This is a genomic window from Pseudomonas sp. SDI (genome assembly GCF_003105155.1).
Taxonomy (GTDB): Bacteria; Pseudomonadota; Gammaproteobacteria; order Pseudomonadales; family Pseudomonadaceae; genus Aquipseudomonas.
Map to the genome: position 1 here is coordinate 1 of NZ_QETK01000005.1, position 55,980 is coordinate 55,980.

General features: G+C 62.9%; 49 protein-coding genes, 4 tRNA genes and 3 pseudogenes. 37 read left to right on the top strand and 19 right to left on the bottom strand.

Features of this window, described 5'->3' with window-relative positions; genetic code table 11:
* Positions 1 to 201: 201 nt before the first annotated feature.
* Genes DCO48_RS04240 through DCO48_RS04250 form a run of 3 tightly spaced genes read left to right on the top strand, consistent with a single transcriptional unit; the run spans position 202 to position 3,764 of the window.
* A complete protein-coding gene (locus tag DCO48_RS04240; RefSeq protein ID WP_116549370.1) occupies positions 202 to 861 on the top strand; it encodes a paraquat-inducible protein A in 660 nt (219 codons plus the stop codon).
* Positions 848 to 1,471, top strand: a complete 624-nt coding sequence (locus DCO48_RS04245; RefSeq protein ID WP_116549371.1) for a paraquat-inducible protein A — start codon at positions 848 to 850, stop codon at positions 1,469 to 1,471. Before DCO48_RS04240 ends, DCO48_RS04245 begins: the two co-directional genes overlap by 14 nt.
* Positions 1,464 to 3,764, top strand: a complete 2,301-nt coding sequence (locus DCO48_RS04250) for a PqiB family protein (protein WP_116549372.1) — start codon at positions 1,464 to 1,466, stop codon at positions 3,762 to 3,764. Before DCO48_RS04245 ends, DCO48_RS04250 begins: the two co-directional genes overlap by 8 nt.
* A 155-nt stretch (positions 3,765 to 3,919) precedes the next feature.
* Here the strand turns inward: DCO48_RS04250 and rpsT are convergent, their stop codons facing one another.
* A complete protein-coding gene (gene rpsT / locus DCO48_RS04255) occupies positions 3,920 to 4,192 on the bottom strand; it encodes a 30S ribosomal protein S20 (protein WP_116549373.1) in 273 nt (90 codons plus the stop codon).
* Positions 4,193 to 4,442: 250 nt separating this feature from the next.
* Between rpsT and murJ the strand changes: the two genes are divergently transcribed.
* The 6 genes from murJ to ispH all read left to right on the top strand — a co-directional run bounded on the left by murJ (position 4,443) and on the right by ispH (position 11,778).
* Complete coding sequence (murJ, locus tag DCO48_RS04265) at positions 4,443 to 5,981, top strand: murein biosynthesis integral membrane protein MurJ (protein ID WP_116549374.1); 1,539 nt, start codon at positions 4,443 to 4,445, stop codon at positions 5,979 to 5,981.
* Positions 5,982 to 6,099: 118 nt separating this feature from the next.
* The gene (ribF, locus tag DCO48_RS04270) at positions 6,100 to 7,050 is read left to right on the top strand and encodes a bifunctional riboflavin kinase/FAD synthetase (RefSeq protein ID WP_116549375.1); all 951 of its coding nucleotides are present in this window, start codon (positions 6,100 to 6,102) and stop codon (positions 7,048 to 7,050) included.
* On the top strand, positions 7,047 to 9,878 hold the full coding sequence (gene ileS / locus DCO48_RS04275) for an isoleucine--tRNA ligase (protein WP_116549376.1): 2,832 nt from the start codon (positions 7,047 to 7,049) through the stop codon (positions 9,876 to 9,878). The genes ribF and ileS overlap by 4 nt, the downstream gene beginning before the upstream one ends.
* The gene (lspA, locus tag DCO48_RS04280) at positions 9,871 to 10,386 is read left to right on the top strand and encodes a signal peptidase II (RefSeq protein WP_116549377.1); all 516 of its coding nucleotides are present in this window, start codon (positions 9,871 to 9,873) and stop codon (positions 10,384 to 10,386) included. Before ileS ends, lspA begins: the two co-directional genes overlap by 8 nt.
* The gene (gene fkpB / locus DCO48_RS04285; protein WP_116549378.1) at positions 10,379 to 10,816 is read left to right on the top strand and encodes an FKBP-type peptidyl-prolyl cis-trans isomerase; all 438 of its coding nucleotides are present in this window, start codon (positions 10,379 to 10,381) and stop codon (positions 10,814 to 10,816) included. The genes lspA and fkpB overlap by 8 nt, the downstream gene beginning before the upstream one ends.
* Before the next feature lie 14 nt (positions 10,817 to 10,830).
* Positions 10,831 to 11,778 (top strand): 4-hydroxy-3-methylbut-2-enyl diphosphate reductase, encoded by a 948-nt coding sequence (gene ispH / locus DCO48_RS04290; protein ID WP_116549379.1) that lies wholly within the window; start codon positions 10,831 to 10,833, stop codon positions 11,776 to 11,778.
* Here the strand turns inward: ispH and DCO48_RS04295 are convergent.
* A complete protein-coding gene (locus DCO48_RS04295) occupies positions 11,767 to 12,267 on the bottom strand; it encodes a GspH/FimT family protein (protein ID WP_116549380.1) in 501 nt (166 codons plus the stop codon). The genes ispH and DCO48_RS04295 overlap by 12 nt on opposite strands.
* 107 nt (positions 12,268 to 12,374) lie before the next feature.
* Here DCO48_RS04295 and DCO48_RS04300 point away from each other — a divergent pair, with 107 nt between their 5' ends.
* The 5 genes from DCO48_RS04300 to thiO are packed head-to-tail and all read left to right on the top strand — an operon-like array spanning position 12,375 to position 15,145.
* The gene (locus DCO48_RS04300) at positions 12,375 to 12,563 is read left to right on the top strand and encodes a prepilin-type N-terminal cleavage/methylation domain-containing protein (RefSeq protein WP_116549381.1); all 189 of its coding nucleotides are present in this window, start codon (positions 12,375 to 12,377) and stop codon (positions 12,561 to 12,563) included.
* Positions 12,560 to 13,207 (top strand): PilW family protein, encoded by a 648-nt coding sequence (locus tag DCO48_RS04305; RefSeq protein ID WP_116549382.1) that lies wholly within the window; start codon positions 12,560 to 12,562, stop codon positions 13,205 to 13,207. Before DCO48_RS04300 ends, DCO48_RS04305 begins: the two co-directional genes overlap by 4 nt.
* Complete coding sequence (locus DCO48_RS04310) at positions 13,204 to 13,596, top strand: PilX N-terminal domain-containing pilus assembly protein (RefSeq protein WP_116549383.1); 393 nt, start codon at positions 13,204 to 13,206, stop codon at positions 13,594 to 13,596. Before DCO48_RS04305 ends, DCO48_RS04310 begins: the two co-directional genes overlap by 4 nt.
* Positions 13,597 to 13,628: 32 nt before the next feature.
* The gene (locus DCO48_RS04315) at positions 13,629 to 14,018 is read left to right on the top strand and encodes a type IV pilin protein (protein ID WP_256583968.1); all 390 of its coding nucleotides are present in this window, start codon (positions 13,629 to 13,631) and stop codon (positions 14,016 to 14,018) included.
* Positions 14,019 to 14,047: 29 nt separating this feature from the next.
* A complete protein-coding gene (thiO, locus tag DCO48_RS04320) occupies positions 14,048 to 15,145 on the top strand; it encodes a glycine oxidase ThiO (protein ID WP_116549385.1) in 1,098 nt (365 codons plus the stop codon).
* Positions 15,146 to 15,176: 31 nt separating this feature from the next.
* Here the strand turns inward: thiO and DCO48_RS04325 are convergent, their stop codons facing one another.
* Positions 15,177 to 15,407, bottom strand: coding sequence for a PP0621 family protein (locus DCO48_RS04325; protein ID WP_116549386.1), 231 nt, complete (start codon positions 15,405 to 15,407; stop codon positions 15,177 to 15,179).
* Between the two features lie 108 nt (positions 15,408 to 15,515).
* Complete coding sequence (locus tag DCO48_RS04330; protein WP_116549387.1) at positions 15,516 to 16,538, bottom strand: outer membrane protein assembly factor BamD; 1,023 nt, start codon at positions 16,536 to 16,538, stop codon at positions 15,516 to 15,518.
* 149 nt (positions 16,539 to 16,687) lie between these two features.
* Here DCO48_RS04330 and rluD point away from each other — a divergent pair, with 149 nt between their 5' ends.
* From rluD to DCO48_RS04370, 8 genes are all read left to right on the top strand, one after another.
* Complete coding sequence (gene rluD / locus DCO48_RS04335; RefSeq protein ID WP_116549388.1) at positions 16,688 to 17,650, top strand: 23S rRNA pseudouridine(1911/1915/1917) synthase RluD; 963 nt, start codon at positions 16,688 to 16,690, stop codon at positions 17,648 to 17,650.
* A complete protein-coding gene (gene pgeF / locus DCO48_RS04340) occupies positions 17,647 to 18,387 on the top strand; it encodes a peptidoglycan editing factor PgeF (protein WP_116549389.1) in 741 nt (246 codons plus the stop codon). The genes rluD and pgeF overlap by 4 nt, the downstream gene beginning before the upstream one ends.
* A 124-nt stretch (positions 18,388 to 18,511) precedes the next feature.
* Positions 18,512 to 21,076, top strand: coding sequence for an ATP-dependent chaperone ClpB (gene clpB / locus DCO48_RS04345; RefSeq protein ID WP_116549390.1), 2,565 nt, complete (start codon positions 18,512 to 18,514; stop codon positions 21,074 to 21,076).
* A gap of 296 nt (positions 21,077 to 21,372) precedes the next feature.
* A tRNA-Asn gene (locus DCO48_RS04350) sits at positions 21,373 to 21,448 on the top strand.
* A 10-nt stretch (positions 21,449 to 21,458) separates the two neighbouring features.
* Positions 21,459 to 21,535, top strand: a tRNA-Pro gene (locus DCO48_RS04355).
* 5 nt (positions 21,536 to 21,540) lie between these two features.
* Positions 21,541 to 21,616: transfer RNA gene (locus tag DCO48_RS04360), tRNA-Lys, on the top strand.
* A 97-nt stretch (positions 21,617 to 21,713) separates the two neighbouring features.
* A tRNA-Pro gene (locus DCO48_RS04365) sits at positions 21,714 to 21,790 on the top strand.
* Positions 21,791 to 22,032: 242 nt separating this feature from the next.
* On the top strand, positions 22,033 to 24,096 hold the full coding sequence (locus DCO48_RS04370; protein WP_116549391.1) for a multicopper oxidase family protein: 2,064 nt from the start codon (positions 22,033 to 22,035) through the stop codon (positions 24,094 to 24,096).
* Positions 24,097 to 24,156: 60 nt separating this feature from the next.
* Here DCO48_RS04370 and DCO48_RS04375 read toward each other — a convergent pair whose 3' ends face one another.
* The 3 genes from DCO48_RS04375 to DCO48_RS04385 form a co-directional block, all read right to left on the bottom strand.
* Positions 24,157 to 25,452 carry an NAD(P)/FAD-dependent oxidoreductase gene (locus DCO48_RS04375; protein WP_116549392.1) on the bottom strand — a complete coding sequence of 432 codons (1,296 nt, stop codon included), beginning with the start codon at positions 25,450 to 25,452 and terminating at the stop codon, positions 24,157 to 24,159.
* 84 nt (positions 25,453 to 25,536) lie between these two features.
* Complete coding sequence (locus DCO48_RS04380; RefSeq protein ID WP_116549393.1) at positions 25,537 to 25,710, bottom strand: DUF3094 family protein; 174 nt, start codon at positions 25,708 to 25,710, stop codon at positions 25,537 to 25,539.
* A gap of 156 nt (positions 25,711 to 25,866) precedes the next feature.
* A complete protein-coding gene (locus DCO48_RS04385) occupies positions 25,867 to 26,496 on the bottom strand; it encodes a DUF1780 domain-containing protein (RefSeq protein ID WP_116549394.1) in 630 nt (209 codons plus the stop codon).
* Positions 26,497 to 26,722: 226 nt separating this feature from the next.
* Here DCO48_RS04385 and DCO48_RS04390 point away from each other — a divergent pair, with 226 nt between their 5' ends.
* The gene (locus tag DCO48_RS04390; RefSeq protein WP_116549395.1) at positions 26,723 to 29,440 is read left to right on the top strand and encodes a LuxR C-terminal-related transcriptional regulator; all 2,718 of its coding nucleotides are present in this window, start codon (positions 26,723 to 26,725) and stop codon (positions 29,438 to 29,440) included.
* Between the two features lie 254 nt (positions 29,441 to 29,694).
* Here DCO48_RS04390 and DCO48_RS23150 read toward each other — a convergent pair whose 3' ends face one another.
* The 3 genes and pseudogenes from DCO48_RS23150 to DCO48_RS04400 all read right to left on the bottom strand — a co-directional run bounded on the left by DCO48_RS23150 (position 29,695) and on the right by DCO48_RS04400 (position 32,946).
* A complete protein-coding gene (locus DCO48_RS23150; RefSeq protein WP_371919481.1) occupies positions 29,695 to 30,558 on the bottom strand; it encodes a methyl-accepting chemotaxis protein in 864 nt (287 codons plus the stop codon).
* Positions 30,553 to 31,320: pseudogene (locus tag DCO48_RS23155) on the bottom strand (MCP four helix bundle domain-containing protein); the annotation flags it as partial. The pseudogene DCO48_RS23155 and the gene DCO48_RS23150, both read right to left, overlap by 6 nt.
* A gap of 228 nt (positions 31,321 to 31,548) precedes the next feature.
* Positions 31,549 to 32,946, bottom strand: a complete 1,398-nt coding sequence (locus DCO48_RS04400; RefSeq protein ID WP_116549397.1) for a PLP-dependent aminotransferase family protein — start codon at positions 32,944 to 32,946, stop codon at positions 31,549 to 31,551.
* Between the two features lie 160 nt (positions 32,947 to 33,106).
* Here DCO48_RS04400 and DCO48_RS04405 point away from each other — a divergent pair, with 160 nt between their 5' ends.
* The 4 genes from DCO48_RS04405 to DCO48_RS04420 all read left to right on the top strand — a co-directional run bounded on the left by DCO48_RS04405 (position 33,107) and on the right by DCO48_RS04420 (position 37,733).
* On the top strand, positions 33,107 to 34,303 hold the full coding sequence (locus DCO48_RS04405) for a benzoate/H(+) symporter BenE family transporter (RefSeq protein ID WP_116549398.1): 1,197 nt from the start codon (positions 33,107 to 33,109) through the stop codon (positions 34,301 to 34,303).
* 75 nt (positions 34,304 to 34,378) lie between these two features.
* Positions 34,379 to 35,413 (top strand): sensor domain-containing diguanylate cyclase, encoded by a 1,035-nt coding sequence (locus tag DCO48_RS04410; RefSeq protein ID WP_116549399.1) that lies wholly within the window; start codon positions 34,379 to 34,381, stop codon positions 35,411 to 35,413.
* Between the two features lie 23 nt (positions 35,414 to 35,436).
* Entirely contained in the window at positions 35,437 to 37,044 is a 1,608-nt protein-coding gene (locus tag DCO48_RS04415; protein ID WP_116549400.1) for a tetratricopeptide repeat-containing response regulator, read from the top strand.
* Positions 37,041 to 37,733 (top strand): sensor histidine kinase KdpD, encoded by a 693-nt coding sequence (locus DCO48_RS04420; RefSeq protein WP_116549401.1) that lies wholly within the window; start codon positions 37,041 to 37,043, stop codon positions 37,731 to 37,733. The genes DCO48_RS04415 and DCO48_RS04420 overlap by 4 nt, the downstream gene beginning before the upstream one ends.
* An 82-nt stretch (positions 37,734 to 37,815) precedes the next feature.
* Here DCO48_RS04420 and DCO48_RS04425 read toward each other — a convergent pair whose 3' ends face one another.
* Together DCO48_RS04425 and DCO48_RS22690 are read right to left on the bottom strand one after the other, a co-directional pair.
* On the bottom strand, positions 37,816 to 39,585 hold the full coding sequence (locus DCO48_RS04425; RefSeq protein WP_133247588.1) for a hypothetical protein: 1,770 nt from the start codon (positions 39,583 to 39,585) through the stop codon (positions 37,816 to 37,818).
* Positions 39,551 to 39,844: a hypothetical protein gene (locus tag DCO48_RS22690; RefSeq protein WP_165840730.1), complete on the bottom strand. Its 294-nt coding sequence runs from the start codon at positions 39,842 to 39,844 to the stop codon at positions 39,551 to 39,553. The genes DCO48_RS04425 and DCO48_RS22690 overlap by 35 nt, the downstream gene beginning before the upstream one ends.
* A gap of 59 nt (positions 39,845 to 39,903) precedes the next feature.
* Here DCO48_RS22690 and DCO48_RS04430 point away from each other — a divergent pair, with 59 nt between their 5' ends.
* The gene (locus tag DCO48_RS04430; protein WP_116549403.1) at positions 39,904 to 40,596 is read left to right on the top strand and encodes an OmpA family protein; all 693 of its coding nucleotides are present in this window, start codon (positions 39,904 to 39,906) and stop codon (positions 40,594 to 40,596) included.
* Between the two features lie 81 nt (positions 40,597 to 40,677).
* On the opposite strand, the gene DCO48_RS04435 is transcribed toward DCO48_RS04430, so the two are convergent.
* From DCO48_RS04435 to DCO48_RS22900, 3 genes and pseudogenes are all read right to left on the bottom strand, one after another.
* Positions 40,678 to 41,571, bottom strand: a complete 894-nt coding sequence (locus DCO48_RS04435; protein ID WP_116549404.1) for an acyltransferase — start codon at positions 41,569 to 41,571, stop codon at positions 40,678 to 40,680.
* Between the two features lie 4 nt (positions 41,572 to 41,575).
* Positions 41,576 to 43,672 (bottom strand): phosphate acetyltransferase, encoded by a 2,097-nt coding sequence (pta, locus tag DCO48_RS04440; RefSeq protein ID WP_116549405.1) that lies wholly within the window; start codon positions 43,670 to 43,672, stop codon positions 41,576 to 41,578.
* 108 nt (positions 43,673 to 43,780) lie between these two features.
* Positions 43,781 to 43,897 (bottom strand): annotated as a pseudogene (locus DCO48_RS22900) (DUF3565 domain-containing protein); the annotation flags it as partial.
* Here DCO48_RS22900 and DCO48_RS04450 point away from each other — a divergent pair.
* From DCO48_RS04450 to DCO48_RS04460, 3 genes are all read left to right on the top strand, one after another.
* Positions 43,866 to 44,351, top strand: a complete 486-nt coding sequence (locus DCO48_RS04450) for a peptidylprolyl isomerase (protein ID WP_116549406.1) — start codon at positions 43,866 to 43,868, stop codon at positions 44,349 to 44,351. The pseudogene DCO48_RS22900 and the gene DCO48_RS04450 overlap by 32 nt on opposite strands.
* Positions 44,352 to 44,507: 156 nt before the next feature.
* Complete coding sequence (locus tag DCO48_RS04455; protein WP_116549407.1) at positions 44,508 to 44,990, top strand: glutathione peroxidase; 483 nt, start codon at positions 44,508 to 44,510, stop codon at positions 44,988 to 44,990.
* Positions 44,991 to 45,165: 175 nt separating this feature from the next.
* Complete coding sequence (locus DCO48_RS04460; RefSeq protein ID WP_116549408.1) at positions 45,166 to 46,269, top strand: NADH:flavin oxidoreductase; 1,104 nt, start codon at positions 45,166 to 45,168, stop codon at positions 46,267 to 46,269.
* Here DCO48_RS04460 and DCO48_RS04465 read toward each other — a convergent pair.
* Entirely contained in the window at positions 46,238 to 47,455 is a 1,218-nt protein-coding gene (locus DCO48_RS04465; protein ID WP_116549409.1) for a glycosyltransferase family 1 protein, read from the bottom strand. The genes DCO48_RS04460 and DCO48_RS04465 overlap by 32 nt on opposite strands.
* A 268-nt stretch (positions 47,456 to 47,723) precedes the next feature.
* On the opposite strand from DCO48_RS04465, the pseudogene DCO48_RS23160 reads away from it, so the two are divergent.
* A pseudogene (locus tag DCO48_RS23160) lies at positions 47,724 to 48,407 on the top strand (PAS domain-containing protein); the annotation flags it as partial.
* A gap of 132 nt (positions 48,408 to 48,539) precedes the next feature.
* A complete protein-coding gene (locus DCO48_RS23165; RefSeq protein ID WP_371919482.1) occupies positions 48,540 to 48,950 on the top strand; it encodes a methyl-accepting chemotaxis protein in 411 nt (136 codons plus the stop codon).
* A 42-nt stretch (positions 48,951 to 48,992) separates the two neighbouring features.
* Here the strand turns inward: DCO48_RS23165 and cysZ are convergent, their stop codons facing one another.
* Entirely contained in the window at positions 48,993 to 49,721 is a 729-nt protein-coding gene (gene cysZ, locus DCO48_RS04475; protein ID WP_116549411.1) for a sulfate transporter CysZ, read from the bottom strand.
* A gap of 324 nt (positions 49,722 to 50,045) precedes the next feature.
* Between cysZ and trxB the strand changes: the two genes are divergently transcribed.
* Positions 50,046 to 51,008: a thioredoxin-disulfide reductase gene (gene trxB / locus DCO48_RS04480; protein ID WP_116549412.1), complete on the top strand. Its 963-nt coding sequence runs from the start codon at positions 50,046 to 50,048 to the stop codon at positions 51,006 to 51,008.
* A gap of 112 nt (positions 51,009 to 51,120) precedes the next feature.
* Here trxB and DCO48_RS04485 read toward each other — a convergent pair whose 3' ends face one another.
* Positions 51,121 to 51,555 (bottom strand): YhcB family protein, encoded by a 435-nt coding sequence (locus tag DCO48_RS04485; protein WP_116549413.1) that lies wholly within the window; start codon positions 51,553 to 51,555, stop codon positions 51,121 to 51,123.
* A gap of 140 nt (positions 51,556 to 51,695) precedes the next feature.
* Between DCO48_RS04485 and DCO48_RS04490 the strand changes: the two genes are divergently transcribed.
* The 3 genes from DCO48_RS04490 (at position 51,696) to zapE (ending at position 54,881) form a co-directional block, all read left to right on the top strand.
* Positions 51,696 to 52,331, top strand: coding sequence for an alpha/beta hydrolase (locus DCO48_RS04490; RefSeq protein WP_116549414.1), 636 nt, complete (start codon positions 51,696 to 51,698; stop codon positions 52,329 to 52,331).
* Positions 52,332 to 52,355: 24 nt separating this feature from the next.
* Positions 52,356 to 53,705 (top strand): tryptophan--tRNA ligase, encoded by a 1,350-nt coding sequence (locus tag DCO48_RS04495; protein WP_116549415.1) that lies wholly within the window; start codon positions 52,356 to 52,358, stop codon positions 53,703 to 53,705.
* Between the two features lie 81 nt (positions 53,706 to 53,786).
* The gene (gene zapE, locus DCO48_RS04500) at positions 53,787 to 54,881 is read left to right on the top strand and encodes a cell division protein ZapE (protein WP_116549416.1); all 1,095 of its coding nucleotides are present in this window, start codon (positions 53,787 to 53,789) and stop codon (positions 54,879 to 54,881) included.
* Between the two features lie 94 nt (positions 54,882 to 54,975).
* On the opposite strand, the gene DCO48_RS04505 is transcribed toward zapE, so the two are convergent.
* On the bottom strand, positions 54,976 to 55,872 hold the full coding sequence (locus tag DCO48_RS04505; protein WP_165840732.1) for a GlxA family transcriptional regulator: 897 nt from the start codon (positions 55,870 to 55,872) through the stop codon (positions 54,976 to 54,978).
* Positions 55,873 to 55,980 lie beyond the last annotated feature (108 nt).

Below are 55,980 nucleotides of genomic sequence, written 5' to 3' on the forward strand. Positions count from 1 at the left end.
GCATCGCCGATGGTAGTGTGGGGTTTCCCCATGTGAGAGTAGGTCATCGTCAAGATTAAATTCCGAAACCCCTATCTGCTAAGCAGGTAGGGGTTTTGTTTTTATGCCAGAAAATCTTCAGTGGCCCTGTCTTTGGTTGTGCTCCCACAATTCGAGCAGGAGCACTAGAATAGAGCCCGACGTTTAACTCAGAACCCCTCTATGCCCGACCCTGTCGAATCTTCCCCGCTGGTGGATCTGCCGTTAGACCAGTTGGTAGCGTGCCACGAGTGCGACCTGCTGATGCGCAAGCCTGAGCTCAAGCGTGATGAAAAGGCTCAGTGCCCGCGCTGTGGCTACGAGCTCTATGCCCATCGACACAATGTGATCGACCGCAGCCTGGCACTGGTGCTGGCGGCGTTGTTGCTCTACGTGCCGGCGAACTTCTTACCGATCATGCAGCTCCACCTGTTGGGCCAGAATGCCAACGATACCGTCTGGAGTGGCGTGCTTGGGCTGTATAACAGTGGCATGGCTGGTATCGCCGTTGTGGTGTTCCTCTGCAGCATGGCCATTCCGCTGCTCAAGTTGCTGTGTCAGTTGGCGGTATTGCTGAGTATTCGCCTGGATATCGGTCGCAGCTATGGCTTGCTGCTGTATCGCATTTACCATCACTTGCGTGACTGGGGCATGCTTGAGGTCTACCTGATGGGGGTACTGGTCGCCATTGTCAAATTGGTCGACCTGGCCGACCTTAGCCTGGGTCTTGGTTTGCTCTGCTTCATCAGTTTATTGCTGGTCCAGGTCTGGCTTGAGGTGGTGATGTCGCCGCATCAGATTTGGCTGGCGTTGTCGGGAGAAGACGTCCATGCGGGCGATTGATGCGGGGATAATGATCTGCGGCGAGTGCCATGAGCTCAATCGCCAGGAGCCGGACGCCAGCGAGCAGACCTGCACGCGCTGTGGCGCCGCCGTGCATCCGCGGCGGCCGAACAGCCTGATGCGCACCTGGGCCTTGTTGCTCACGTCGGCCATCCTGTATATCCCCGCCAATGTGCTGCCGATCATGACGGTCAGTACGCTGGGGCAGGGCAGCCCGGACACGATCATGTCCGGCGTCATCACCCTGATGAAGCACGGGATGCTGCCGATCGCGGCAGTGGTGTTTATCGCCAGTATCCTGGTGCCGACGTTCAAGCTGGTCGGTATTGCCCTGCTGCTGTATTCGGTACAGCGTCATCAGCCGCTGTCCGCGCGTCAGCGAATCCTGATGTACCGTTTCATCGAATTCATTGGACGCTGGTCCATGCTCGATATCTTCGTTATTGCCATCCTGGTGGCCGTGGTGAATTTCGGGCGGATTGCCAGTGTCGAAGCCAATCTGGGCGCCGTCGCTTTCGCCAGTGTGGTGATTCTGACGATGCTCGCTGCAGTAACTTTTGATCCCCGACTGATTTGGGATAACACGGAGTCGGATGACGACCATGAGTGATTTGCCTACGGCTAAAACCCGCCCAGCCTCCAATTGGTCGGCGATCTGGATATTGCCCCTGATTGCCCTGATCATCGGTGGTTGGCTGGGATGGCAGGCTTACCGGGATTCTGGTGTAAACATCGAGGTGCGCTTCAGCAGCGGTGAAGGTATCGTCGCCAACAAGACCGAGGTCTTCTACAAAGGTATGTCGGTCGGCAAGGTCAAAAGCCTCGTGCTCGACGACAAGGGCAGCAATACCGGGGTCATTGCCACCATCGAGATGACCCAGGCTGCCGACTCGCACCTGCGCACCGGCACGCGCTTCTGGCTGGTCAAGCCGAGCGTGTCGCTGGCCGGTATCACCGGGCTTGAGACGCTGGTTTCCGGTAACTACATTGCCGTGAGCCCAGGGGAGGGTGAGCCGACCAAGCGCTTCAAGGCGCTCTCCGAGGCGCCGCCGTTGTCGGATAGCGAGCCTGGTCTGCACCTTACCCTCAAAGCCGACCGTCTAGGTTCGCTGGACCGTGACAGTCCGGTGTTCTACAAGCAGATCCAGGTAGGTCGGGTGAAAAGCTACCGCCTGGCCGAAGACCAGGGCACTGTCGAGATCAAGGTGTTCATCGCGCCGGCTTATGCCTCGCTGGTGCGCAAACACACGCGCTTTTGGAACGCCAGCGGTATCAGCATTGACGCCAACCTATCGGGCGTGAAGGTGCGCAGCGAGTCGCTGGCCAGTATCGTTGCCGGCGGTATCGCCTTCGCCACACCCGAGCACCGCAAGGACAGTCCGCCCACCGACCCGAGCCTGCCGTTCCGGCTGTTCGAGGACTTCGATGCGGCTCAGGCCGGGATCAAGGTCAAGGTCAAGCTCACTGACTTCGAAGGTCTGCAGGCGGGGCGCACGCCGGTGATGTACAAAGGCATTCAGGTCGGCTCGTTGAAGACCCTCAAGGTCGATTCGGACCTGACCAGTGCCATGGCTGAGCTGACCCTCGACCCGCTCGCTGAAGACTATCTGGTTGATGGTACGCAGTTCTGGGTGGTCAAGCCGTCGATTTCCCTGGCCGGTATCACGGGCCTGGAAGCGCTGGTCAAAGGTAACTACATCGCCATTCGCCCCGGCGACAAGGGCGCTTCGCCACAGCGTGAGTTCGAGGCGCGGGCCAAGGCGCCGCCACTGGACCTGAAAGCCCCGGGTCTGCACCTGGTGTTGTTCAGCGACAACCTTGGCTCGCTGGAGGTCGGCAGCCCGATTCTCTATCGCCAGGTGAAAGTCGGCACGGTGCAGAGCTACCAGTTCTCCAGAAAGCAGAACCGTCTGCTGATCGGTGTGCACATCGAGAAGGAGTACGAGAATCTGGTCAACGGTTCGACGCGCTTCTGGAACGCCAGCGGCATCACCCTTACCGGTGGCTTGTCGGGTATCCAGATCAAGAGCGAATCGCTGCAAAGCCTGATGGCCGGTGGCATCGCCTTCGATACGCCGCGGCCTAACGTACCGCTCAAGCGGCATATCCCGCGCTTCCGTCTGCATGAGAACCAGGAGGCGGCCAATCAGATCGGTACGCCGATCACTATCAAGGTGGAGCGTGCCGATGGTCTCAAGGCCGGTACGCCGATTCGCTTCAAGGGCCTGGATATCGGTAAGGTGGAAGCAGTCGATCTGAGCGCCGACCTGCAATCGGTACTGCTCAAGGCGCGGATCACCGAAGTGCCGGAGCGTATTGCGCGCGAAGGGACTCAGTTCTGGGTGGTGAAGCCGGAGCTGGGTATCGTCAAGACGGCCAACCTGGAGACCCTGGTTACCGGGCAATACCTGGAGGTGCTGCCGGCCAGCAAGAACATCGGCCCGCAACGCAGCTTCGTCGCGCTGCCGAAAGCGCCGGATTCTGCCGAGCGTGAAGAAGGCCTGGCATTGACCCTGAGTGCGGCGCGACGTGGCTCGATCAAGCCGGGTGTGCCGGTGACCTACCGTGAAATAGCAGTGGGCAAGGTGACCGGATACGAGCTGGGGCAGACGGCAGATCGGGTACTTATCCACATCCTCATCGAGCCACGCTATGCGGCGCTGGTGCGTGGTGGCAGCCGGTTCTGGAACAGCAGCGGCTTCGGTTTCGACTTCGGTCTGTTCAAGGGGGCTACGGTGCGTACCGAATCGCTTGAGACGCTGATCGAGGGCGGCATTGCCTTTGCCACGCCGGACGGCGAGAAGATGGGCAACCAGGCCCGGCCGCAGCAGACCTTCGCCCTGTTCGACAAGGCCGAGGATGAATGGCTGCAGTGGGCACCGAAGATCCAGATCGGCAAGTAACAGGTTAAACCGTACAGGTCGCCTCTTGTGGAGGCGGCCTGTACGGCGATAGCAGCAGTGAGGGGGATCGCCGGCAGGGCGGGCACCTACAACCTCGATAAATCGCAGGCAATAAAAAACCGACCCTAGGGTCGGTCTTTTAACAAGCGTGTCGCTTAGGCAGCTTCTTTCAGCGCCTTGATGTGGCCATTCAGACGGCCTTTATGGCGAGCAGCCTTGTTCTTGTGGATGATGCCTTTATCGGCCATACGGTCGATAACTGGCACAGCCAGGATGTAAGCAGCTTGCGCTTTTTCGGCGTCTTTTGCGTCGATGGCTTTAACTACATTCTTGATGTAGGTGCGAACCATGGAACGCAGGCTGGCGTTGTGGCTGCGACGCTTCTCAGCCTGTTTTGCACGTTTTTTGGCGGAAGGTGAGTTGGCCACCGTCGAGCTCCTCGAAAGACTTGGTAAATAGCAAACAAAATAGGCCGCGAATCATGCCGATGAGTTCATCGGTTGTCAAGAGTGCTTGAGCGGTTCCGCTGAGTGGTCATTGCTTCGGTCAGGGTGATTCCCTTCTGACGCACGACCTGTAAACTCGGGAGTTTTTGCTCTGCCTGTTTTGCGCGGCGGAGTATCGCATACTTGGACGGGTTTCGGCTCTCCTTCATCCATATGGCATAAAAAACTTTCGATGAACCTCCTAAAATCCCTGGCCGCAGTCAGTTCCATCACCATGGTGTCGCGGGTGCTGGGCTTCGTCCGCGACACCATCCTCGCGCGTATTTTCGGCGCCGGGGTCGCCACCGACGCCTTCTTCATCGCCTTCAAATTGCCCAACCTGCTGCGGCGGATCTTCGCCGAAGGCGCGTTTTCCCAGGCATTTGTGCCAATCCTGGCCGAATACAAAAGCCAGCAGGGCGAGGAAGCCACACGCACGTTCGTTGCCTACGTAGCCGGTCTGCTGACCCTGGTGCTGGCGGTCGTGACGCTGCTCGGGATCCTCGCTGCGCCTTGGGTGGTGTGGGTCACGGCGCCAGGTTTCGTCGACAGCGCGGAAAAATTCCAGCTGACCACCGACCTGCTGCGCGTCACCTTTCCTTATATATTGCTGATCTCGCTGTCGTCGCTGGCTGGGGCCATCCTCAATACCTGGAACCGCTTCTCGGTGCCGGCCTTCGTGCCGACACTGCTCAACGTGGCGATGATCTTCTTCGCCCTGTTCCTTACGCCGTATTTCGATCCACCGGTCATGGCCCTGGGCTGGGCCGTACTGGTCGGTGGCCTGTTGCAGTTGCTGTACCAGCTGCCGCACCTGAAGAAGATCGGCATGCTCGTGCTGCCACGCCTGAACCTGCGCGACAGCGGCGTGTGGCGAGTGCTCAAACAGATGCTGCCGGCGATCCTCGGGGTCTCGGTCAGCCAGATTTCGTTGATCATCAACACCATCTTCGCCTCCTTCCTGGTGGCCGGCTCGGTGTCATGGATGTACTACGCCGACCGCCTGATGGAGCTGCCGTCCGGGGTGCTCGGCGTGGCCTTGGGCACTATCCTGCTGCCAACCCTGGCCAAGACCTACGCCAACAAGGACCGCCACGAGTATTCGCGGATCCTCGACTGGGGGCTGCGGCTGTGCTTCTTGCTGGTATTGCCGTGCATGCTGGCCTTGGCGATCCTGGCTGAGCCATTGACCGTCGCGCTGTTCCAGTACGGCAAGTTCAGCGCCTTCGACGCGGCGATGACCCAGCGCGCGTTGATCGCCTATTCGGTCGGGCTGCTGGGCATCATCATGGTCAAGGTGCTGGCTCCGGGCTTCTATGCCCAGCAGAACATCCGAACCCCGGTAAAGATCGCAATCTTCACCCTGGTGACCACGCAGTTGCTCAACCTGGCCTTCATCGGCCACCTGCAGCACGCCGGGCTGGCCTTGGCGATCAGCGTCGGTGCCTGCCTGAACGCTGGCCTGCTGTACTGGAAGCTGCGTCAACAGCAACTGTTCGAGCCGCAACCAGGCTGGGGCAAGTTCCTTGGCAAGTTGATCGTGGCCGTACTGTTGATGTCGGCTGTGCTGCTGGCAGGCATGCATTACATGCCTGCGTGGGAGCAAGGTCACATGTTGGAACGTTTCCTGCGTCTGGGGCTGTTGATCGGTGCCGGCGTTGTGACCTATTTTGGGGCGCTGTTCCTCTTCGGTTTCCGCCCTCGGGACTTCGCCCGCAAGGCGCTGCACTGACAGCAGTGGCCCGCCAGGCGTCGGTTTTGTGTTTTCGACGGCCTGGCAGCGTGCTGCTGCCTGTCGTCGGCGCCCGGGTGTGGTTATAATCGACCACTTTATGAGCAAGAAGCGCGTTATGCAGCTGGTTCGAGGCCTTCACAACCTTCGCCCCCAGCACCGGGGCTGTGTTGCTACTATCGGCAACTTCGACGGTGTTCACCGTGGACACCAGGCTATCCTGGCGCGTTTGCGTGAGCGAGCGGTCGAGCTGGGCGTGCCCAGCTGCGTGGTGATTTTCGAGCCACAACCGCGCGAATACTTTGCCCCGGAAACGGCTCCGGCACGTCTGGCCCGGCTGCGCGACAAAGTCGCCCTGCTGGCGGCCGAGGGCGTCGATCGGGTCCTGTGCCTGGCTTTCAACCAGCGCCTGAGCAAGCTCAGTGCCGCCGAGTTCGTCGACACCATCCTGGTCGACGGCCTGGGCGTGAAGCACCTGGAAGTCGGTGACGACTTTCGCTTCGGTTGCGACCGGGTTGGCGATTTTGAATTCCTTCAGCAGGCCGGGTTGAGCCAGGGCTTTAGCGTCGAGGCGGCGCAAACCGTCCAGCTCGATGGCCTGCGGGTCAGCAGCACCCAGGTTCGCGATGCCCTGGCCAAGGCCGATTTCGCCCTGGCCGAACGCCTGCTGGGGCGTCCGTTCCGCATCCGCGGTCGTGTGCTGCACGGGCAGAAGCTGGCCCGCCAACTGGGTACGCCGACGGCCAACATACAACTCAAGCGCCATCGCGTGCCGCTCACCGGGGTTTACCTGGTCAGTGTAGAAGTCGATGGCAAAACCTGGCCAGGCGTCGCCAACATTGGCGTGCGGCCGACCGTTTCCGGTGATGGCAGTGCCCACCTGGAAGTGCATCTCCTGGATTTTGCCGGCGATTTATATGGCCGGCGTCTGACGGTGGAGTTCCACCACAAGCTGCGCGATGAGCAGCGATTCGCCTCCCTTGAGGCGCTGAAGTCGGCGATCGATGCGGATATCGCCGCCGCACGTGCCCATTGGCACGCTCAACCGCTAACGAAGAGCCTGAAATGACCGACTATAAAGCCACGCTAAACCTTCCGGACACCGCCTTCCCCATGAAGGCCGGCCTGCCACAGCGCGAACCGCAGATTTTGCAGCGCTGGGACAGCATTGGCCTGTACCAGAAGCTGCGCGAAATTGGCAAGGATCGTCCGAAGTTCGTGCTGCACGACGGCCCGCCCTATGCCAACGGCAAGATCCACATCGGTCACGCGCTCAACAAGATTCTCAAGGACATGATCATTCGCTCCAAGACCCTGTCCGGTTTTGACGCGCCTTACGTCCCGGGCTGGGATTGCCACGGCCTGCCGATCGAGCACAAGGTCGAAGTCACCCACGGCAAGGGCCTGAGCGCGGACAAAACCCGCGAGCTGTGCCGTGCCTATGCCGCCGAGCAGATCGAAGGGCAGAAGACCGAGTTCATCCGTCTGGGCGTACTGGGCGACTGGGACAACCCGTACAAGACCATGAACTTCGCCAACGAGGCCGGCGAAATCCGCGCCCTGGCCGAGATGGTCAAGCACGGTTTCGTGTTCAAGGGCCTGAAGCCGGTCAACTGGTGCTTCAACTGCGGTTCGGCCCTGGCCGAAGCAGAAGTCGAGTATGCCGACAAGGACTCCCAGGCCATCGACGTGGCCTTCCCGATCGTCGACGACAGCAAGCTGGCCAGCGCCTTCGGCCTGGACGCGCTGAGCAAGCCGGCCGCCATCGTGATCTGGACCACCACGCCGTGGACCATTCCGGCTAACCAGGCGCTGAACGTCCACCCTGAGTTCACCTACGCCCTGGTCGACGTCGGCAGCCGTCTGCTGGTCATCGCCGAAGAACTGGTCGAGTCGAGCCTGAAGCGCTTCTCGCTGGAAGGTTCGGTGATCGCCACGGCACCCGGCTCGGCGCTTGAGCTGATCAACTTCCGTCACCCGCTCTACGACCGCCTGTCGCCGGTCTACCTGGCCGAGTATGTCGAGTTGGGCGCCGGTACCGGTGTGGTTCACTCCGCCCCGGCCTATGGTGAAGACGACTTCGTCACCTGCAAGCGCTACGGCATGGTCAACGACGACATCCTCACGCCGGTGCAGAGCAATGGTGTCTACGTCGATTCGCTGGAGTTCTTCGGCGGCCAGTTCATCTGGAAGGCCAACCCGCTGATCGTCGAGAAACTCGCCGAAGTCGGCGCGCTGATGTTCAGCGAAACCATCAACCACAGCTACATGCACTGCTGGCGCCACAAGACCCCGCTGATCTACCGCGCCACTGCGCAGTGGTTCGTCGGCATGGACAAGCAGCCGGACACCGGCGACACCCTGCGTGAGCGTGCCATCAAGGCAGTCGAAGACACCAAGTTCGTGCCGGCCTGGGGCCAGGCGCGCCTGCATTCGATGATCGCCAACCGCCCAGACTGGTGCATCTCGCGTCAACGCAACTGGGGTGTGCCGATTCCGTTCTTCCTCGACAAGCAAACCGGCGAGCTGCACCCGCGCACCGTCGAGCTGATGGAAGCAGTGGCCAAGCGCGTCGAACAGGAAGGCATCGAAGCCTGGTTCAAGATGGACGCTGCCGAACTGCTCGGCGACGAAGCCGGCCAGTACGACAAGATCACCGACACCCTCGACGTCTGGTTCGACTCCGGTACCACCCACTGGCACGTGTTGCGCGGTTCGCACAACATCGGCCACGAGCAGGGCCCGCGTGCCGACCTGTACCTGGAAGGTTCCGACCAGCACCGCGGCTGGTTCCATTCCTCGCTGCTCACCGGCTGCGCCATCGATGGCCACGCGCCGTACCGCGAACTGCTGACCCACGGCTTCACTGTCGACGAGAACGGTCGCAAGATGTCCAAGTCGCTGGGTAACACCATCGAGCCGCAGAAGGTCAACGACACCCTGGGCGCCGACATCATGCGCCTGTGGGTCTCGGCCACTGACTACTCCGGTGAAATGGCGGTTTCCGACCAGATTCTGCAACGCAGCGCCGACGCCTACCGGCGTATCCGCAACACCGCGCGCTTCCTCCTGTCGAACCTCTCCGGCTTCGAACCGGCGCGCGACCTGCTGCCGGCCGAAGACATGCTGGCACTCGACCGCTGGGCCGTCGATCGTACCCTGCTGCTGCAGCGCGAGCTGGAAGAGCACTACGGCGAATACCGTTTCTGGAACGTCTACTCGAAGATCCACAACTTCTGCGTGCAGGAGCTGGGTGGCTTCTACCTGGACATCATCAAGGACCGTCAGTACACCACCGGCACCAACAGTGTTGCCCGGCGTTCCTGCCAGACCGCGCTGTACCACATCAGCGAGGCGCTGGTGCGCTGGATCGCGCCGATCCTGGCGTTCACCGCCGATGAGCTGTGGCAGTACCTGCCGGGCGAGCGCAACGAGTCGGTGATGCTCAATACCTGGTACGAAGGTCTGGCCGAACTGCCGGAAGGCTTCGAGCTGGGGCGTGAGTACTGGGAACGCGTCATGGCGGCCAAAGCTGCGGTCAACAAGGAACTGGAAATTCAGCGTGCGGCCAAGGCCATCGGTGGCAACCTGAGTGCCGAAGTCACCCTGTTCGCCGACGACGCCCTGAGCGCTGACCTGAACAAGCTGGGCGACGAGCTGCGCTTCGTGCTGATCACTTCTGCGGCTGCGGTGGCGCCGTTCGCGGCGGCCCCGGCCGATGCGGTCGAAACCGAAGTGCCTGGCCTGAAGTTGAAAGTGGTCAAGTCCGGCCACGCCAAGTGCGGCCGTTGCTGGCATTTCCGCGCCGACGTCGGCTCGAACCCGGAGCACCCGGAAATCTGTGCCCGATGTGCCGACAACATCAGTGGCAAGGGCGAGGTGCGTCACTATGCCTAACCCTGCAGTGGGGCGCTTCGGGCGCCTTGGCTGGCTGTGGTTGAGCCTGCTGGTCCTGGTCCTCGACCAGGCCAGCAAGTTCTACTTCGAAGGCTCGCTGAGCCTGTACCAGCAGATCGTGGTGATCCCCGATTACTTCAGCTGGACCCTCGCCTACAACTCCGGCGCAGCGTTCAGCTTCCTGGCCGACAGCGGGGGCTGGCAGCGCTGGTTGTTCGCCCTGATCGCCCTGGTGGTCAGTGCCGTGCTGGTGGTCTGGCTCAAGCGCCTGGGGCGCGACGACACCTGGCTGGCGGTTGCGCTGGCGCTGGTGCTGGGCGGCGCGCTGGGCAACCTGTACGACCGTATCGTGCTCGGCCATGTGATCGACTTCATCCTCGTGCACTGGCAGAACCGCTGGTATTTCCCGGCCTTCAACCTGGCCGACAGCGCCATTAGCGTGGGTGCGGTAATGCTTGCGCTGGACATGTTCAAGAGTAAAAAGTCCGGAGAGCCCGTCCATGACTGAATCGCGTATTGGTCAGAACACCGAAGTCACCCTGCACTTCGCGCTGCACCTGGAAAACGGTGACACTGTCGACAGTACCTTCGACAAGGCGCCAGCGGTGTTCAAGGTAGGCGACGGCAACCTGCTGCCGGGCTTCGAAGCGGCCCTGTTCGGCTTCAAGGCCGGTGACAAGCGCACCGTCAGCGTGGCCCCGGAGAACGCCTTCGGTCAGCCGAACCCGCAGAACGTGCAGGTCATGCCACGTTCGCAGTTCCAGGACATGGAGTTGTCCGAGGGCCTGCTGGTGATCTTCAACGATGCCGCCAACGCCGAATTGCCAGGTGTGGTGAAAGCGTTCGACGATGCCCAGGTGACCATCGACTTCAACCATCCGCTGGCCGGCAAGACCTTGAGCTTCGAGGTGGAAATCCTCGCGGTCAAGGCCCTGTGAGCCTGGAGTCTCCCATGCAGATCAAACTCGCCAACCCCCGTGGCTTCTGTGCCGGTGTGGACCGGGCGATCGAAATCGTCAACCGCGCGCTGGAAGTCTTCGGCCCGCCGATCTATGTGCGCCACGAAGTGGTGCACAACAAGTTTGTCGTCGAAGACCTGCGCGCGCGCGGGGCAATCTTCGTCGAGGAGCTGGATCAGGTGCCGGACGATGTCATCGTCATCTTCAGTGCTCACGGTGTTTCCCAGGCCGTGCGTCAGGAAGCGGCGGGGCGCGGCCTGAAGGTGTTCGACGCGACTTGCCCGCTGGTGACCAAAGTGCATATCGAAGTGGCGCGCTACAGCCGCGACGGTAAGGAGTGCATCCTCATCGGGCACGCCGGTCACCCGGAAGTGGAAGGCACCATGGGCCAGTACGATGCCGGCAATGGCGGCGCGATCTACCTGGTCGAAGATGAGGAAGACGTTGCCAACCTCGAGGTGCGTAACCCCGAGCGGTTGGCCTTCGTGACCCAGACCACGCTGTCGATGGATGATACCAGCCGGGTGATCGATGCCCTGCGTTCGCGTTTCCCGAGCATTGGCGGGCCGCGCAAGGACGACATTTGCTACGCCACGCAAAACCGTCAGGATGCGGTCAAGCAACTGGCCGACGAATGCGACGTGGTGCTGGTGGTGGGCAGCCCGAACAGCTCCAACTCCAACCGCCTGCGCGAGCTGGCGGAGCGCATGGCCACCCCGGCCTACCTGATCGACGGCGCCGAAGACCTGCAGCAAAGCTGGTTCGACGGTGTCCAGCGCATCGGTATCACGGCCGGTGCTTCGGCACCGGAAGTGCTGGTGCGTGGCGTTATCCAGCAGCTCCAGGCCTGGGGTGCAACTGGCGCCGAAGAACTGGACGGGCGCGAAGAGAACATCACCTTCTCGATGCCCAAAGAGCTGCGGGTTCGTTCACTGATCTGAGCCGCACAGTGCTTGCGCGCTTGATGCCTGGCGCAGGCTGACGCGTCCGGTGCGCGCCAGCACGACCTGATACACGCTCCGACCGGGGCCCTGGCACACATGCAGGGTCCCGGCCTGGAACGCCCCACCGGCCTGCACGGCAACACCCAAACCGCTGAAGCGCACCTGCCGCGCTACGGGCTGATTGCCGACAATCGGCACCTGCCCGTGCAGGGCAACCTCGTGTAACAGTTCACCGCCGTGCGCTTCCAGCAGCACGCGCCAGCCGCTGCTCCAGTTACCCGCCCGAGCCTCCACGCTGACCACCTGATTGCGCAGCAACGCCTCACTGCGCGCGCTGCGCAGGGTCTGGGCCAGTTGTTCGGCCAGGGCCTGACGCAGTAGGTCCTGGCTCATGGCGTTGTAGGCCGGTAGGCCGAGCTGTGTCAGCAGCATCAGCAGCGCCAAGGCCGCGACCAGTTGAATCAGTGTTACGCCCTGTTGCTTCATCGTGCATCCCTCCCTGGAAGTGCTTCGCTTCAGGTTCAGGGCCCCGCGCATGGCTGTCCAGTCGGCGGGGTTGGAGAGATCCAGAGGAAATTTCGCAGGAGGCGAACATGGCCAGGACGGCAGAGCAGGGCATGACATTGATCGAAGTACTGGTAGCGCTGGTGGTGCTGGCGCTGGGCCTGTTCGGCTCGGCCACGCTGCAATGGCGGGCCTTGCAGGCTACCGAGCAGGCGTTGTACGACAGCCAGGCGATCTACAGGCAGCAAACGGCGCTGGAAAAGGCCCGCGCGTCATGACCGGTCAGCGCGGTTTTGGCCTGGTCGAGGCTTTGCTCGCCCTGGGCCTGGGGCTGATTGTACTGCTGGCAGGTAGTCGGCTGTTCGTGACGGCGGTGAAAACCTGGCAGGCGCAGACGGTGGCTGCGCGCTTGCAGGACGATGCGCGGCTGGCGCTGCTGCGGATCTCGCGGGATATCCGTGCCAGTGGCATGTTCGGTTGCCTGCGCACAGAGGCCACCCAGTTCAGCGACGCGACCAGCACCGCGGCTTTCCGCGAGCCGCTGCGGCTTGAAAGCCGCAGCGATGGCAGCCTGCGCAGCTTGTCCCTGCTGGTCAGCGAGCCGGCAGCGAGCGGGGCGCCGACATGGACCGTCGTCACCGACTGCCTTGGCTTCGCCCGGGTGTATGCCGGTGAACAGGTGCCCGGGCCGGGCGAGTATGCCTTCGCGATACGTCGGCAGACCTACCGGGTCGCGGACCGCCAACTGCTGCTCAGCAGTGGCGGCAGCAGCGCGGTACTGATCGAGGATGTCGATACGCTGGCCGTGCGGGTCGAACCGGCGAGCATTCACCTTGAGTTGACGCTGAGCGATCCGCAACAGCGGGTGCGCCCGCAGACTTATCGCCTGAGCAGTACCTTGCGTAATCGGGTGCCAGGGTGAGTGGCCGGCAACGCGGTATCGTGCTGCTGGCCAGCCTGGTGCTGGTACTGATCCTTGGCGTGCTCGGGCTCTCGGCGATGCACAGCGCGGCCGTCCAGGCGCGAATCGTCGGCAACCAGGCGGCGGCCCTGCAGGCCTTCGAGAACGCCGAGGCGGCCTTGTTGGCGGGCGAGGCGAGCACTGCCGGCGCGCTGCTGGCAGGGCCCGGCTTCCGCGTGGACTACCTGGGCGTGAGCGATCTGGCGCTCGGTTTGCCCGATGGGGTATCCGCTGCACTGTACCGGGTCACCGCTGGCCATGCGCAGGTGGTGCTGGAAAGTTTCTTTGCCCGGCCGCTGGACGCGCCGGGGCTGGCGGCCCGGCGTATCGCCTGGCGGCAAATTCGCTAGGAGGGCAGGCGATGCAGGTTAGACCAAAAGGTATGTCGCTGATTGAACTGTTGATTGTCGTGGCGGTGGTCGGCATGCTGGCGAGCATTGCCTACCCCAGCTACAGCGAACAGGTCCGAAAGGCCGCGCGCACGGAAATTGCCGGGTTGCTGTTCGAAAGCGCGCACCATCTGCAACGCCACTACGCCCGTACCGGCAGCTATGCCGACAGCGCGGCGGTTGCGACGCCATTACCGCCAGGCACCGATCATTACAGCCTCACGGCTGCGCGCCACGCCGAGGGCTTCACCCTCACGGCCGTGCGCCGCGCCAGCAGCCTGATGGCGGATGACCCGTGCGGCGATTTCGAGCTCGACCAGCGTGGCCTGCGCAGCAATCCACAGGCGCTGGCCAGCGACGGGCTGAAGTGCTGGGGCAGTTGAAGATTTTCATTCGGGTACTGGATCTACAGATGACCAAGCAAGTAGTGATTGTCGGCGGTGGGGTGATCGGCCTGCTGACTGCGTTCAACCTGGCGGCCGATGTCGAGCAGGTCGTGCTTTGCGATAAGGGCGAGGTTGGCCAGGAGTCGTCCTGGGCTGGCGGCGGCATTGTCTCGCCGCTGTACCCTTGGCGTTACAGCCCGGCGGTAACGGCGCTGGCGCACTGGTCGCAGGATTTTTATCCACAGCTCGGCGCGCGGCTATTGGCCAGCACCGGGGTCGATCCTGAAGTGCACACCACCGGCCTGTACTGGCTGGACCTGGACGACGAAGCCGAGGCGCTGGCCTGGGCCGTGCGCGAAGGGCGGCCGCTGAGCGCGGTGCCGATCGAGCAGGCGTATGCTGCCGTGCCAGTACTGGGGGCGGGCTTCAGCCGCGCGATCTACATGGCCGGGGTGGCCAACGTGCGCAACCCGCGGCTGGTCAAGTCGCTGAAGGCGGCGTTGCTGGCACTGCCGAATGTCACCTTGCGGGAGCACTGCGCGATCAGCGGTTTCAGCCGCGAAGGCGAGCGAATTACCGGAGTGGAGACCGCCGACGGACGGATCGCTGCCGACCAGGTGGTACTCACGGCGGGGGCCTGGAGCGGCGACCTGCTGCGTCCGCTGGGCCTGACCCTGCCGGTGGTGCCGGTGAAGGGGCAGATGATCCTGTTCAAGTGTGCCGAGGACTTCCTGCCGAGTATGGTCCTGGCCAAAGGCCGTTATGCGATACCGCGGCGCGATGGGCACATTCTGATTGGCAGTACGCTGGAGCATACCGGCTACGACAAGACGCCGACCGCCGATGCGCTGGAGAGCCTCAAGGCTTCGGCAGTGGAGTTGTTGCCGGCGCTGGCTGAAGCCACTCCGGTCGGGCACTGGGCCGGGCTGCGGCCGGGGTCGCCGGAGGGGCTGCCGTACATCGGCGAGGTGCCGGGCTGGCAGGGGCTGTGGCTAAACTGCGGGCATTACCGCAATGGCCTGGTGCTGGCGCCGGCTTCGTGCCAGTTGTTTGCCGATTTGTTGCTGGGGCGTGAGCCGATTATCGATCCGGCGCCTTATGCGCCAGGCGGGCGTTTGCGGTAATGGCTGATCGCCGGCACACCGTCCCTCAAATCTAGCGCTTGTCGCTCGGCCCCTGTTGCAGGTGCGCCGAGCTGCAGTACCACTGATTGCCGCGGTGCAACGCCCGGTCATTTGGCAAGTGCACCCCGCAATGCGCGCAGCGCACCATCTTCAACGGGTCGTCCAGCGTTGCAGACGAGTCAGCGCTATTGCTGGCCTTGAACTTGCGCCACAGCCAGAAAGCAGCGGCAATCAGAGCGATCCAGAACAGTAGACGAACCATGGCATCCAGCTTAGTCAGGGAAATGCCGCCAGTTTAGGCCCTGGACGAAACGCGGCCAATAAAAAAGGGAGGCCTGGGCCTCCCTTTTTATTCAGCGGATGATCGCGATCAGTCGAACACGCCGAAGGTCATGTAGCTGAACCAGGAGCGGTCGTCGTTGTTACCGGCCGCTGGGTGTTGTTCTTCTTCGATCACGTCGCCATTGGCGTCTTTAGGCAGCAGCTCTTCCGGGATCGCGTCTTTGGCGTCCTGGTACTGCTTGATCACGTCCTGGTTGGCGCGGGTTTCGCCCGGCGGCAGGGGCGTGTCGGTTTCGATCAGGCCCAGGGTGGCCTTGGATAGCCACGAACGGTTGTCGGTTTCAGCCTGCTGCGGCACGAACTGACCGTCCACCAGGCTTGGGTGGTTCGGGTAGTTCAGCTTCAGGGTTTCCAGGCTGGTGGCTGCCAGTTCGTCCAGGTGCAGACGCTGGTAGGACTCGGTCATTACCGCCAGGCCGTCGCCGACCGATGGGGTTTCCTGGAAGTTTTCCACCACGTAGCGACCACGGTTGGCGGCAGCGACGTAGGCCTGACGGGTCAGGTAGTAGTCGGCCACGTGGATTTCGTAGGCGGCCAGCAGATTGCGCAGGTAGATCATGCGCTGCTTGGCGTCCGGCGAGTAGCGGCTGTTCGGGAAGCGGCTGGTGAGCTGAGCGAACTCGTTGTACGAATCACGCGCGGCGCCCGGGTCACGCTTGGTCATGTCCAGTGGCAGGAAGCGCGCCAGCAGGCCGCGGTCCTGGTCGAACGAGGTCAGACCCTTCAGATAGTAGGCGTAGTCGACGTTCGGATGCTGCGGGTGCAGACGAATGAAACGCTCGGCAGCCGACTTGGCCGCTTCCGGTTCGGCGTTCTTGTAGTTCGCGTAGATCAGCTCCAGCTGCGCCTGGTCGGCGTAGCGGCCGAACGGATAGCGCGACTCCAGCGCCTTGAGCTTGGCGGTGGCACTGGTGTAGCTGTGGTTGTCCAGGTCGGCCTGCGCCTGCTGGTACAGCTCTGCCTCGCTCAGGTTTTCGTCAACGACTTCCTTCGAAGAACAAGCAGCGGTGAGTCCGAGGATGGCGATCAGCAGCAGGTGTTTCACTTGCATGGCGGCTTGCGTCCCTATGACGGCCGCTGTCTTGGGCGAGGCCGTCCTGTTATGATGAACGCCCCGTGGAACCCTCGGGGCAAAAGACGCCGTATTTAACCACAAGCGTGCAGCCGAAACCAAAGGCTGTGCCTCCGCCTGATTCGAGCATGTCCGAGAATATTCAACTTAGCGCAGAGGTTCCGTCCGAATTGGGCGGGCAACGCCTCGATCAAGTCGCCGCCCAACTGTTTGCCGAGCATTCGCGCTCGCGCCTGTCCGCCTGGATCAAAGAGGGCCGTCTGACCGTTGATGGCGCTGTGTTGCGTCCTCGCGATATCGTGCATGGTGGCTCGCTGCTGGCGCTCGACGCCGAGCAGGAAGCCCAAGGCGAGTGGGTGGCCCAGGACATCGAACTGGATATCGTCTACGAAGACGACCAGATCCTTGTCATCAACAAGCCTGCGGGCCTGGTGGTGCACCCGGCTGCCGGGCACGCCGACGGCACCCTGCTCAATGCCCTGCTGCATCACGTGCCGGACATCATCAACGTGCCGCGCGCTGGTATCGTGCACCGTCTGGACAAGGACACCACCGGTCTGATGGTGGTGGCCAAGACCATTCAGGCGCAGACCCAGCTGGTTGCCCAGCTGCAAAGCCGCAGCGTCAGCCGTATCTATGAGTGCATCGTGATCGGTGTAGTCACCGCCGGCGGCAAGATCAACGCGCCGATCGGTCGTCACGGCGGCCAGCGTCAGCGCATGGCGGTTACCGAAGGCGGCAAGCCCGCGGTCAGCCACTATCGGGTGCTTGAGCGATTCCGCTCGCACACCCACGTGCGGGTCAAGCTGGAAACCGGTCGTACCCACCAGATCCGCGTGCACATGGCTCATGTCAACTTCCCGTTGGTCGGCGATCCGGTCTACGGCGGGCGTTTCCGCATCCCGCCGGCAGCCAACCCAACCATGGTCGACGCCCTCAAGACCTTCCCGCGCCAAGCCCTGCACGCGCGCTTCCTGGAGTTGGATCACCCGACCACCGGCGAGCGCATGGGCTGGGAATCGGCGCTGCCGGACGACTTCGTCTGGCTGCTGTCGCTGCTCAAGCAAGACCGCGAGGCGTTCGTCGGATGAGCACTCTGACGCCCGACCTGCTGATCCCCGACTGGCCTGCGCCAGCCGCGGTGCGGGCGTGCGTCACCACGCGTAATGGCGGCGTCAGCCTGGCGCCGTTCGAATCGTTGAACCTCGGCGATCACGTCGGCGACGACCCGGCCGCCGTGGCCGAGAACCGTCGCCGATTGACCGCCGAGTTTGCCATCCAGCCTGCCTGGCTCAAGCAGGTGCATGGGCGGGAGGTCGCCGACGCCGACCCGGCGCTGATTGCCGAGGCCGACGCCAGCTGGACGTCCCGCCCAGGCATCGCCTGCACGGTGATGACCGCCGATTGCCTGCCTGCGCTGTTCTGCGACCGCGCCGGTACGCGGGTCGCCGCAGCCCATGCCGGTTGGCGCGGGTTGGCCGGCGGGGTGCTGGAAGCCACCCTCGACCGCCTCGATGTCGCCGCGCAGGACGTTCTGGTCTGGCTTGGCCCGGCCATCGGCCCGCAGGCTTTCGAAGTGGGCGCGGAAGTCCGTGAAGCGTTCATGACCGTTCATCCGGAAACTGCCACGGCCTTTGTCGCTGCTGCCCAACCCGGCAAGTACCTGGCCGACATCTATCGCCTGGCGCGCATCCGTCTGGCCGCACGCGGCGTGACCGCGGTGTATGGTGGCGGCCAGTGCACGGTCAGCGACCCGCGCTTCTATTCCTACCGACGTAACCCGAACACCGGGCGTTTCGCCTCGTTGGTCTGGCTTGAGTCTCGCTGACCTGGATCAAGCCCGCTACGCTTGAAACCTCCAGAATCACCCTCATCTATGTGGGTATCTCTGGCAGGCTTCTCTTCATCAGGTGTGTCCATCGCTCCGGCCTGCCCATAAAGGAAGGTAACTTATGCGAATAGACCGTTTGACCAGCAAGTTACAGCTGGCGTTATCCGACTCCCAATCCCTGGCCGTTGGCATGGATCATCCCGCCATCGAGCCCGCGCACCTGTTGCAGGCCCTGATCGATCAGCAGGGTGGTTCGATCCGTCCGCTGCTGATGCAGGTCGGTTTCGACGTCAATAGCCTGCGCAAGGCGCTGAGCAAAGAGCTCGACCAACTGCCAAAAATCCAGAACCCGACCGGCGACGTGAACATGTCGCAGGACCTGGCACGTCTGCTCAACCAGGCTGACCGTCTGGCCCAGCAGAAGGGCGACCAGTTCATCTCCAGCGAACTGGTGCTGCTCGCTGCCATGGACGAGAACAGCAAGCTTGGCAAGGTGTTGCTCGCTCAGGGCGTTACCAAGAAGGCCCTGGAAAACGCCATCAGCAACCTGCGTGGCGGCGAAGCGGTGAACGACCCGAACGCCGAGGAGTCGCGCCAGGCCCTGGACAAATACACCGTCGACCTGACCAAGCGTGCCGAAGAAGGCAAGCTCGACCCGGTGATCGGGCGTGACGACGAGATCCGCCGCACCATACAGGTGCTGCAACGCCGTACCAAGAACAACCCGGTACTGATCGGTGAGCCTGGTGTCGGTAAAACCGCCATCGCCGAGGGCCTGGCCCAGCGCATCATCAACGGCGAAGTGCCGGATGGCCTCAAAGGCAAGCGTCTGCTCTCGTTGGACATGGGCGCGCTGATTGCCGGTGCCAAGTTCCGGGGTGAGTTCGAAGAGCGGCTCAAAGGCCTGCTCAATGAGCTGTCCAAGCAGGAAGGGCAGATCATCCTGTTCATCGACGAGCTGCACACCATGGTCGGCGCCGGTAAGGGCGAAGGCTCGATGGATGCCGGCAACATGCTCAAGCCGGCGCTGGCGCGCGGCGAACTGCACTGTGTCGGCGCCACCACGCTGAACGAGTATCGCCAGTACATCGAGAAGGACGCCGCGCTGGAGCGGCGTTTCCAGAAGGTGCTGGTGGAAGAGCCGAGCGAGGAAGATACCATCGCGATCCTGCGTGGCCTGAAAGAGCGCTATGAAGTGCACCACAAGGTGGCGATCACCGACGGTGCAATCATTGCCGCCGCCAAGCTCAGCCATCGCTACATCACCGATCGGCAGTTGCCGGACAAGGCCATCGACCTGATCGACGAAGCGGCCAGCCGCATTCGTATGGAAATCGACTCCAAGCCCGAAGTGCTCGACCGTCTGGAGCGCCGCCTGATTCAACTCAAGGTTGAGTCCCAGGCGCTGAAGAAAGAGGAAGACGAGGCTGCACTCAAGCGCCTTGAGAAACTCACCGAGGAAATTGCCCGGCTGGAGCGTGAGTACGCCGATCTGGAAGAGGTCTGGACTTCGGAAAAAGCCGAAGTGCAGGGCTCGGCGCAGATCCAGCAGAAAATCGAGCAGTCGCGTCAGGAACTGGAAAGCGCTCGCCGGCGTGGCGACCTGAGCCGCATGGCCGAACTGCAGTACGGGGTGATCCCGGACCTGGAGCGCAGCCTGCAGATGGTCGACCAGCATGGCAAGGCCGAGAACCAGTTGCTGCGCAACAAGGTGACGGAAGAAGAAATCGCCGAAGTGGTATCGAAATGGACCGGCATCCCGGTGGCAAAAATGCTCGAAGGCGAGCGTGACAAGCTGCTGAAGATGGAAAGCCTGCTGCATGAGCGGGTAATCGGCCAGGAAGAAGCCGTAACAGCCGTGGCCAACGCCGTGCGTCGTTCCCGCGCGGGCTTGTCCGACCCCAACCGGCCGAGCGGCTCGTTCCTCTTCCTCGGCCCGACCGGGGTGGGTAAGACCGAGCTGTGCAAGGCGCTGGCCGAGTTCCTCTTCGACACCGAAGAGGCGATGGTGCGGATCGACATGTCCGAGTTCATGGAGAAACATTCCGTGGCGCGTCTGATCGGTGCGCCACCGGGCTACGTTGGTTATGAAGAGGGCGGTTACCTGACCGAAGCGGTGCGGCGCAAACCGTACGCGGTGGTGCTGCTCGACGAGGTGGAGAAAGCCCATCCGGATGTGTTCAACGTATTGTTGCAGGTGCTCGAAGACGGCCGGCTGACCGACAGCCATGGGCGTACCGTGGACTTCCGTAATACGGTGATCGTGATGACCTCTAACCTGGGCTCGGCGCAGATCCAGGAACTGGTCGGCGATCGCGAAGCACAACGGGCGGCGGTGATGGATGCGGTGGGTGCGCACTTCCGGCCGGAGTTCGTCAACCGGATCGACGAAGTGGTGGTGTTCGAACCGCTGGGCCGCGAGCAGATTGCCGGTATCACCGAGATCCAGTTGGGCCGGCTGCGTAGCCGCCTGGCCGAACGCGACCTGAGCCTGGAACTGGGCCCGGAGGCGTTGGACAAGCTGGTCGCCGTCGGTTACGACCCGGTGTATGGCGCACGGCCGCTGAAACGGGCGATTCAACGCTGGATCGAGAACCCGCTGGCGCAACTGATTCTGTCCGGTCAGTTCCTGCCAGGCAGCCAGATCACCGCGAAGGTGGACGGCGAAGAAATCGTCTTCTCCTGATTTTTCAGGGTGTAACGTTAAGGCCTCGAATTTCGAGGCCTTTTTTCTTTGCATTTTTCTTCGAGTGCTTGTAAAGTGCGCCCCGCTGTATGTCACCTCGCAGATCACCGGCAGTTTTGGGAATCTGAAAAAAAGTTGCAAATCAATCAGTTGAATGCAAATTTGGGGGTTGACAAGGGTTTTGAAGGTTGTAGAATAGCGCGCCTCAGAGACATGAACGCAGCGATGCACAAGGTCGAAGAGTTCAAGGCGGTAGCGATACAGTTTTTGAAATTGCAGCATCTGAAATTGATAGTTCCGTGATAGCTCAGTCGGTAGAGCAAATGACTGTTAATCATTGGGTCCCAGGTTCGAGTCCTGGTCACGGAGCCAAATTTCAAACCGGGGTATAGCGCAGTCCGGTAGCGCGCCTGCTTTGGGAGCAGGATGTCAGGAGTTCGAATCCCCTTACCCCGACCATTTTTGGGTCGTTAGCTCAGTTGGTAGAGCAGTTGGCTTTTAACCAATTGGTCGTAGGTTCGAATCCTACACGACCCACCATTTTCGAGTCTGGTTCGCTGGGCTTGGATCTTAAACGATCAGTTTGCCATTAGCAGCTGGTCACTAAAAAAGGCGCCTAACGGTGCCTTTTTTACACCGGGGTATAGCGCAGTCCGGTAGCGCGCCTGCTTTGGGAGCAGGATGTCAGGAGTTCGAATCCCCTTACCCCGACCATATTCAGAATCAGGGCGCCTCTCGGGGCGCCCTTTTTCGTTTCCGCTGTTCGCTTTTCCCTCCTTTATATTGCTTTTCGGCCATAACGCACTAGCGTTAGCGCGGCAGGGATAGCACTTGGCTACTTTTTCGCAGCCCGCCATGCGCGGGCGGCCTCCCTGCGTCCATTTCGAACGAGACGGTCATGGGGGGCGGTCTCGTTCGTGCAATTCGACTTCAAGGATATGAAGCAGGAGCAGTGCATGAACGTTATCCACAACGGTAAGCGGCCGCATCATTGGTCGACCGGGCTCAGCGCCCTGGCCTTGCTCTGCGCCGCCGCTGGCGCGCAGGCCGACGGCGCAGCGCGGGCCTTCGTCAACCCGCCGGCCCTGGGCCAGGCCGAACCGACCCGCGAGACGGCCAAGGGCGGCACCCTGCTGATGCAGGCCGCACCCGATAGCACGCCACAACCCAATGTGCACGCCGGTCACGAGCGTTTGCTCGACCTGGTGATCAAATACACCGACAGCACCATTTACGACCCGGCCACCGGCAAGGATGTACCCGTGCGCCTGCGTAGCTACACCGGCACCGGTGTCGACGAAAAGCGCCCCTACGTGGCCCCGACCATCGACGTAACCCCCGGCGACACCGTGCGGATCAACCTCGACAACCAGCTTGATGCCGACCCGAGCTGCAGCGGCGACAACCACAGCCCGGACAAGCCACACTGCTTCAACGGCACCAACCTGCACTCCCACGGCCTGTGGGTCAGCCCTGCGGGTAACAGCGACAACGTGCTGCTGTCGATCAACCCGAAAGTTAAGTTCCAGTACGAATACAACATTCCTGCCGATCACCCGGCCGGGACCTTCTGGTACCACCCGCACCGGCACGGCTCCACGGCCTTGCAGGTCGGCAGCGGGATGGCCGGTGCGCTGATCATCCGGGGCCAGCGCCCACCCACCACGCACAGTACCGGCGACATCGACACCCTGCTCAAGCCGACGCCGGAGCAGCCGTTCGCCGAGCGCCTGCTGGTGCTGCAACAGATTCCCTATGCGTGTGGCGACAAGAACGGCAAGTTGCCCAAGGGCGACATCAAGTGGAATTGCAGCGGCGACGAGATCGGCGTGGTCGAGTCCTACGATCAGTTCGGTCCGGGCGACTGGGCCGATTCCGGACGCTTCACCAGCGTCAACGGCGAGGTCCAGCCGGTGTTCGCCGCCACGGTCGGTCAATACGAACGCTGGCGCCTGGTGCATGCCGGGGTGCGGGAAACCGTCACTCTGCAGTTCCTCAAGATGGACGAAAGCGCCAGTACCAGCGCTGCGCTCGCCAACGGCGTGGCTGCGGGCAAAGCCGATGCGTTCATTGCCAGCAACTGCAAGGGCACGCGGGTCAACGTCAACGTCATCGCCGCCGACGGCCTGACCCTGGGCGCTGCGCAGAACCTGCCGCAGGTCACCCTGCAGCCGGGCTATCGCTTCGACCTGCTGGTGGCCTTCCCGGAGAAGGGGCAGTACTGCGTGGTCGATGGCGGCGAAACGGCGGCGGGTAACGTCAGTCAGGTAAAAAGCGACCGTCAGTTGCTCGGCTTCGTCGAGGTCAAGGACAACCCTGGCAAGACCTCTAGCGATAGCCTGCAGAACGTCCTGGTGGCGGCCGCCAACCGTGCCGGGTACGCCGAGGCGGTGAAGAGCAGTGTGGTCAACGACCTGAACAGTGGCCTCAAGCTGAGCAACTTCATTCCGCACAAGGACATTGGCAACGACGAGCTGATCGCCGAGGAGCAGCAACTGGTGTTCCTTATCGACACCCGCACCAAGGACACCAAGTTCGCCGTCGGCACCACGCCGCAGAACGCCGTGCCCTACGTGCCGGGCGACATTCCGCGGCAGTTGACCCTGGGCGACTCACAGCGCTGGGTACTCAGCTCGGCGTATGCCAGCCATCCGTTCCACATCCACGTCAACCCGTTCCAGATCGAGAAGATCCTCAACGACAAGAACCAGGACCTGAGCCTGCCCAACGCCGTGGATGATGACGGTGACACGCAGTTCGCCGGCCTCAGCGGCGTCTGGAAAGACACCCTGTTCGTCAAGGGGCCGGCCGGTAAAGGCATCGACCCGATGACCAACAAGAAAGGCGTGTACACCGTGTATGTGAAAACCCGCTACCAGCGCTACATCGGCGAGTACGTGCTGCATTGCCACATTCTCGATCACGAGGACCAGGGCATGATGCAGAACGTGAAGATCTCGCTGCCTGAGGGCCCTGGCGGCAGTGCTTCAGCGGCTCACGGCAGCCCGATGAAGCACTGACTGCCCGCCGTGTGGGAGTAGCCCCCGCCCCGGCATTGCGCACGGGGCGGGGGCTGCCTGTCAGTGCAGCTTCAGGCGCGGCTCGGTGCCACGGCCGATGCGGCTGCCGAGCATCAGCATAAGGGTGCGGAAAGTGCCATACAGCGCCATCTGGTGCATGCGGTACAGCGACACGTAGAACATCCGCGCCAGCCAGCCTTCGAGCATCACGCTGCCGGTCAGGTTGCCCATCAGGTTGCCGACCGCCGAGAAGCGCGACAGCGACACCAGAGAGCCGTAGTCGCGGTAGGCGTAGGTGGGCAGGGCCTTGCCTTCCAGGCGCGCCTTCAGGCTTTTGGCCAGCAGCGAGGCTTGCTGGTGCGCAGCTTGCGCGCGCGGCGGCACGTTGCGCTCGCTGCCCGGTTGCGGGCAGGCGGCGCAATCGCCGAAGGCGAAGATGTCGTCGTCGAGGGTGGTTTGCAGGGTCGGGCGCACCACCAACTGGTTGATGCGATTGGTTTCCAGACCGTCGATGTCCTTGAGGAAGCCTGGCGCGCGAATACCCGCCGCCCAGACTTTCAGGCTGGCCTCGATCACATTGCCATTGCTGGTCTTCAGGCTGTCGGCGGTCACTTCGCTGACGGCGGCGTTGGTCATCACGGTGACGCCGAGTTTTTCCAGGGTCTTGTGCACCGGCACGCTGATCCGCTCCGGCAAGGCTGGAAGCACCCGTGGGCCGGCTTCGATCAGGGTGATGTGCATGTCTTCCGGGCGGATCCGGTCCAGGCCATAGGCGGCCAGTTCGTGCGCCGCGTGATGCAGCTCGGCCGCCAGTTCCACCCCGGTGGCGCCGGCACCGACGATGGCCACGCTGATTTTCGAGCTGGCGACGTCGCCGGCATGGGCGCGCAGGTAGTGGTTGAGCAGTTGCTGGTGGAAGCGCTCGGCCTGCTTGCGGGTGTCGAGGAACAGGCAGTGCTGCGCCGCGCCGAGGGTGCCGAAGTCGTTGGTGTTGCTGCCGACCGCGATCACCAGCGTGTCGTAGCCCAGGGTGCGCGCTGGCAGCAGCTCGCGGCCATCCTCGTCGAGGGTGGCGGCCAGCTGGATCTGCTTGGTGGCGCGCTCCAGGCCGCTCATGCGGCCGAGCTGAAACTCGAAATGGTTCCACTTGGCTTGCGCCACGTAGTTCAGTTCGTCTTCGGAGGAGTTCAGCGAGCCGGCGGCCACTTCGTGCAGCAGCGGTTTCCAGATGTGGGTCAGGTTGGCATCGACCAGAGTGATGCTGGCGCTGCCGCGCTTGCCCAGGGTTTTACCCAGGCGGGTCGCCAGTTCCAGGCCGCCGGCGCCGCCGCCGACAATCACGATACGGTGAGTCATGGGGATATCTCATAAGGTTTACGGAATTCGGGTCTTGAGTGGCCGGCCGCAGTAGGCGGGCGATGTGGGCGAGCGCAAGGCAGCTCATAGCACCAGGTAACTCAAGAGGCGGCTGAGCAGGCCCAGCGCGATAGTCACGGCAACCACCAGCACAAGGAGCAGCCACGGCCGGAAAGGCTTGCGCTCGACTTGGTGTTGGGGGGCTCGCAGGTAGTCATCGACACGTTGCTGGTCATCGGGGTTCAGACGGCTGGTCATGGTGGCCTCGTCAGATAGACGCATGAGACTGCAGGAAAGCTACAGTGTTCACTGTAGCCGCTGGCTCGGTGTGTACCTGACGGTTCAAAGCGTATCGGTCGGGCTTTTTAACATTGGCGCCGCTTTTTTGCCATCCCGCGATGGTGGGGGGGCCGATCAGAGGCTGATGCCGACGTCGAAGACGATGCTGCGGCCCAGGTTGCTGCGCAGGAAGTCTGGCGCGTCGGGGTGGGCGAAGATCACCCGGGCGAACGTCGGGCCCACCAGCGACAGCGAGCGCCAGCCCTGGCGCAGGTATTCGGTGGGGGGCGGGAAGTGGCTGTTGAGGTCAAGCACTTCGCGCTTGAGGCTGGCAAAGGCGATGATGTCCAGTTCGCCCAGGTCCAGGCCGCGTTCCTGGTAATTGTGGGCTTTCTTGCGCAGGGTCGGCGCCAGGCGTTGCAGCAGCTCCTGGGCGTTGATGCGGCGCGGGCGGGCCTCGCGGCGCACCAGTTGGCTGAGGGAGAAAGCACTGCGGCGGCGTTGCAGTTCTTCGCGCCATTCGTCGTTGAGGCGGCGGCCTTCGTCGAGCACGAAGAACACCTCGAAGGCGGCGTCGCGAAACAGCACATCGGGCGGTTCCTGGCCGGCGGCGGCAAAGTCTTCGCTACGGTAGGGAATGTTCAGGCCTTGCAGCAGGCGCTGGCAGACCCAACGCTCACGCTCCCATTTGCGGGCATTGGAGAGGAACGCATTGGCTTGTTCGGCCTGAATGGTGAGCAGGCGCAGGTAGTCTGAGTCGTCCATGGGAACAAGCTTAGCGTTCAAAGTGTGAATGCTGATAGGGCGGTGGGATAAAAGTCTCTCGCCAGGCCAGCACCTACAGGTGTCACCTGACTTGCGTCAGCCCTGTCGCTTTTTGTTGTAGTCTTTTCTTCACTTCCTGCGGCAATCATCTTCAAATGTGCTGTTTAAACCGATAGTCTGCGGTGCATCTGCTCCGCCGAAGACTTCCAACTAAAACGAGCCGGCCATGACTGATTTGTCCCGTACGCAAGGGTTCGCGAGCCAGGCGATTAGCGCCCTGGAAGGACGTTTCTTTCGCCCGCCACTGCCCGAGGGGCATGTGCCGCGCACGCGTCTGTGCCAGCGCCTGCATGCCGGGCTCGGCGGTCGTCTGTTATTGGTCAATGCCCCGGCCGGTTTCGGCAAGAGCTCGTTGGCGGTGGAATTCTGCGAGAGCCTGCCCAGTCACTGGCGCAGCCTCTGGTTTGGCCTGAGTCGACGCGACAGCGACCCTGGGCGCTTCCTCGAACGCCTGCTCGAAGGCCTTCAGCATTACTGCCCCAACCTCGGTAGCCAGGCCATGGGCCTGCTGAAAATGCGCCAGCGTCACCAGCCGTTCGCCTTCGAGGAGTGGATCGACAGCCTGCTCGACGACCTCGCCCTGCACCTGCATGCGCAACAGCCGCTGCTGCTGATCCTCGACGACTACCACCTGGCCCAGGGGCCGGTGCTCGACCGCTGCCTGCAGTTCTTCCTCAATCACTTGCCGCCGGGCCTGTTGTTGCTGGTCACCAGCCGTCAGCGCCCGGATTGGCACCTGGCGCGCCTGCGCCTGTCGCGGCAACTGCTCGAACTCAACGAACAGGACCTGCGCCTGACCCCCGACGAATCGCTCGCCGTGCTCGGCCAGCACCCCAGTGTGTTGCGGGGCCAGGCCCTGGACAACCTGATCCAGCGCAGCGACGGCTGGGTGGCCGGGCTACGTTTCTGGCAGTTGGCCGCCACCGAAGCTGGCGCCGACAGCGCCTTGCCACAGGCGCTGCATGGCGGCGAAGGGCTGATCCGCGATTACCTGCTGGAGGAAGTCATCGACTGCCTGCCCGGCGATGTGCAGGCCTTCCTCTACGACACGGCCTGTCAGGAGCGCTTCTGCAGCGACCTGTGCGACGCCCTGCGCGAAAGCCACGACAGCGCCGAGATCCTCCGTTACCTGCAAGCGCATCAGGTGTTCCTGGTGCCGCTCGACGAGCACGGCCACTGGTTCCGCTATCACCATCTGTTCTCCGACCTGCTGCGCAGCCGCCAGGCCAGTTTGCCGCTGGCCAGCCTGCACCTGCGCGCCTGCCGCTGGTTCCATGGCCAGGGCCTGCTCGACGAGGCGGTGGAGCAGGCCCTGCGTGCCGGCCATCTCGATGTGGCGGCGAACCTGGTGCAGAACCTGTCCGAAGAACAACTGCTGGCCGAACAGAACGTTGGCATGTTGCTGCGCTGGAAGATGGACCTGCCCGACAGTCTGCTGATCAGCACACCGCGGCTGATCGTGCTGTACAGCTGGGCGCTGGGCCTGGCCTGCCAGCTGGATGCGGCCGAGGAACTGGCCGCGCACCTGAGCCGCTTCCTGCCGGCGCCGTCGGCCACGGCGCAAAAATCCATGCTCGCGCAATGGCTGGCGCTCAGCGGCATCATCGCCCGTGGCCGGGGGGATCGTGCGCGCACCCGTTCCTATTGCGAGCAGGCCCTGCAGAGCCTGCCGCAGAAGCGTTATGGCCAGCGGCTGCTGTGCCTGTCGACGTTGTCCAACCTGGCCATTGCCGATGCCGACTTCTGGCATGCCCGGGGCTGGAACCGCGAAGCGCTGGAGCTGGCGCAGCGGGTGGGCAACCCGTTGTTCGAAGCGCTGGCCCACTACGACCGGGCGCGGGTGCTGCATGCCCGTGGCGAGGTGCTGCGCTCGATGGATGAAGTGCGCCAGGGCTTGCAGCGCCTGCATGGCTTGTCCGGGCAGCGGCTGTATGCGGTGCGCGCGCGCTTGATGCTGTACGACGGCTACCTGCTGGTGACCCGCCTGCAATGCGACAGTGGCCGCAGCCGGCTGCGCGCGGGGTTGGTGGAGGCGCGCGCCTGCCGTGATATCAGCGTACTGATCGGGCATTGCGCGCTGGCGCGGCTGGACGGTCGCGAGGGGCGTTTTACCGAAGCCTTCGCCGAACTGGCCGAGGCGGAACGGCTGATGCACATCTGGGATGTGCCGCCGATTTTCTACCTGGCGATGATTACCCTGGTGAAATGCGAGATCTGGCTGGCCCAGGGGCGTACCGATCTGGCCGAGTCGTGGTTGCTGCGTCTGGGCCAGACCTATGGCGGCGAGCAGGCCGCGGCTGCGCCGGAATTCCACCCGTTGCTGCCGCGGCACATCGAATTGCAGCAGGCGCGTCTGGAGCAGGTGCAGGGGCGCCTGGAACAGGCCGGGCAGCGTTTGCAGGGTTTGACTGCGCGCGGGTTGACCAGCGGTGGGCTGTTATTGAGTGTGACAGCGTTGTGTCAGCACATTGGTTTGTTGCTCGATCAGCATCAGCGCGAGGCCGCTTGCGAGCTGCTTGGGCAGGCGCTGGATGCGGCGCGGGGCGGGGCGTTGCAGCCGTTCCAGAATCTGCTCGACGAGCATCCGCAGTGGTTGCGCGAGCAGTTGCAGCAGCAACCGGCGGGGCCGGCGCAGCTGAGTTTGCTGGCGCTGTTGCCGGTGGAGGAAGCGCCGTCCGCGCCGCCGGTGTCCAGCGACCTGAGTGCCCGCGAATTGGCGGTGCTGAAGTTGATTGCGCAGGGCTGCTCGAACCAGGAGATCAGCGAGCAGCTGTTCATCTCGCTGCACACGGTGAAGACCCATGCCAGCCACATCAACGGCAAGCTCGGGGTGGAGCGGCGGACCCAGGCGGTGGCGCGGGCGAAGGGCATGGGGTTGCTCTGAGTTCTTCGCCGCCCGGCAATTCCTGTAGGCGCTGGCTTGCCTGCAATCTGCTGCGAAGCAGCAGCAAAACCATCCCGTTGGGAGTGCCAGTAGGAATGCGGATTCAGATACTACGAGCACTTCGCACCCGATCGCAGGCAAGCCAGCTGCTACAGGGTGTGCGGTGATTCGCCCCTGCGATCCCTATGCCGGCTTTGCCGGCGATGAGGCCGGTACGGGCCCCATCGCTGGCAAGGCCAGCCACAGGGTTGTGACTAGACCTGAAACCGGTTCACCAAACCATTCAGCGCCACCGCCAGGCGCGACAGGTCCTGGCTCGCCGCATTGCTCTGGTTGGCCCCCGCCGAGGTCTGCAACGACAGGTCGCGAATGTTCACCAGATTGCGATCCACTTCCCGCGCTACCGAGGCCTGCTCTTCGCTGGCGCTGGCAATCACCAGGTTGCGCTCGTTGATCGCGGCAATCGCCTGGGTAATTTCGGCCAACGCCTGACCCGAGGCCAGCGCCACTTCCAAGGTGCTGTGCGCCCGCGCATTGCTGTTGCGCATCGCCGCCACCGCACCTTCGGTGCCCTGCTCGATGCTGCCGATCATCGCTTCGATTTCCTGGGTCGACTGCTGCGTACGATGCGCCAGCGCCCGCACCTCATCCGCCACCACGGCAAAGCCGCGCCCGGCATCCCCGGCACGTGCCGCCTCGATGGCCGCGTTCAGCGCGAGCAAGTTGGTCTGCTCGGCAATCGAACGGATCACCTCCAGCACCTGACCGATGTTGCGCACATCGCCAGCCAGGTTCTCCACCTGGCCACAGGTGCGCGTCACGTCCTCGGCCAGCAAGCCAATCGACTCCACGGTCTCCTGCACCTGCGCCCGGCCATGCCGCGCGGTTTCATCGGTGGCACTCGACGCCTCGGAGGTGCTCACGGCATTGCGCGCCACTTCCTCCACTGCCGCCGTCATCTCGTTGACCGCCGTCGCCGCCTGTTCCACTTCGTTGCTTTGCTGATGCAGGCTCTTGGTCGAATCCTCGGTTACCGCTTGCAGCTCCTCGGACGCCGAAGCTAGCTGGCTCGAGGCATCGCTGATCTGCTGCAAGGTCGAACGCAAACTGCCCTGCATGTCGGCCAGCGCCTGCAGCAACTGCGCGGGCTCATCGCGGCCTTCAACGCTAATGCTCGCGCACAGGTTGCCCTGGGCAACCACCTGCGCCACCTCCACCGCCTGACGCAGCGGGCGGACGATACTGCGGGTCAACACCACCGCCAGCACTACAGTCAGCAACACCGTCACCAGCATCATGCCAAGCACCAGCGTGGTGGCGTTGGCGAACACCTCGCTGCTGGTCCCGGAAGCGGCGCGGGCTGCCTCTTTGTTCAAGTCGACCAGGGTAATCAGCTCCTTGACCATGGCATCGGCGTGCGCATACAGCTGATCGTTGGCGATCACCACCGCTTCGTTCTGTCGACCTTGCGCGGCCAGCGAACTCAGGCGCTCCTGCTCGTCCATGTAGAGCGCCTTGGCCGCCTTGAAACGCTCGTAGGCCTGCTGCTCGGCGGGCAGGGTAATCAGTTTTTCGTAATGCGCTTGCTCTTGCTGCAGGGCCTGTTTCAACTCGCTCAGGCGCTGCAGGTTGCTTTGCATGTCGTGCTCGTTACTCAAGGTAAGCAAGCGCAGGGTGATGGTCCGCACCCGCGATACGGTCAGGGCCACATCGTTGAGCGAGAGGATCGAAGGCAACCAGTTGTCGTCCACCACACGCGATTGATGGTTCATGCGCTGCATTTCCAGCAGCGAGAAGCATCCTAGCAACACGGCCATCAGCGTTATCAGCGCGAAGCCGAGGCTGGCGCGCAGGGAGATCTTCATGTTTCGCAATAGCATGTGTGCATTCCTTGTAATGGCAGTAAACAGGGGAGCACGCAAGTGAGCCCGCAGGCTCGGCAAGACAAAAAGGCACCCTCGACCCGGTCGAAAAGGTGCCTCTGTTATTTTTTGGTTTTTAGCGACTTATGGCGCAATGATGGCACTTTGCAGGTGGACGGTAAAGCAAAGGTGCCTGTCTGAGCCTATTGCAGCGGTACCTGTGGGCCAGCCTTGCCGGCGGTGGCGTCAGTAGAAACGCCGCGGATCCGGCGTGCTGATCAAGCTCGCCAACCGCGTCAGTGCAAACGCCAGTTCATCGCGGCTGGTTGGCGACATCAGCACCACTCGTACCCCGCGCGACAGCGCACCGCCACGCTCCGCCTGGAACTGCGAACCACTGAGAATCTGCACCCCCTGCGCCCGCGCCAGCAGGGTGAACTCGTCGGCGCTCCACGGCTCCGGCAATTCCAGCCAGAGGTGATAACTGTGCGGCTGGGTGCGCACCACCAGCCCGCGGAAGATCTGCGCGGCCAGCGCCTGGCGCGCCGCCGCCTCATCGCGCTGCATGCGGATCAACTGCTCGTCCAGGCCCGCAGTGATCACGTTGCTTGCCAGCTGCGCGGTCAGCGGCGACGGCATCCAGACGCTGCTGCGTACCATTGAGGTCAATCGCGACAGTAGGCGCGGCGGGCTGTACAGGTAACCGGTGCGCAACGCCGGCATCACCGACTTGGACAGGCTGGTGAGGTACACCGAACGCTCCGGTGCATAGGCGGCCAGCGGCGCAATGCTCGGGTCGGCGGCCAGGAAGCCGTAGATGTCGTCGTCCACCAGCAGGAAGTCGAACTCTTCGGCAATTGCCGCAATCTCCGCCCGGCGCCGGTGCGACATGCTCGCCGTGGTCGGGTTCTGGCAGGTGGCCACGCAGATCAGCAGGGCCGGGCGCTCCTGCTGGCAAATGTCGCGCAGGGCCGCTGGAATGATCCCTTCCTCATCCATCGGCACCCCGCGCAGGCGCCGCTGCAGGCCATGCGCCAGGGAGATGATGCCCGGGTAGCACAGCGCCTCGCACAGCACCAGGTCGCCACAGCCGCTCAATGCACTCATGGCCACCATCAGCCCATGTTGGGCGCCGGCGGTCACCACTACCTGCTGCCATTGCGCGTGCGGCAACGAGCGGCGCAGCCACTGCGCGCCCGCTTCGCGGTGTGCCGGGTGGCCGCCGTCGGGGGCGTAGTCCAGCGCGTCGGCGAAATCGGTGCTGCGCGCCAGGTTCACCAGCGCATCGCGCAGCCAGTATTCCAGCGATTCGCCGGACGGCTTGATGATCGACAGGTCCAGCACCTCGGCCCGGCCCAGCGCCAGCGGGCCCGGAGCCGCGGGCGGCGGCAGGCGGTCCTTGGCCTGCGGGTCGAGCACGTAGCTGCCACGGCCGACCTCGCCCTGCATCAGACCGCGTCGTTGCGCCTCGCTGTAAGCACGGCTAATGGTGCCGGGGGTGACGTCCAGCGCCTGCGCCAGCTCGCGCAGGGTCGGCAGGCGGTCGCCGTGCCGCAGCACGCCGTTGGCGATATCGCGGGCCAGGGCGTCGGCAATCGACAGGTACATCGGCTGGTTCAGGTCGTTGAGTTGTGGCACCCACATGGCCAGGGCTTCCAGGCAGAAACAATGTTGCGAGCCTACCATCTCATCGAAGCAATTGCTTCCGCACGTAAGGCAAATCAGTTATTGCATCGATTCAATTATTTCGATTAGATTCAACTTGCATCGACTCAATCATTCATACCCCCTGCGCGGAGCCTCCATGGATACCTTGCGAAAAGACCTCTCGCTGTCGGCGTTGATCGCCGGCTTTATCGCCGTGCTGATTTCCTATGCTGGCCCGCTGATCATCGTGTTCCAGGCGGCGCAGGCCGCGCAGATGTCCAGCGCCGAGGTGTCGTCGTGGATCTGGGCGATTTCCATCGGCAGCGGGGTAACCGGGGTGCTGCTCAGCTGGCGCCTGAAGGCGCCGATCATCACTGCCTGGTCGACCCCCGGTGCGGCCCTGCTGGTGAGCCTGCTGCCGCAGGTGTCGCTGGCCGAGGCGGTGGGCGCTTACATCGTGTCGGCGCTGATCATTGCCGTGGTCGGCCTCAGCGGTGCGTTCGACAAGCTGGTCAGCCGCCTGCCCAAGGCCATCGCCGCAGCCATGCTGGCCGGTATCCTGTTCCGCTTCGGCGCCGAGCTGTTCACTTCGATCAAGTTGCAGCCGTGGCTGGTGCTGTCGATGTTCGCCAGCTACCTGGTGTTCAAGCGCCTGTCGCCGCGTTACGCGATCCTCTCGGTACTGATCGTCGGCTGCGCGGTGGCCGCTTCGCTGGGCCAGCTCCATCAGGGGCAGATCACCCTGGCCCTGGCCGAACCGCAACTGATCGCGCCGCAGTGGAGCTGGCACGCGCTGATCAACATCGGCCTGCCGCTGGCGCTGGTGACGCTCACCGGGCAGTACGTGCCGGGCATGGCCGTGCTGCGCAGTTCCGGGTACCAGACCCCGGCGCGGCCGATCCTCTCGGTGACCGCCATCGGCTCGGTGCTGCTCGCGCCATTCGGCTCGCACGGCTTCAACCTGGCGGCCATCACGGCGGCCATCTGCACCGGCCGTGAAGCCCACGAAAACCCGGACAAGCGCTACATCGCCGGGATCGCCTGCGGGGCGTTCTACATCCTCATGGGTACCTTTGGCGCCACCCTGGCCTCGGTGTTCGCCGCCTTGCCCAAGGAACTGATCGCCGCGCTCGCCGGGTTGGCGCTGTTTGGTGCGATCATGACCGGCCTGGCCGGCGCCATGGCGGACGAAAAGCAGCGCGAACCGGCCCTGATTACCTTCCTGGTCACCGCCTCGGGCATGAGCTTCCTGGGCCTGGGCGCGGCCTTCTGGGGGCTGATCTTCGGCCTGCTCGCACATGGCGTGCTGACCTGGAGCCGTGAGCGTAGAGCACTGGGCGTCACCACCGGTTAAACGGGTGGCGATGGACGCGGGCAGTGGCAATTCGATATTGTGGCACGGCCTTCCCCGCAGATTGACCACTCACCCATGATCCCCGATTGGCTTGCCGCTAGCGCCGTAGTTGTGCTGTTGACCCTGCTCGTGGGCGCCTGGCGCCGAGAGCGGCGCTTGCGTGCGCGGCTGCGCGACACCGAGGCGACGCTGGCCCGCGAGCGCCGCGCCGACGATGTCGAGCGTTACCAGCGTAGCCAGTACTTTGCCCGGATCGGCACCTGGGATTGGGACATCGACACCGAGCAGCTGTACTGGTCGGAAGCGATCTATGGCATGTTCGGTTACCAGGTCGGTGAGATTACCCCCAGCTACGAACTTTTCTGCAACAGCGTGCACCCCGACGACCGCGCCCAGGTGCGCGCTGGCGAGCTGCGCTGCATCCAGACCGGCGAGAACCACGACGAAGAGTACCGTGTGGTCTGGCCCGACGGCAGCGTGCGCTGGCTGCGCGAGACTGGCAACATCGTCCGTAATGCCAACGGCGTGGCGGTGCGGATGATGGGCGTGGTGCGCGACATCACCGAGGAAAAGGCCTCGGCCAGCCAACTGCAACAGCTGGCGCATCACGACGCGCTGACCGGCCTGCCGAACCGTCTGGGCCTGGAGCGGCACCTCTCGCACAGCCTTGAACAGGCCCGCGCCAGCGGTGCCCGGGTGGCGCTGGTGTTCCTCGACCTGAACGGTTTCAAGGCGATCAACGACCTGCACGGGCATGCCATCGGCGACCAGGTGTTGATGTCGACCGCCGGACGGCTTAAGCAATTGCTACGTGCGGCCGATACCGTAGCGAGGATCGGTGGCGACGAGTTCGTGCTGATCCTCGAAGGACTGCCGCCTGGTCATGGCCTGGCGGTGGAACTGCAGGTGATCTGCAAACGGATTCTTACGGTGCTGGCCACGCCCATGCCGTCTTCGGTGGGTACCTTGCAGGTGGGTAGCAGCCTTGGCGTGGCGGTGTTTCCGGACCACGCCGCAAGCATGGACACGTTGATCCATCACGCCGACCTGGCGATGTATGAAGCCAAACGCAGTGGCGACAATCAGTACCGGGTTTCTGCGTCCTCTTAAATTTTCCAATGCAGGTTGTGTGGATGCTGGTGTACAGCCAAAAAAGCTTTCTGATCGTCGATGACTTCACCGACTTCCGCACCTCCGTCCGCTCGATGCTGCGGGAGATGGGCATCAAGGACGTCGACGTCGCCGAAAGTGGCGAAACCGCGCTGCGCATGTGCGCGCAGAAGCGTTATGACTTCATCCTGCACGACTTCCACATGGGCGACGGCAAGAAGAACGGTCAGCAGGTGCTCGAAGACCTGATGCTCGACAAGCTGATCAGCCATGAAGCGATTTTTCTCATGGTCACGGCCGAGAGCAGCCAGGCAGTGGTGCTCAGCGCCCTGGAACATGAGCCTGACGCGTACCTGACCAAGCCGTTCAACCGTCTCGGGCTGACCCAGCGGCTGGACAAACTGGTACAGCGCAAGACCCTGCTCAAGCCGATTCTGCAGGCCCTCGACCGTGGCCGCCCGGCCGACGTGCTGCTGGCCTGCGACAACCTCTGCAAGCAGGACCCGCGTTTCGCCCCGTTGTGCCTGCGCTACCGTGCCGATGCGCTGGCGGCGTTGAACCGGCATGAAGACCTTGAGCGCTTCCTCAAGGCGATCCTGGCCAACCGGCCGACGCCGTGGGCCTATGCGGCGCTGGGCAAGCTGCTGTTCAAGCGTGGCCAGGCCGGCCAGGCCAAGGAAATTTACGAGCAGGCCATCAAGACCTTCGCGATGATGCCCGGCCTCTATGACGGCCTGGCCGAAGTGCTGGCCTCGGCCGGCGAAACCAAGCGCGCGCAGAGCATCCTCGAAGAGGCCGTGCGCCTGTCGCCGCTGGCGGTGCGCCGGCAGATGCAACTGGGCAAGCTGGCGCTGAACAACGCTGACTTCGACAGTGCTTCCAAGGCGTACCGGCAGGCGGTGAGCCAGGGCCAGAACTCGCGCTTCAAGGACCCGGAAAGCAACCTCGGCCTGGCCCAGGCGCTGATCAGCAAGAACCATGGCAATGGCCTGGATGCGCGTACGCGGGTGGAGATCAACCAGGTGCTTGGCGACGTTGCCAAGGAGTACACCGACGACCAGGGCTTGCAGGTGCGGGCGCGGCTGATCAAGGCCACCGGCCTGGCCCAGGCCGGCGATGCCGAGACCGCGGCCAAGCTCACCGAAGCGGCGATTGCCCGGCTCGACAACATGGATCAGTTCTTCTCCGCCGAAACCGCGCTGGCGGTGGCCTCACAGTTGCAGCAACTGGGCCAGGCGTCGGCCGGCAGCGCCCTGTTGAAGAACTGCGTCGAGGTGTATGGCGATGACCCGGCGGTGATGAAGAACATCGCCAAGCTGACCGACGATCCGAGCATTCTCGGCGCCGGCAACGAGGCCGTCGACCTCAACCGTCAGGGCGTACGTGCCTATCAGGCGGGGCAACTGGCCGACGCGCTGGGCCTGTTCCGCCGCGCGCTGGGCTTGCAGCCGAAGAACATCAGCATTGCGCTGAACACCGCCCAGGCGCTGTTGCGCCTGGGCGGCGAGAAGCCGCCGCTGGCGCTGCTGGAAGAGTGCCGCACGTGCCTGGGCAAGGTGGCCGGGATCCCCGACAGCGACCCGCGCTACGAGCGCTATCGCAAGCTGCAGATCCGGGCGGTGAGCGTATGAACGCCAAGGGCGAAGGGCTGGAATTTTCCACGGTGATCGCGTCCACCGTGCATGACATGAAGAACTCCCTGGCCATGCTGATGCAGGCGCACGGTCAGTGGCTGGCGCGGTTGCCGGCAGCGCAGGGGCAGGGCGCCGAGCAGGCGGTGATCGAGCATGAGTTCGCCCACCTCAATGGCATGCTGGTGCAACTGTTGGGCCTGTACAAATTGAACGTCAACCAATTGCCGATGTGTCCGGGCTATCACGAGCTGGACGATTTCGTCGAAGCGCAACTGGCCGCGCATCAACAGGCCCTGGACAGCCGCGGGATTACCACGCGCTACCAGATCGATGCCTTCAACCCGCTGGGCTTCTTCGACCGTGAGCTGGTCAGTTCGGTGGTGTCGAATGTGCTCACCAATGCCATTCGCTATGCCGGTCACGCGTTGCTGATCACAGTGAGCGACGACGGTGAGCAACTGGCGCTGAGCATCAACGACGACGGGCCGGGTTATCCACAGGCGATGATCGACCGGCAGGCGGACTATGTGCAGGGCATCAATCCGCACACGGGCAGCACCGGGTTGGGGCTGTACTTCGCGTCGCGGATCGCCGCGCTGCACGAACGCAATGGCGTGCGCGGGCGGATCGAGATCGGCAATGGTGGGGCGTTGGGCGGTGGGATGTTTACCTTGTATCTGCCATAGCCGTTGTTCTGATCGACCCGCTGCTCTGGCGTTCGGCGCAGAGCACGGGCCGCCGCCGGCATCGTCCGGCGGCTCAAGGGACTTAGCGCGACAACTGAATACCGCTGTAGTACAGGACGCCCGACACCGTGTTGTCGAAGGTGAACTGGATACTTTTCAAGGTACGGATGTTCAACGCCTTGCCCGTCTGGCCATCAACCAGATTGGCCAAGGGCACCCGAATCGTTTGCATTTGTACGCTGTAGTAGGTGCCACTCCGGACGCTGTTCAGAATGTCCGGGTACAGCAGGTGTTGGTCGCTGCCTTGTTTGAACGTTGCGAGGTTCCCTTCGGCATCCGTCACGTCGATAGTGATGTCTTGGTCCTTGGCTGCATCGCCTTCCTCAGCCAGTGCTTGACCGAAATCCATCGCAAGGACGGTGTATGACTCCGTGGCGACGTTTTCGGGAACAGGGTCAAGCAACAGGGTATAGGTGACGGCCGCAGAGGTGGCTTGCCACTTGAACTTCAGGCGCCGGATCGAAGCCTTGTGTGCGTCAGCATAAAAGTGCAGGTGCTGCTGTTGTACGGTGAGGTTCTTACTGTCAGTGCTGCCGCTCAGGGGCTGAGAAATCACCGGCAGGGGAGTGTCTTCGCTTTCCTGGAGATGTTGTAGAAACAGCCGTTGACTGTCCTGATATTGCGATACCAGGATTCTGCCTGCTGGCAACCAGGGGGCGAAGTTTCGCTGGTCCTTGAGGAGTTCGCGGTGCGCATCACTGTCCAGTAGCAGCGCCTGGACGATGCTGGAAACGTAGAGCTTCGCGAACGTTCGTTGTTGCTGTGCTGCTACTGGATCGTCGCTGGAGTTGGTCCACACTTCGTTGAAGTAGTTATGATTGCCGGCATAGATCCGCCAGGCTCCCTTGATCTTGCCATTCGAATCCTGCGGGTCTTCCAGGTTGCGCGTGGCGGTGTCGTAGAAGATATGGCCTCTGGTGTGGTCGTCGCTACCCTCAATGTGGAAGTAGTTGTCCATGACGTCCGGGTTGCCGTAGGGCTTGTGATCGCCTCTTAATGGGTCCGTAATGACGGAGGGCGCCATGGTGAGCACCGCGCGCAGGCCAAATCCATAAGGCCCCAGGCCATTTTTACCGCCTAGCAGAGGCAACATCGGGTAGATCGGTTTGGCCGGGTCGGTGGGCTCCAGCGGGCGACCTTCGACATTCTCAAGCGTATTGATGTAAGCCGCATCCGCGGCCGCTTCGCCACCGCGAGAATGACCGCAGAGGAAGACTCGACTGAGGTCGATTTTCTGGTGCAGTGGATGACTCGGGTCTTCGTTCCACGCTCTGAATTGCTTGATGTATTCGAGGATCAGCACAGGGCGTTTACCACTGTCTGGAAGCAAATTGCCATCGTCCCCCTCGGTGAGATTCGCGATGTGTATGGTGGTGACGGAGGCGGTGATAACCCCGTGGGTTGCCAGGTGCTTACCTAGATAGGCATAGCCTGCCGCCGAATCAGTCTGCACGCCCCAATCGCCATGGCAGAAAATGGCGAGGGGATAGACTTCTTTCTCTTTTGCCTTTGCTTCAGGTTTGAGTGTTGGCACATAGAGATGCCCGAATAGCGGGATGTCATGTAGGTTAAAGGGCCATTCGGTGGTGGCGGTGGCGCCTGGGAGGTACTTCATGAAAGGGGACATATCGACACGGTGAGCGTTGCTGTAATGCTCGTCTGGGCTGTTGTAGGTCAGGTAGTTCCTGAACAGGAGGTTGCTTTCATCGAACTTCAGTGCTGCGCTACTGAATACCTTTTCTTCGCAGTCATAGCGATCACCTGGCAACGAAGGGTTTTTCAAGATTTCCATGTGCATAGGCTTCCTGCTTGGAGAGCGTTCCGGGATGGTGCTCATCCAGCAGTAGATACGCCAGTGGCGGTGGCGGACAACTAGCAGAAGTCATAGGTGGGGCGCATGCATTTGCCGGCGAGAGGCTGCTCTGTTCGGGCAAGCGGTAGCGTTCGGAAGTGGCTGCAGCGATTTGTGGGCTGGCAATCAGGCGACTATCGTTCGTGGCAGGCCCGATGAAAACAATGTCATGGAATTTTTCCCGGGCATTGCGTTCCAAGCTTGGCATCGATCCGCAATCGATCCGCTGCACTTTCGACTTACAGTAGGAGCTTGTCCATGTTCACCATGCGCCGTTTGATTATCGTCGCTACCGTCGCCGCCCTGATGAGCGGCTGTGCCGGTCAGAATCCTTACGACAGCCAGGGTCAGGCGCAAGGCTCCACCGGGATGAGCAAAACCGTCAAGTACGGCGGCCTGGGCGCATTGGCCGGGGCCATCGCCGGCGCCGCCATCGACCACAACAACCGTGGCAAGGGCGCGCTGATCGGCGCCGCCGCCGTGGGTGCCGCTGCCGCCGGCTACGGCTACTACGCCGATAAGCAGGAAGCCGCGCTGCGCGAAAGCATGGCCAATACCGGGGTCGAAGTGCAGCGTCAGGGCGATCAGATCAAACTGATCATGCCGGGCAATATTACCTTCGCCACCGACTCGGCCAACATCGCCCCAAGCTTCTACTCGCCGTTGAACAACCTGGCGAACTCGTTCAAGCAGTTCAACCAGAACACCATCGAAGTGGTCGGCTACACCGACAGCACCGGCAGCCGCCAGCACAACATGGACCTGTCGCAGCGTCGCGCGCAGTCGGTGAGCACCTACCTCACCTCGCAGGGCGTGGATGCCTCGCGGGTCACCGTGCGGGGCATGGGCCCGGATCAGCCGATCGCCAGCAACGCCGACGCCAACGGCCGGGCGCAGAACCGTCGGGTCGAGGTGAACCTCAAGCCGATTCCTGGTCAGCAGTACCAGTAAAAAGCATCGCGGGACGAGCCCGCTCCCACGCTGGTTCGGTGTACGCCGTATCTGTGGGAGCGGGCTCGTCCCGCGAAAGCCTCAACGCCGCTGCAACTGCTCCAGCCGCGCATCCTTCTCTTCCCACAACTGGTTGATCCACTGCTGGAACGCCAGGCGGTAGGTTTCATCCTGGTCGTAGCTGCGCCCGAGAAATTCCTCGGGGATCTGCAGTTCCTCGAACGCCACGACAATCTCCGTCACCCGCCCGCAGAGCAAGTCCCAGAACCCCGGATTGCCTTGGGGATAATGGATGGTGACGTTGATGATCGACTCCAACTGCTCGCCCATCGCATCCAGCACAAAGGCAATGCCACCGGCCTTCGGCTTGAGCAGGTGGCGGAACGGTGACTGCTGCTGGCGCTGCTTGCCCGGGGTAAACCGGGTGCCTTCGGCAAAGTTGAAAATCGCTGTCGGCTTGCCACGGAACTTGGCGCAGGTGCGCCGGGTGGTTTCCAGGTCCTTACCCTGTTTTTCCGGGTGCTTGGCCAGGTACGCCTTGGAATAGCGCTTCATGAACGGGAAGCCCAGCGCCCACCATGCCAGGCCGATCACCGGTACCCAGATCAGCGCCTGCTTGAGGAAAAACTTCAGCGGCCGGATGCGCCGATTGAGCACGTACTGCAAGACCAGAATGTCGACCCAGCTCTGGTGGTTGCTGGTCACCAGATAGCTGTGCTGGTAATCCAGCCCGTCGAGCCCGCTGATCTGCCAGCGGGTGGTGCCGAGCAGGTTCATCCAGCCTTTGTTGTTGCTGATCCAGGCTTCGTGGATATGCCGCATCAGCTCGTCGGTGACACGCTGCGCCGCCGCGAACGGCAAGCACAGCTTGAACAGGCTGACGATAAACAGCGGGGTGCAGCAGACAATCGTGTTCAAGCCCAGCAGCAGCGAGGCAATAACCCCGCGCACTGGCGCGGGCAGATAGGCGAGCATGGGATCAGTTTTCCATCGAGCGGTTGGCCTGAATCGCAGTCAGGGCAATGGTGTAGACGATATCGTCGACCTGCGCGCCGCGCGGCAGGTCGTTGACCGGTTTGCGCAGGCCTTGCAGCATCGGGCCCAGGCTGACGCAGTCGGCACTGCGCTGCACGGCCTTGTGCGTGGTGTTGCCGGTGTTCAAATCGGGGAACACGAACACTGTGGCGCGCCCGGCCACCTTGCTGTTCGGTGCCAACTGGCGGGCGATGTCCTGGTTGGCGGCGGCGTCGTACTGCAACGGGCCGTCGATCTGCAGGCTGCGCTGGGTTTCCTGGGCGAGCAGGGTGGCTTCGCGGACTTTCTCCACCTCTTCGCCGCTGGCCGAGTCGCCGCTCGAATAGCTGATCATCGCGACCCGCGGGGCAATGCCGAAGGCCTGCGCCGAGTCGGCGCTCTGCAGGGCGATTTCCGCCAGTTCCGCCGCGCTCGGGTGCGGGTTCATCACACAGTCGCCGTACACCAGCACCTGTTCGGGGAACAGCATGAAGAACACCGACGACACCAGGCTGCAGCCCGGCGCAGTCTTGATCAACTGAAGTGCCGGGCGGATGGTGTTGGCGGTGGAGTGCACCAGGCCGGAGACCAGCCCGTCGACCTCGTCCAGCGCCAGCATCATGGTGCCGATCACCACCGGGTCTTCCAGCTGTTGCTCGGCCATCGGCGCGTTCAGGCTCTTGCTCTTGCGCAGGCTGACCATCGGCTCGACATAGCGCTCGCGGATCAAGTCCGGGTCAAGAATCTCCAGGCCTTCGGGCAGGCTGATGCCTTGCGCGCGGGCCACCGCCTGCACGTCGTCGGGCTTGGCCAGCAGCACGCAGCGGGCAATCCCGCGGGCCTGGCAGATGGCCGCTGCCTGCACGGTCATCGGCTCGGCACCTTCCGGCAAGACGATACGCTTGTTGGCCTGCTGCGCCCGCTGGATCAACTGATAGCGGAACACTGCTGGCGACAGGCGCATTTCCCGCGGGGTGCCGCAGCGCTGGTGCAGCCAGTCGGCATCGAGATGGCTGGCGACGAAGTCGGTGATGATCTCGGCGCGCTCGCGGTCGTCCACCGGGATTTCCTTGTTCAGCCCGTTGAGCTGGTTGGCGGTGTCGTACGAGCCGGTACTCACCGACAGGATCGGCAGGCCGGCCAGCAGTGCGCCCTGGCACAGTTCGAGGATGCGCGGGTCGGGCTTGCTGTCGCTGGTCAGCAGCAGGCCGGCCAGCGGCACGCCGTTGATCGCCGCCAGGCTGACGGCGAGGATGATGTCGTCGCGGTCGCCCGGCGTCACCACCAGGGTGCCCGGCTTGAGCAGTGGCACGGTGTTGGCCACGGTGCGCGCACAGAGGATGATCTTGTTCATCCGCCGGCTTTCGTAGTCGCCGGCATTGAGCACCTGGGCCCCGAGTAGCTCGGCCACATCGCGCGTACGCGGGTCGTTCAGCCCGGCCTGGAACGGGATACAGCCGAGCAGGCGGAAATCGCCGCCGCGCAGCAGTGGCGAATGCTCGGCCAGGCGCGCGGCAAAGGCCGGCATGTCTTCGTCGCTGCGCACCTTGTTGAGGATCACCCCGAGCACTTTCGGGTCGCGCGGGCCGCCGAACAGTTGGGCCTGCAGTTCGACCCGCCCGGACAGCTCGGCGAGCACGTCGTTTTCCGGCGCCGACACCAAAATCACCTCGGCATCCAGGCTTTTCGCCAGGTGCAGGTTGACCCGCGCGGCGTAGCTGGCATGACGGGTCGGGACCATGCCCTCGACCACCAGCACGTCCTTGCCGACGCAAGCCTGCTGGTACAGGGTGATGATTTCTTCGAGCAGCTCGTCCAGCTGGCCATCGCCAAGCATGCGCTCGACGTGCGCCAGGCTGAGCGGTTGCGGCGGCTTCAGGCCGTGGGTGCGGGCGATCAGTTCGGTGGAACGTTCCGGGCCGGTGTCGCCAGGGTGCGGCTGGGCAATCGGCTTGAAGAAGCCGACCTTCAGCCCGGCGCGCTCAAGGGTGCGCACCAGGCCCAGGCTGATCGAGGTCAGGCCGACACCAAAATCGGTCGGCGCGATGAAAAATGTCTGCATGCGAGCATCTCGACAGTGAGCTGTTGCAAAAAGAAGCAATTGCCAAGGGTATCGCTATCGGCCCCTGCTGCGCACCCGTCAGAGGAAAATGCCGCAGTGGGCAGGATCCCGTTTGTCCGGGTTGCGTTCGCTTTCGGGCGATGCGTTGGTTACACTTGTTCGCTCTACATTCTTATGCAAAAGGTCTCGCCCCATGCTGATCGCCGCCAACAAGGCTGTCTCCATCGACTACACCCTGACCAACGACGCTGGTGAGGTCATCGACAGCTCCGCCGGCGGCGCTCCGCTGGTCTACCTGCATGGCGCAGGCAACATCATCCCGGGCCTGGAAAAAGCCCTGGAAGGCAAAACTGCCGGTGACGAACTGGAAGTGGCCGTTGAGCCGGAAGACGCCTATGGCGAATACCTGGCCGAGCTGGTCAGCACCCTGAACCGCAGCATGTTCGAAGGCGTCGACGAACTGGAAGTCGGCATGCAGTTCCACGCTTCGGCACCGGACGGCCAGATGCAGATCGTCACCATCCGTGACCTGGACGGCGACGACGTCACCGTCGATGGCAACCACCCGCTGGCGGGTCAGAAGCTGAACTTCAAAGTGAAGATCGTCAACATCCGTGACGCCAGCGAAGAAGAAATCGCGCATGGCCACGTCCATGGCGAAGGTGGTCATCACCACTAAGTTTTCTGCGCTAAGCTCAAAACGTCGCGAAGGCGCTCGGGCAAGTTTGTCTGACCCTCCACAGGGGGTAGACGGCTTGGACGGGCGCCTTTTTAGTGGGCTGGATTTGCTTGTCGCCGGCCGTCGTGGCAAGCAGACGGGAGAGGGGAGTTCGTCATGAGTGCATTTCATGAGCTGAAGTTGCTGGCGCTCGATGGCCAGGAATTGCCATTGGCTCCGTTCAAGGGCCATGTGGTGCTGGTGGTCAATGTCGCCTCCAAGTGTGGCCTGACGCCGCAGTATGCGGCGCTCGAGAATCTCTACCAGCGCTACAAGGCGCAGGGGTTCAGCGTGCTGGGGTTGCCGTGCAACCAGTTTGCCGGGCAGGAGCCGGGCAGCGAGGCGGAGATTGCCGCGTTCTGCAGCCTGAACTACGGCGTGAGTTTCCCGCTGGGGAGCAAGCTGGAGGTCAACGGGCCGCAGCGCCATTCGCTGTATCGCCTGCTGGCGGGCGAGGGGGCGGAGTTTCCTGGGGATATCACCTGGAACTTCGAGAAGTTTCTGGTGGGCAAGGACGGGCGCGTACTGGCGCGCTTCTCGCCGCGTACCGCGCCGGATGATCCGGCGCTGGTGCAGGCGGTCGAAAAAGCGTTGGCCTGATGCAGCAGCATCGCGGGACAAACCCGCTCCCACAGGGCAGCACAATGCCTTTGTGGGAGCGGGCTCGTCCCGCGATGGGCTGCAAGGCAGCCCCCTAATCACGCAAATCAATAGTACTGGGCGCCGCCTTGGCCCAGCCCTATCCTCGGTCGCTCATCTCACTGAGGAGCGCCTCATGTCGGTCAACCCACTGTTCCAACCTTTCCACCTGGGCGCCCTTGAGCTGCCGAGCCGCGTCGTGATGGCGCCGATGACCCGTACCTTCTGCCCTGGCGGCGTCCCTCATGGCAAAGTGGTCGATTATTACCGTCGTCGCGCGGCGGCCGGCGTCGGCCTGATCATTACCGAGGGCACCACCGTCGGCCACCAGGCTGCCAACGGCTACCCGAACGTGCCGCGCTTCTACGGCGAAGACGCCCTGGCCGGCTGGAAGAAAGTGGTCGAGGCGGTGCACGCCGAAGGCGGCAAGATTGTCCCGCAACTCTGGCACGTCGGTAGCGTGCGCCGTATCGGCACCGAGCCGGACGCCAGCGTGCCCGGTTATGGCCCGAGCGAGAAGCGCAAGGACGGCAATGTCGTGGTGCACGGCATGAGCCAGCAAGACATCCAGGACGTCATCGCTGCCTTCGCCCAGGCTGCTCGCGATGCCCAGGCCATCGGCATGGATGGCGTGGAGATTCACGGCGCGCACGGCTACTTGATCGACCAGTTCTTCTGGGATGTCAGCAATCAGCGCAGCGACGAGTACGGCGGCGACCTGGCTGGCCGCTCGCGCTTCGCCATCGAACTGATCCAGGCGGTCCGCGCCGCCGTCGGCCCGGACTTCCCGATCATCTTCCGTTTCTCGCAGTGGAAGCAGCAGGACTACAGTGCTCGCCTGGTGCATAGCGCTGAAGCGTTGCGGGCCTTCCTCCAGCCGTTGAGCGATGCCGGTGTGGATATCTTCCACTGCTCCACTCGGCGCTTCTGGGAGCCGGAGTTCGACGGTAGCCCGCTCAACCTCGCCGGCTGGACCCGCCAGCTCACCGGCAAGCCGACCATCACTGTCGGTAGCGTCGGCCTGGATGGCGAGTTCCTGCAGTTCATGGTCGATACCGACAAGGTGGCGCAACCGGCCAGCCTGGAGAACCTGTTGCAGCGCTTGAACAACCAGGAGTTCGATCTGGTTGCCGTCGGCCGCGCGCTGTTGGTCGATCCGCAATGGGCGGCCAAGGTACGCGACGGTCGCGAGGCGGAAATCCTGCCGTTCAGCCGCGAGGCGCTGACGAGCCTGGTTTGACCAGCAGGCCCTGGTCAGCCCGCGCTTCGGCGGGCTCGGGGCTGTGCTGACAGGCGGCGCGCAAGTGCATCTCGAATTGTTCGACGATCGCCGGCCAGCCCTGGCGGCTGGCGTGCTGACGGGCATTCAGGCGTACCCGGCGCAGGGTCTCGCGGTCTTCCAGTAACCAACTGGTGGCGTCGATGAATGCTGCGGTATCGCCTGGCATCGCCAAGGCGCCGCTATGGCCGTGGCGAATATGCTGGGCCGCCGCCGCTTCGTCGAAGGCCACCACGCCCAGCCCCGAAGCCAGTGCTTCGAGCACGACGTTGCCGAAGGTTTCCGTGAGGCTCGGGAACAGGAAAATGTCCCCACTCGCATAGTGCTCGGCCAGCGCTTCGCCACGCTGCGTGCCGCAGAACAGTGCATCCGGCAGTTGCTGTTGCAGCGTTGCGCGCTGCGGTCCGTCGCCGACCACGATCAGGCGCATGCGTTGTTGTGGATAAGTCTGGCGCAGCGCCGTCAGGCATTGGCCGAGCAGGCCGAGGTTTTTTTCCGGGGCCAGCCGGCCGACGTGCAGCAGGGCAATGTCGTTTTCGTCCAGGCCCCACTGTTCGCGTAGCGCCTGGCTGCGGCGGGCGGGGTTGAACAGTTGGCTGTCGACGCCGCGCGCCATCAGGGTCAGGCGTTCGAAACCACGTCGCTCCAGTTCCACGCGCTGGCTGGCGCTGGGCACCAGGGTGGTGTGGGTGCGGCGATGGAACCAGCGCAGGTAGTGCGTGAGCAGCCGCGTCAGCAGGCCCAGGCCGTACAAGTGCGAGTACTGCTGGAAGTTGGTGTGAAAGCCACTGACCACGGCTATCCCCAGGCGCCGTGCCGCGCGCAGGGCGCTTAGCCCCAACGGGCCTTCGGTGGCGATGTAGAGCACGTCCGGGCGCTCGCGGCGCCAGCGGCGCAGCAGCTTGTGCATCGACACCTCGCCCCATTGCAAGCCGGGGTAGCCGGGCAAAGGCCAGCCACGGCACAGCAGCAGTCCCGCGCCGCCAACGCCGGGCGCATCGCCTGCCTGGCGCGGGCGCACCAGCTCGACCTGATGGCCGCGCAGGCAGAGCCCTTCGCTGAGCCGGCCGAGGGTATTGGCCACGCCGTTGATTTCCGGTGGGAAGGTTTCGCTGATGAGGGTGACGCGCAGAGAAGATGTGCTCATGCAGGGCAGTGTCAAACTGCCGGATTGCGCGCACATGACGCCAATGTGACAGAACCATGACGCCCGATCATTGGCATCTGTGGCGGCAAAAATATAAGGCGGAAAGCCGCTCAAGTATGTCCGTCACGCAGCCGATGCAGATGCATTCGACTGATGTGTGCGCTCCGGGAGAGCGGTTATGTTCAACAGCAAACTGAAAAAAGAAATCCTCCAGCTGCGCGAAGACCTGATGTCCATCGAACAGGTCAAAAGCAGTCTCGACAGCGAAATGCTGGTGCTGCAACTCGACCCACAGGGGCGCATCGAGTCGGTCAACAGCAACTTTGAAAAGGAAATGGGCTACGACAGCCTTCAACTGGTTGGCCGGGCCATCGATGACATCGTGCCGGCGTACGTCAAACCGCTGGATTTCTACAAGCGCATGAAGCAGGCCATCAGCCGTGGCGAGCACCTCAACGGCGCTTTCCGCCTGCTGCGCAACAATGGCGAGGAGGCCTGGCTGCGCTCGATCCTGCAGCCGGTGAAAGACAGCGAAGGGCGCATCAAGTACTTTACGCTGCACTCCAGTGACCTGACCCGCACCATCGAAACATCGCGTGAGCATGAAAGCCTGATCAAGGCGCTGATGCGCTCCACGGCAGTGATCGAGTTCAACCTGCAGGGCGAAGTGCTGACCGCTAACGATCGTTTCCTGCAGTCGGTGGGTTACACGCTGGAACAGGTGCGCGGTAAGCATCACCGCATGTTCTGCGAACCAGAGGAGTACAACTCGGCGGCCTACCATGCGTTCTGGGAAAAACTGCGCCGTGGCGAGTTCGTCGCCGATCGCTTCAAGCGCATCGACGCCCACGGTCGGGTGATCTGGCTGGAAGCGTCGTACAACCCGATCATCGACGCCCATGATGTGCTGTACAAAGTGGTCAAGTTCGCCACCGTGATCACCGATCAGGTGAATCAGGAAGCGGCCGTGGCGCAGGCTGCGGACATTGCCTATACCACCTCGCTGGAAACCGACACCAGCGCGCGCAAGGCCACCGACGTGGTGACGCAGACCGTGGAAGTGATGCGCGGTCTGGAAACCTACATGCAGCAGGCGGCCGAAGGCATCGAGGCGCTGGACAAGCAGTCGCAGGTGATCGGTTCGATCATCAAGACCATCAGCGACATCGCCGGCCAGACCAACCTGCTGGCGCTAAACGCGGCCATCGAAGCGGCGCGCGCCGGCGAGCAGGGCCGTGGCTTTGCGGTGGTCGCCGACGAGGTGCGCCAGCTGGCGTCGCGCACCAGCAGCGCCACCGAGGAAATTGCCCGTGTGGTGCAGCAAAACGAACAGTTGGCCAAGGCTGCGGTGGACATCATCGACAGCAGCAAACGTCAGGCCGAACAGGGCCTGAGCCTGGCCGGTGAAACCGGCACGGTGATCGTCGAGATTCAGGAAGGCGCGCAGAAGGTGGTGAGTGCGGTAGGGCAGTTCTCCAATCAGTTGGGCCACTGATGGTACTGGCCGCTGCCTTTGGCGGCGGCCAGCCGTGTTACTTCAGTTGCGCTCGCGCACCCAGAACAGCGTCGCCCCGGCGACCGCTGCCGGCATCATCAGGATGTTGACGAACGGGATCAGCAGCACCAGGTACACCGACCCGCCAAAGCCCAGGCTCTGCCAACGCTTGGCCCGCAGCCAGGCGAGCATGTCTTGCCAACTGAGCTTGTGGTTGTCGGCCGGGTAGTCGATGTACTGGATTGCCATCATCCAGATGCCGAACAGCAGCCACAGCGGTGCGGCAACGATGTTCACCACCGGAATCAGCGACAGCACGAACAGCGCCAGTGCGCGTGGGGCGAAATAGCCCAGTTTGCGCATTTCGCGGCCCAGCGTGCGCGGCACCATTGCCAGCAGTTCGCCCCAGCTGAAAGCCGGGAAGTCGTCGTTGCCACGCACCACCACTTCGACCTTCTCCGCAAGGAAACCGTTGAACGGCGCGGCGATGATGTTGGCGAGCATGGTGAAGCTGAAGAACACCATCAACGCCACCAGGGCGACGAACAGTGGCCAGAGGATATAGCTGAGGAAGCTCAGCCAGTTGGGCAGGGTCGGCATCAGCGAATCGACCCACAGGCTGAACTGATGGCCGGCCAGGTAGATCAGGCCGACGAACAGCAGCAAATTGACTGCCAGCGGCAGCAGCACGAACGCGCGCAGGCCTGGGCTCAGAATCAGTTTCAGGCCCTCGCGCAGGTATTGCGGGCCGGAAAGTACAGGGGCTTGCATAAAGGGCTCCAAGCGGTGGTAATCGCGCCGACCTTACCGAGTTTGCCGGCCCGGCGAAAGCGCGGCCGGCTGCGGGCAACGGGCTGTAACAAATGTCCGGGTGTAGGAATCATAGGCAAACAGCTGAAGCTCAATAGGCTGAATAGAGAGCTTCTATAAGGTGGATTGTCTAAGGATATTTCCTTAATCTCTGCACCCTCGCTACAGTGCGCACAATTTTTCAACGCTTTTGAACCGGCGGCTCAAGGCCTTCCCCAAGGCTTCGTCGGTTCCTTTTAATGCCAGAGGCTGGCCGCCCGGGCGGCCGCTCACCAGGAGAGTGTCATGTCTGAAGTACGTCATTCGCGAGTGATCATTCTGGGTTCCGGCCCTGCCGGTTACAGCGCCGCCGTTTACGCTGCACGCGCCAACCTCAAGCCGCTGCTGATCACCGGCATGCAGGCTGGTGGCCAGTTGACCACCACCACCGAAGTCGACAACTGGCCGGGCGACGCCCACGGCCTGACCGGCCCGGCGCTGATGCAGCGGATGCAGGAGCACGCCGAGCGCTTCGAGACTGAAGTGGTGTTCGATCACATCAACGAAGTGGAACTGCGCAACAAGCCGTTCACCCTCAAGGGCGACAGCGCTACGTACACCTGCGACGCCCTGATCATCGCCACGGGCGCCAGCGCTCGCTACCTGGGCCTGCCGTCGGAAGAGACGTTCATGGGCAAGGGCGTTTCCGCCTGCGCCACCTGTGACGGCTTCTTCTACCGCAACAAGCCGGTGGCGGTGGTCGGTGGTGGTAACACCGCTGTTGAGGAAGCGCTGTACCTGGCCAACATCGCCAGCAAGGTCACCCTGGTACACCGCCGTGAAACCTTCCGCGCCGAGAAGATCCTGGTCGACAAGCTGAACGCCCGCGTTGCCGAAGGCAAGATCGAGCTGAAGCTGAATGCCAACCTGGACGAAGTGCTGGGCGACGACATGGGGGTGACCGGTGCGCGCCTGAAGAACAACGATGGCAGCTTCGATGAAATCAAGGTCGACGGTGTGTTCATCGCTATCGGTCATACCCCGAACACCTCGCTGTTCGAAGGCCAGTTGACCCTGAAGGACGGCTACCTGGTGGTCAATGGCGGCCGTGACGGCAACGCTACCGCGACCAACATCGAAGGCGTGTTCGCCGCAGGCGACGTGGCCGACCATGTCTACCGCCAGGCGATCACCTCGGCCGGCGCCGGCTGCATGGCGGCACTGGACACCGAGCGTTACCTGGATGGTCTGCAGAACGCTGCGCTCTGATATTGCCTAGCGGCTGATCGCGGGACGCATCGGCTCGCCGCATCGCCGCTCCCGGCAGAGACAAAAAAGCCCCGCATCGTGAGATGCGGGGCTTTTTGTTGGCAGGCTGTGCTTAGCGCTTCAGCCCGTAGTGCTCGTCCAGCATGCCCGGCGAGTTCGGCGCCTTTGGTGCATAGTCGCGTGGCACTTCGGTGTCTTTCGGTGGCGTCAGGCGGTCGCGTGGGCCTTGTGCCGCTTCCGAATGCAGGGCAGCCAGCAGGCGCTGGCGGGTGACTTCGTCCAGTGCCAGGCGGTTTGCGCCATCGGCCAGGTGGTCCTGGACTTCCTGGTAGCTTTGCGTGAGTTTCTTGACCAGCGCAGCGGTGCTGTTGAAGTGGGTCACCACTTCACTCTGATAACTGTCGAAGCGTTCCTGGATATCGTCCAGCTGCCGCTGAGTGCTGCTCGGCGCAGCATTGGGCAAGAGGCGGGCGACCAGGAAACCAACGACGACGCCCACTGCCAGGGCCAGGGTCGGCAACAACCAAACTAAGAGCGAGTGTTCCACGAGTCCTTCCTCTATAAACGGCTTTGCTTTACGTTAACGGCTCGGACCTGCGCTGTATACCGCGAACCATCGCAAATATCTCAGAACAGAATCATTCAGCTAGACGAGTCGACCCTTTCCGAGGTCACGGAGTTTATTCCTTGCTTATCCGCGAAACCCCAGTAGTGATCGATGGCCCGGCTGGCCAACTGGAAGCCCTGTACCTGGACGTTGCCGACGCCCGCGGCATGGTTCTGCTGTGCCACCCCAACCCGGTTCAGGGCGGCACCATGACCAACAAGGTGGTGTCGATGCTGCAGCGCACCGCGCGCGATGCCGGTTATGTGACCTTGCGTTTCAACTACCGTGGCGTGGGTGCCAGTGCCGGCAGCCACGACATGGGCAGCGGTGAAGTCGACGATGCCGAGGCCGCCGCGCGCTGGTTGCTGGCGCACCACCGGCAACTGCCGCTGACGCTGATGGGCTTCTCCTTCGGCGGTTTTGTTGCCACGGCCCTGGGCGGCCGGCTGGAGGCGGATGGCGTAGCGATCCAGCAGTTGTTCATGGTGGCCCCGGCGGTGATGCGCCTCGGCGAGCACGACAACGTGCCGCAAGGCTGCGCGCTCAGCGTGATTCAACCGGACAGCGACGAAGTCATCGACCCGCAGCTGGTTTACGCCTGGTCCGACGCACTTGCGCGCCCCCATGAGCTGCTGAAAGTGGCAGAATGCGGACACTTTTTCCACGGCAAGCTCACCGATCTTAAGGATCTGGTGCTGCCGCGCCTTTCGAACTGATTCAAGCCTGATAAGCGATAACCCATGACCACTCGTATCCTTACCGGTATCACCACCACGGGCACGCCCCACCTGGGCAACTACGCTGGCGCGATCCGCCCGGCGATCCTCGCCAGCCGCGAGCCAGGTGTCGACTCGTTCTATTTCCTGGCCGACTACCACGCGCTGATCAAGTGCGACGACCCGCAGCGTATCCAGCGTTCGCGCCTGGAAATCGCCGCGACCTGGCTGGCCGGTGGCCTGGACCCGGAGCGAGTGACCTTCTATCGCCAGTCCGACATCCCGGAAATTCCCGAGCTGACCTGGCTGTTGACCTGCGTGGCGGCCAAGGGCCTGCTCAACCGCGCGCACGCCTACAAGGCCTCGGTGGACAAGAACGTCGAAAGCGGTGAAGACCCGGACGCCGGTGTCAGCATGGGCCTGTTCAGCTACCCGGTGCTGATGGCTGCGGACATCCTGATGTTCAACGCCAACAAGGTGCCGGTCGGTCGTGACCAGATCCAGCACGTGGAAATGGCCCGCGACATCGGCCAGCGCTTCAATCACCTGTTCGGCCAGGGCAAGGAGTTCTTTGCCATGCCCGAGGCGCTGATCGAGGAAAGCGTGGCCACGCTGCCGGGCCTGGACGGGCGCAAGATGTCCAAGAGCTACGACAACACTATCCCGCTGTTCACCAGTGCGAAAGAGATGAAAGACGCGATCTCGCGCATCGTCACCGACTCGCGTGCGCCGGGCGAAGCGAAAGACCCGGACAACGCCCACCTGTTCACCCTGTTCCAGGCCTTCGCCACGCCGGCGCAGGCCGACGCGTTCCGCAGCGAGCTGCTGCAGGGCCTGGGTTGGGGCGAAGCCAAGCAGCGCCTGTTCCAACTGCTCGATGGCCAACTGGCAGGGCCGCGCGAGCAATATCACCAGTTGATCGCGCGCCCGGCCGATCTGGAGGACATCCTCCTGGCTGGCGCGCAGAAGGCGCGCAAGATCGCCACGCCGTTCCTTGAACAACTGCGCGAAGCGGTCGGCTTGCGCTCGTTCCGTACCAGCGTGCAGGCCGGCACCGAGGTCAAGAAGAAGGCCGCCAAGGCGGCGCGCTTTGTCAGCTTCCGTGAAGACGATGGCAGCTTCCGCTTCCGCCTGCTGGCCGCCGATGGCGAGCAACTGCTGCTGTCGCGGCACTTCGCCGACGGCAAGGCTGCTGGCGCAGTGAGCAAGCAACTGCAAACCGGCGAAGCGCTGGACGTGCGCAGCGAAGGCCTGGGTTTCACCTTGTGGTTGAACGACGCGTGTGTCGCCGACAGCCCGCAGTTCGCCGACGCAGCTGCCCGCGACGCGGCGATCGATAACCTGCGTGCGGCCTTGCAGCCACAGCAGGACTAACGGCTTATCGGAAGTCTGATTGCCATTACCCAGGGCCGTCGCTACAGTGACGGCCCGCTTTTGTTGCCTTGCTAACGAATTATGACGCCCCTAGAACGATATCAAGCAGATCTTAAACGTCCCGATTTCTTCCATGACGCGGCGCAGGAAACAGCGGTGCGTCACTTGCAGCGCCTGTACGACGACCTGGTCGCCGCGCAAAACAACAAGCCGGGGGTGTTCGGCAAGTTGTTCGGCAAGAAGGACCAGGCACCGGTCAAGGGCCTGTATTTCTGGGGTGGGGTAGGGCGCGGCAAGACCTATCTGGTCGATACGTTCTTCGAAGCGCTGCCGTTCAAGCAGAAGTCGCGTACGCACTTCCACCGCTTCATGAAGCGTGTCCACGAGGAAATGAAAACCCTCAAGGGCGAGAAGAACCCGCTGACCGTGATTGCCAAGCGTTTCTCCGACGAGGCACGGGTAATCTGCTTCGACGAATTCTTCGTCTCCGACATTACCGATGCGATGATTCTCGGCACCCTGATGGAGGAGCTGTTCAAGAACGGCGTGACCCTGGTCGCCACCTCCAACATCGTCCCGGACGGCCTCTATAAGGACGGTCTACAGCGTGCGCGGTTCCTGCCGGCGATTGCCCTGATCAAGCAGAACACCGAGATCGTCAACGTCGACAGCGGCGTCGACTATCGCCTGCGTCACCTGGAGCAGGCCGAGCTGTTCCACTTCCCGCTCGACGAGGCGGCGCATGAAAGCCTGCGCCAGAGCTTCCGCGCGCTGACCCCGGAATGCACGCAAGCGGTCGAGAACGATGTGCTGATGATCGAGAACCGCGAGATTCGTGCGTTGCGCACCTGCGACGACGTGGCCTGGTTCGATTTCCGCGAACTGTGCGACGGCCCGCGGAGCCAGAACGACTACATCGAACTGGGCAAGATCTTCCATGCGGTACTGCTCAGCGGTGTCGAGCAGATGGGCGTGGCCACCGACGATATCGCGCGGCGCTTCATCAACATGGTCGACGAGTTCTACGACCGCAACGTGAAGCTGATCATCTCGGCGGAAGTCGAGCTGAAGGACCTGTACACCGGCGGTCGCCTGACCTTCGAGTTCCAGCGGACCCTCAGCCGGTTGCTGGAAATGCAGTCCCACGAATTCCTGGCGCGGGCGCATAAGCCTTAAAGTCAGCTGCAAGCTTTAAGCTTCAAGCTGCAAGAGAGAACAAAGCCGGTCGCGATTGGCTTCTGCCTTTTCTTGTAGCTTGTAGCTTGCTTCTCTAGGCCTCCTGCATGAACTGCTGCCGATACTGGTTCGGCGACAACTCCGTGTGCTGGCGGAACAACCGGGCAAAGAAACTCGCATCGTCGTAGCCGACCTCATAGCTGATGGTCTTGATGCTCTTGCGCGTTCCCGACAACAACCCCTTGGCCGTCTCGATACGCAACCGCTGCAGGTAGTGCAGGGGCTTATCGCCCGTGGCGCTCTGGAAGCGGCGCATGAAGTTGCGAATGCTCATGCCATGGTTGCGCGCGACATCCTCGAAACGGAACTTGTCGGCGAAGTGCTCCTCCAGCCACTGCTGGATCTGCAGGATGATCAGGTCCTGGTGCAATTTCTGCCCACCAAAGCCCATGCGCCCCGGTGTGTAGTTGCGCTGTACCTCGTAAAGGATGTCGCGGGCCACGGCCTGCGCCACGTTGGCCCCGCAGAAGCGTTCGATCAGGTAGATATAGAGGTCGCAGGCCGAGGTGGTGCCGCCAGCGCAGTAGAGGTTGTCGGCGTCGGTCAGGTGTTTGTCCTGGTTCAGCGTAACCTTGGGGAAACGCTCGGCGAACTGGTTGAAGAAGCGCCAGTAGGTGGTCGCCTCCTTGCCGTCGAGCAAGCCTGCCTCGGCCAACCAGAACACCCCGCTGGCCTCGCCGCACAACACTGCGCCGCGCGCATGTTGCTCGCGCAGCCAGGGCAGCACTTGCGGGTAGCGCTGGCAGAGCGCATCGAAGTCATCCCAGAACGCCGGCAGGATGATGATATCGGCCTGTTCCAGGCCACTGTCCACGGGCACCGACACATCGCTGAAGCTGTGTACAGGCAAACCATCGGGACTCACTAGACGAGTCTCGAACATCGGTTGCAGGCCCAGGCCCAGCTGTTTGCCGTAGCGCAGGCTGGCCAGGTGGAAGAAATCCTTGGCTTGCATCAGCGTCGATGCGAACACCTTGTCGATGGCCAGGATACTGACGCGCCGCAGGGACGCGGTGGGTTGGGTAAACATCATTGTCGT

Excerpts from the sequence above, each read along its gene's own strand:
- DCO48_RS04240 (WP_116549370.1), top strand. The coding sequence starts at position 202 with ATGCCCGACCCTGTCGAATCTTCCCCGCTGGTGGATCTGCCGTTAGAC.
- DCO48_RS04245 (WP_116549371.1), top strand. The coding sequence starts at position 848 with ATGCGGGCGATTGATGCGGGGATAATGATCTGCGGCGAGTGCCATGAG.
- DCO48_RS04250 (WP_116549372.1), top strand. The coding sequence starts at position 1,464 with ATGAGTGATTTGCCTACGGCTAAAACCCGCCCAGCCTCCAATTGGTCG.
- murJ (WP_116549374.1), top strand. The coding sequence starts at position 4,443 with ATGAACCTCCTAAAATCCCTGGCCGCAGTCAGTTCCATCACCATGGTG.
- ribF (WP_116549375.1), top strand. The coding sequence starts at position 6,100 with ATGCAGCTGGTTCGAGGCCTTCACAACCTTCGCCCCCAGCACCGGGGC.
- ileS (WP_116549376.1), top strand. The coding sequence starts at position 7,047 with ATGACCGACTATAAAGCCACGCTAAACCTTCCGGACACCGCCTTCCCC.
- lspA (WP_116549377.1), top strand. The coding sequence starts at position 9,871 with ATGCCTAACCCTGCAGTGGGGCGCTTCGGGCGCCTTGGCTGGCTGTGG.
- fkpB (WP_116549378.1), top strand. The coding sequence starts at position 10,379 with ATGACTGAATCGCGTATTGGTCAGAACACCGAAGTCACCCTGCACTTC.
- ispH (WP_116549379.1), top strand. The coding sequence starts at position 10,831 with ATGCAGATCAAACTCGCCAACCCCCGTGGCTTCTGTGCCGGTGTGGAC.
- DCO48_RS04295 (WP_116549380.1), bottom strand. The coding sequence starts at position 12,267 with ATGAAGCAACAGGGCGTAACACTGATTCAACTGGTCGCGGCCTTGGCG.
- DCO48_RS04300 (WP_116549381.1), top strand. The coding sequence starts at position 12,375 with ATGGCCAGGACGGCAGAGCAGGGCATGACATTGATCGAAGTACTGGTA.
- DCO48_RS04305 (WP_116549382.1), top strand. The coding sequence starts at position 12,560 with ATGACCGGTCAGCGCGGTTTTGGCCTGGTCGAGGCTTTGCTCGCCCTG.
- DCO48_RS04315 (WP_256583968.1), top strand. The coding sequence starts at position 13,629 with ATGTCGCTGATTGAACTGTTGATTGTCGTGGCGGTGGTCGGCATGCTG.
- thiO (WP_116549385.1), top strand. The coding sequence starts at position 14,048 with ATGACCAAGCAAGTAGTGATTGTCGGCGGTGGGGTGATCGGCCTGCTG.
- DCO48_RS04325 (WP_116549386.1), bottom strand. The coding sequence starts at position 15,407 with ATGGTTCGTCTACTGTTCTGGATCGCTCTGATTGCCGCTGCTTTCTGG.
- DCO48_RS04330 (WP_116549387.1), bottom strand. The coding sequence starts at position 16,538 with ATGCAAGTGAAACACCTGCTGCTGATCGCCATCCTCGGACTCACCGCT.
- rluD (WP_116549388.1), top strand. The coding sequence starts at position 16,688 with ATGTCCGAGAATATTCAACTTAGCGCAGAGGTTCCGTCCGAATTGGGC.
- pgeF (WP_116549389.1), top strand. The coding sequence starts at position 17,647 with ATGAGCACTCTGACGCCCGACCTGCTGATCCCCGACTGGCCTGCGCCA.
- clpB (WP_116549390.1), top strand. The coding sequence starts at position 18,512 with ATGCGAATAGACCGTTTGACCAGCAAGTTACAGCTGGCGTTATCCGAC.
- DCO48_RS04370 (WP_116549391.1), top strand. The coding sequence starts at position 22,033 with ATGAACGTTATCCACAACGGTAAGCGGCCGCATCATTGGTCGACCGGG.
- DCO48_RS04375 (WP_116549392.1), bottom strand. The coding sequence starts at position 25,452 with ATGACTCACCGTATCGTGATTGTCGGCGGCGGCGCCGGCGGCCTGGAA.
- DCO48_RS04380 (WP_116549393.1), bottom strand. The coding sequence starts at position 25,710 with ATGACCAGCCGTCTGAACCCCGATGACCAGCAACGTGTCGATGACTAC.
- DCO48_RS04385 (WP_116549394.1), bottom strand. The coding sequence starts at position 26,496 with ATGGACGACTCAGACTACCTGCGCCTGCTCACCATTCAGGCCGAACAA.
- DCO48_RS04390 (WP_116549395.1), top strand. The coding sequence starts at position 26,723 with ATGACTGATTTGTCCCGTACGCAAGGGTTCGCGAGCCAGGCGATTAGC.
- DCO48_RS23150 (WP_371919481.1), bottom strand. The coding sequence starts at position 30,558 with ATGCAGGGCAGTTTGCGTTCGACCTTGCAGCAGATCAGCGATGCCTCG.
- DCO48_RS04400 (WP_116549397.1), bottom strand. The coding sequence starts at position 32,946 with ATGTGGGTGCCACAACTCAACGACCTGAACCAGCCGATGTACCTGTCG.
- DCO48_RS04405 (WP_116549398.1), top strand. The coding sequence starts at position 33,107 with ATGGATACCTTGCGAAAAGACCTCTCGCTGTCGGCGTTGATCGCCGGC.
- DCO48_RS04410 (WP_116549399.1), top strand. The coding sequence starts at position 34,379 with ATGATCCCCGATTGGCTTGCCGCTAGCGCCGTAGTTGTGCTGTTGACC.
- DCO48_RS04415 (WP_116549400.1), top strand. The coding sequence starts at position 35,437 with ATGCTGGTGTACAGCCAAAAAAGCTTTCTGATCGTCGATGACTTCACC.
- DCO48_RS04420 (WP_116549401.1), top strand. The coding sequence starts at position 37,041 with ATGAACGCCAAGGGCGAAGGGCTGGAATTTTCCACGGTGATCGCGTCC.
- DCO48_RS04425 (WP_133247588.1), bottom strand. The coding sequence starts at position 39,585 with ATGGAAATCTTGAAAAACCCTTCGTTGCCAGGTGATCGCTATGACTGC.
- DCO48_RS04430 (WP_116549403.1), top strand. The coding sequence starts at position 39,904 with ATGTTCACCATGCGCCGTTTGATTATCGTCGCTACCGTCGCCGCCCTG.
- DCO48_RS04435 (WP_116549404.1), bottom strand. The coding sequence starts at position 41,571 with ATGCTCGCCTATCTGCCCGCGCCAGTGCGCGGGGTTATTGCCTCGCTG.
- pta (WP_116549405.1), bottom strand. The coding sequence starts at position 43,672 with ATGCAGACATTTTTCATCGCGCCGACCGATTTTGGTGTCGGCCTGACC.
- DCO48_RS04450 (WP_116549406.1), top strand. The coding sequence starts at position 43,866 with ATGCTGATCGCCGCCAACAAGGCTGTCTCCATCGACTACACCCTGACC.
- DCO48_RS04455 (WP_116549407.1), top strand. The coding sequence starts at position 44,508 with ATGAGTGCATTTCATGAGCTGAAGTTGCTGGCGCTCGATGGCCAGGAA.
- DCO48_RS04460 (WP_116549408.1), top strand. The coding sequence starts at position 45,166 with ATGTCGGTCAACCCACTGTTCCAACCTTTCCACCTGGGCGCCCTTGAG.
- DCO48_RS04465 (WP_116549409.1), bottom strand. The coding sequence starts at position 47,455 with ATGAGCACATCTTCTCTGCGCGTCACCCTCATCAGCGAAACCTTCCCA.
- DCO48_RS23165 (WP_371919482.1), top strand. The coding sequence starts at position 48,540 with ATGCAGCAGGCGGCCGAAGGCATCGAGGCGCTGGACAAGCAGTCGCAG.
- cysZ (WP_116549411.1), bottom strand. The coding sequence starts at position 49,721 with ATGCAAGCCCCTGTACTTTCCGGCCCGCAATACCTGCGCGAGGGCCTG.
- trxB (WP_116549412.1), top strand. The coding sequence starts at position 50,046 with ATGTCTGAAGTACGTCATTCGCGAGTGATCATTCTGGGTTCCGGCCCT.
- DCO48_RS04495 (WP_116549415.1), top strand. The coding sequence starts at position 52,356 with ATGACCACTCGTATCCTTACCGGTATCACCACCACGGGCACGCCCCAC.
- zapE (WP_116549416.1), top strand. The coding sequence starts at position 53,787 with ATGACGCCCCTAGAACGATATCAAGCAGATCTTAAACGTCCCGATTTC.